The organism is Streptomyces sp. PL-25 (assembly GCF_058344915.1).
This window is the reverse complement of the sequence record NZ_CP136997.1, coordinates 2,851,750-2,908,890: the sequence shown is the minus strand read 5'-3', so window position 1 is coordinate 2,908,890 and position 57,141 is coordinate 2,851,750. Positions and strand designations below refer to the sequence as shown.

Annotated in this window: 48 protein-coding genes (1 of these 48 only partly in view); 29 read left to right on the top strand and 19 right to left on the bottom strand. The window is 73.1% G+C overall.

The features are described 5' to 3' along the window. Window positions 1-150 precede the first annotated feature (150 nt). The 3 genes from R4Z62_RS12835 (at window position 151) to R4Z62_RS12825 (ending at window position 3,134) form a co-directional block, all read left to right on the top strand. Entirely contained in the window at window positions 151-951 is an 801-nt protein-coding gene (locus R4Z62_RS12835) for a class II aldolase/adducin family protein (RefSeq protein WP_064534735.1), read from the top strand. A gap of 151 nt (window positions 952-1,102) precedes the next feature. After that, entirely contained in the window at window positions 1,103-2,386 is a 1,284-nt protein-coding gene (locus tag R4Z62_RS12830; RefSeq protein WP_355476205.1) for a hypothetical protein, read from the top strand. Between the two features lie 205 nt (window positions 2,387-2,591). Next, complete coding sequence (locus R4Z62_RS12825) at window positions 2,592-3,134, top strand: DoxX family membrane protein (protein ID WP_064534737.1); 543 nt, start codon at window positions 2,592-2,594, stop codon at window positions 3,132-3,134. 37 nt (window positions 3,135-3,171) lie between these two features. Here the strand turns inward: R4Z62_RS12825 and R4Z62_RS12820 are convergent, their stop codons facing one another. Beyond that, the gene (locus tag R4Z62_RS12820; protein ID WP_064534738.1) at window positions 3,172-3,405 is read right to left on the bottom strand and encodes a hypothetical protein; all 234 of its coding nucleotides are present in this window, start codon (window positions 3,403-3,405) and stop codon (window positions 3,172-3,174) included. After that, a complete protein-coding gene (locus R4Z62_RS12815; RefSeq protein WP_491519867.1) occupies window positions 3,392-4,657 on the bottom strand; it encodes a PspC domain-containing protein in 1,266 nt (421 codons plus the stop codon). Before R4Z62_RS12815 ends, R4Z62_RS12820 begins: the two co-directional genes overlap by 14 nt. A gap of 609 nt (window positions 4,658-5,266) precedes the next feature. Here R4Z62_RS12815 and R4Z62_RS12810 point away from each other — a divergent pair. Both R4Z62_RS12810 and R4Z62_RS12805 read left to right on the top strand, forming a co-directional pair. Beyond that, entirely contained in the window at window positions 5,267-6,556 is a 1,290-nt protein-coding gene (locus R4Z62_RS12810; RefSeq protein ID WP_064534739.1) for an ATP-binding protein, read from the top strand. Next, window positions 6,556-7,293: a LuxR C-terminal-related transcriptional regulator gene (locus R4Z62_RS12805; protein WP_064534740.1), complete on the top strand. Its 738-nt coding sequence runs from the start codon at window positions 6,556-6,558 to the stop codon at window positions 7,291-7,293. The genes R4Z62_RS12810 and R4Z62_RS12805 overlap by 1 nt, the downstream gene beginning before the upstream one ends. Before the next feature lie 3 nt (window positions 7,294-7,296). Here R4Z62_RS12805 and R4Z62_RS12800 read toward each other — a convergent pair whose 3' ends face one another. Further along, complete coding sequence (locus tag R4Z62_RS12800; RefSeq protein WP_491521865.1) at window positions 7,297-8,370, bottom strand: C40 family peptidase; 1,074 nt, start codon at window positions 8,368-8,370, stop codon at window positions 7,297-7,299. Between the two features lie 488 nt (window positions 8,371-8,858). Here R4Z62_RS12800 and R4Z62_RS12795 point away from each other — a divergent pair, with 488 nt between their 5' ends. Continuing rightward, window positions 8,859-9,212, top strand: a complete 354-nt coding sequence (locus R4Z62_RS12795; RefSeq protein ID WP_064534742.1) for a hypothetical protein — start codon at window positions 8,859-8,861, stop codon at window positions 9,210-9,212. Between the two features lie 16 nt (window positions 9,213-9,228). Here R4Z62_RS12795 and R4Z62_RS12790 read toward each other — a convergent pair whose 3' ends face one another. Next, the gene (locus R4Z62_RS12790) at window positions 9,229-10,197 is read right to left on the bottom strand and encodes a tellurite resistance/C4-dicarboxylate transporter family protein (RefSeq protein ID WP_491519866.1); all 969 of its coding nucleotides are present in this window, start codon (window positions 10,195-10,197) and stop codon (window positions 9,229-9,231) included. 357 nt (window positions 10,198-10,554) lie between these two features. Between R4Z62_RS12790 and R4Z62_RS12785 the strand changes: the two genes are divergently transcribed. After that, window positions 10,555-11,763, top strand: a complete 1,209-nt coding sequence (locus tag R4Z62_RS12785; protein WP_491519865.1) for an IS110 family RNA-guided transposase — start codon at window positions 10,555-10,557, stop codon at window positions 11,761-11,763. A 110-nt stretch (window positions 11,764-11,873) separates the two neighbouring features. Here the strand turns inward: R4Z62_RS12785 and R4Z62_RS12780 are convergent, their stop codons facing one another. Further along, window positions 11,874-13,370, bottom strand: coding sequence for an oligopeptide:H+ symporter (locus tag R4Z62_RS12780; RefSeq protein WP_355477346.1), 1,497 nt, complete (start codon window positions 13,368-13,370; stop codon window positions 11,874-11,876). Window positions 13,371-13,921: 551 nt separating this feature from the next. On the opposite strand from R4Z62_RS12780, the gene R4Z62_RS12775 reads away from it, so the two are divergent. Further along, the gene (locus tag R4Z62_RS12775; RefSeq protein ID WP_018566970.1) at window positions 13,922-14,599 is read left to right on the top strand and encodes a response regulator transcription factor; all 678 of its coding nucleotides are present in this window, start codon (window positions 13,922-13,924) and stop codon (window positions 14,597-14,599) included. A gap of 122 nt (window positions 14,600-14,721) precedes the next feature. Next, window positions 14,722-15,993: an ATP-binding protein gene (locus tag R4Z62_RS12770; RefSeq protein ID WP_491519864.1), complete on the top strand. Its 1,272-nt coding sequence runs from the start codon at window positions 14,722-14,724 to the stop codon at window positions 15,991-15,993. Between the two features lie 103 nt (window positions 15,994-16,096). On the opposite strand, the gene R4Z62_RS12765 is transcribed toward R4Z62_RS12770, so the two are convergent. Further along, the gene (locus R4Z62_RS12765; protein ID WP_382846760.1) at window positions 16,097-16,666 is read right to left on the bottom strand and encodes a GtrA family protein; all 570 of its coding nucleotides are present in this window, start codon (window positions 16,664-16,666) and stop codon (window positions 16,097-16,099) included. Between the two features lie 182 nt (window positions 16,667-16,848). On the opposite strand from R4Z62_RS12765, the gene R4Z62_RS12760 reads away from it, so the two are divergent. The 3 genes from R4Z62_RS12760 to R4Z62_RS12750 are packed head-to-tail and all read left to right on the top strand — an operon-like array spanning window position 16,849 to window position 19,753. Beyond that, window positions 16,849-17,988 (top strand): 5-(carboxyamino)imidazole ribonucleotide synthase, encoded by a 1,140-nt coding sequence (locus R4Z62_RS12760; protein ID WP_064533460.1) that lies wholly within the window; start codon window positions 16,849-16,851, stop codon window positions 17,986-17,988. Then, window positions 17,985-18,569: a 5-(carboxyamino)imidazole ribonucleotide mutase gene (purE, locus tag R4Z62_RS12755; RefSeq protein WP_381737698.1), complete on the top strand. Its 585-nt coding sequence runs from the start codon at window positions 17,985-17,987 to the stop codon at window positions 18,567-18,569. The genes R4Z62_RS12760 and purE overlap by 4 nt, the downstream gene beginning before the upstream one ends. Next, a complete protein-coding gene (locus R4Z62_RS12750; RefSeq protein ID WP_064533459.1) occupies window positions 18,566-19,753 on the top strand; it encodes a dipeptidase in 1,188 nt (395 codons plus the stop codon). Before purE ends, R4Z62_RS12750 begins: the two co-directional genes overlap by 4 nt. 110 nt (window positions 19,754-19,863) lie before the next feature. Here the strand turns inward: R4Z62_RS12750 and R4Z62_RS12745 are convergent, their stop codons facing one another. Continuing rightward, a complete protein-coding gene (locus R4Z62_RS12745; protein WP_064533458.1) occupies window positions 19,864-20,220 on the bottom strand; it encodes a VOC family protein in 357 nt (118 codons plus the stop codon). A gap of 117 nt (window positions 20,221-20,337) precedes the next feature. Between R4Z62_RS12745 and R4Z62_RS12740 the strand changes: the two genes are divergently transcribed. Further along, the gene (locus R4Z62_RS12740) at window positions 20,338-20,844 is read left to right on the top strand and encodes a CGNR zinc finger domain-containing protein (RefSeq protein ID WP_491519863.1); all 507 of its coding nucleotides are present in this window, start codon (window positions 20,338-20,340) and stop codon (window positions 20,842-20,844) included. 175 nt (window positions 20,845-21,019) lie between these two features. Here the strand turns inward: R4Z62_RS12740 and R4Z62_RS12735 are convergent, their stop codons facing one another. After that, window positions 21,020-22,363, bottom strand: a complete 1,344-nt coding sequence (locus R4Z62_RS12735; protein WP_491519862.1) for a UDP-glucose dehydrogenase family protein — start codon at window positions 22,361-22,363, stop codon at window positions 21,020-21,022. Window positions 22,364-22,580: 217 nt separating this feature from the next. On the opposite strand from R4Z62_RS12735, the gene R4Z62_RS12730 reads away from it, so the two are divergent. From R4Z62_RS12730 to R4Z62_RS12720, 3 genes are all read left to right on the top strand, one after another. Continuing rightward, window positions 22,581-23,738 (top strand): acyl-CoA dehydrogenase family protein, encoded by a 1,158-nt coding sequence (locus R4Z62_RS12730; RefSeq protein WP_491519861.1) that lies wholly within the window; start codon window positions 22,581-22,583, stop codon window positions 23,736-23,738. A 158-nt stretch (window positions 23,739-23,896) separates the two neighbouring features. Further along, complete coding sequence (locus tag R4Z62_RS12725) at window positions 23,897-24,721, top strand: SAM-dependent methyltransferase (protein WP_491519860.1); 825 nt, start codon at window positions 23,897-23,899, stop codon at window positions 24,719-24,721. 161 nt (window positions 24,722-24,882) lie between these two features. Beyond that, window positions 24,883-25,248 carry a four-helix bundle copper-binding protein gene (locus R4Z62_RS12720; protein ID WP_018566981.1) on the top strand — a complete coding sequence of 122 codons (366 nt, stop codon included), beginning with the start codon at window positions 24,883-24,885 and terminating at the stop codon, window positions 25,246-25,248. 69 nt (window positions 25,249-25,317) lie between these two features. On the opposite strand, the gene R4Z62_RS12715 is transcribed toward R4Z62_RS12720, so the two are convergent. Continuing rightward, window positions 25,318-26,631, bottom strand: coding sequence for an LCP family protein (locus R4Z62_RS12715; RefSeq protein ID WP_491519859.1), 1,314 nt, complete (start codon window positions 26,629-26,631; stop codon window positions 25,318-25,320). Between the two features lie 119 nt (window positions 26,632-26,750). Here R4Z62_RS12715 and R4Z62_RS12710 point away from each other — a divergent pair, with 119 nt between their 5' ends. Next, window positions 26,751-27,308, top strand: coding sequence for an acyl-CoA thioesterase (locus R4Z62_RS12710; RefSeq protein ID WP_064533451.1), 558 nt, complete (start codon window positions 26,751-26,753; stop codon window positions 27,306-27,308). Between the two features lie 34 nt (window positions 27,309-27,342). Here the strand turns inward: R4Z62_RS12710 and R4Z62_RS12705 are convergent, their stop codons facing one another. Further along, window positions 27,343-28,845: an LCP family protein gene (locus tag R4Z62_RS12705; protein WP_491519858.1), complete on the bottom strand. Its 1,503-nt coding sequence runs from the start codon at window positions 28,843-28,845 to the stop codon at window positions 27,343-27,345. Window positions 28,846-28,972: 127 nt separating this feature from the next. Here R4Z62_RS12705 and R4Z62_RS12700 point away from each other — a divergent pair, with 127 nt between their 5' ends. Continuing rightward, the gene (locus tag R4Z62_RS12700; RefSeq protein WP_491519857.1) at window positions 28,973-30,004 is read left to right on the top strand and encodes a glycosyltransferase family 2 protein; all 1,032 of its coding nucleotides are present in this window, start codon (window positions 28,973-28,975) and stop codon (window positions 30,002-30,004) included. 76 nt (window positions 30,005-30,080) lie between these two features. On the opposite strand, the gene R4Z62_RS12695 is transcribed toward R4Z62_RS12700, so the two are convergent. The 4 genes from R4Z62_RS12695 to R4Z62_RS12680 all read right to left on the bottom strand — a co-directional run bounded on the left by R4Z62_RS12695 (window position 30,081) and on the right by R4Z62_RS12680 (window position 36,095). Then, window positions 30,081-31,736 carry an LCP family protein gene (locus R4Z62_RS12695; protein WP_491519856.1) on the bottom strand — a complete coding sequence of 552 codons (1,656 nt, stop codon included), beginning with the start codon at window positions 31,734-31,736 and terminating at the stop codon, window positions 30,081-30,083. Window positions 31,737-31,826: 90 nt separating this feature from the next. After that, window positions 31,827-33,587 (bottom strand): LCP family protein, encoded by a 1,761-nt coding sequence (locus R4Z62_RS12690; protein WP_491519855.1) that lies wholly within the window; start codon window positions 33,585-33,587, stop codon window positions 31,827-31,829. Between the two features lie 227 nt (window positions 33,588-33,814). Next, window positions 33,815-35,089, bottom strand: a complete 1,275-nt coding sequence (locus R4Z62_RS12685; RefSeq protein ID WP_491521864.1) for an LCP family protein — start codon at window positions 35,087-35,089, stop codon at window positions 33,815-33,817. A gap of 250 nt (window positions 35,090-35,339) precedes the next feature. After that, entirely contained in the window at window positions 35,340-36,095 is a 756-nt protein-coding gene (locus R4Z62_RS12680) for a TIGR03089 family protein (protein ID WP_491519854.1), read from the bottom strand. 131 nt (window positions 36,096-36,226) lie between these two features. On the opposite strand from R4Z62_RS12680, the gene R4Z62_RS12675 reads away from it, so the two are divergent. Together R4Z62_RS12675 and manB are read left to right on the top strand one after the other, a co-directional pair. Continuing rightward, window positions 36,227-37,639 carry a peptidoglycan recognition protein family protein gene (locus tag R4Z62_RS12675; protein WP_491519853.1) on the top strand — a complete coding sequence of 471 codons (1,413 nt, stop codon included), beginning with the start codon at window positions 36,227-36,229 and terminating at the stop codon, window positions 37,637-37,639. 69 nt (window positions 37,640-37,708) lie between these two features. Further along, the gene (gene manB / locus R4Z62_RS12670) at window positions 37,709-38,791 is read left to right on the top strand and encodes a mannose-1-phosphate guanylyltransferase (RefSeq protein WP_355477322.1); all 1,083 of its coding nucleotides are present in this window, start codon (window positions 37,709-37,711) and stop codon (window positions 38,789-38,791) included. Between the two features lie 319 nt (window positions 38,792-39,110). Here the strand turns inward: manB and R4Z62_RS12665 are convergent, their stop codons facing one another. The 4 genes from R4Z62_RS12665 to R4Z62_RS12650 form a co-directional block, all read right to left on the bottom strand. Then, a complete protein-coding gene (locus R4Z62_RS12665; protein ID WP_491519852.1) occupies window positions 39,111-40,127 on the bottom strand; it encodes a DNA-3-methyladenine glycosylase family protein in 1,017 nt (338 codons plus the stop codon). A 285-nt stretch (window positions 40,128-40,412) separates the two neighbouring features. Then, complete coding sequence (locus R4Z62_RS12660; RefSeq protein ID WP_491519851.1) at window positions 40,413-41,795, bottom strand: coenzyme F420-0:L-glutamate ligase; 1,383 nt, start codon at window positions 41,793-41,795, stop codon at window positions 40,413-40,415. After that, complete coding sequence (gene cofD, locus R4Z62_RS12655; RefSeq protein WP_064533439.1) at window positions 41,792-42,751, bottom strand: 2-phospho-L-lactate transferase; 960 nt, start codon at window positions 42,749-42,751, stop codon at window positions 41,792-41,794. The genes R4Z62_RS12660 and cofD overlap by 4 nt, the downstream gene beginning before the upstream one ends. 65 nt (window positions 42,752-42,816) lie before the next feature. Continuing rightward, complete coding sequence (locus R4Z62_RS12650; protein WP_064533438.1) at window positions 42,817-43,353, bottom strand: cysteine dioxygenase; 537 nt, start codon at window positions 43,351-43,353, stop codon at window positions 42,817-42,819. 725 nt (window positions 43,354-44,078) lie between these two features. Between R4Z62_RS12650 and R4Z62_RS12645 the strand changes: the two genes are divergently transcribed. The 3 genes from R4Z62_RS12645 (at window position 44,079) to R4Z62_RS12635 (ending at window position 49,906) form a co-directional block, all read left to right on the top strand. Then, on the top strand, window positions 44,079-44,342 hold the full coding sequence (locus tag R4Z62_RS12645; protein ID WP_003975777.1) for a WhiB family transcriptional regulator: 264 nt from the start codon (window positions 44,079-44,081) through the stop codon (window positions 44,340-44,342). A gap of 231 nt (window positions 44,343-44,573) precedes the next feature. After that, entirely contained in the window at window positions 44,574-48,365 is a 3,792-nt protein-coding gene (locus R4Z62_RS12640; RefSeq protein WP_491519850.1) for a glycosyltransferase family 2 protein, read from the top strand. Further along, on the top strand, window positions 48,362-49,906 hold the full coding sequence (locus R4Z62_RS12635) for a DUF5719 family protein (RefSeq protein WP_491519849.1): 1,545 nt from the start codon (window positions 48,362-48,364) through the stop codon (window positions 49,904-49,906). The genes R4Z62_RS12640 and R4Z62_RS12635 overlap by 4 nt, the downstream gene beginning before the upstream one ends. Before the next feature lie 199 nt (window positions 49,907-50,105). On the opposite strand, the gene R4Z62_RS12630 is transcribed toward R4Z62_RS12635, so the two are convergent. Beyond that, window positions 50,106-50,555: a metallopeptidase family protein gene (locus tag R4Z62_RS12630; RefSeq protein WP_079158924.1), complete on the bottom strand. Its 450-nt coding sequence runs from the start codon at window positions 50,553-50,555 to the stop codon at window positions 50,106-50,108. Window positions 50,556-50,894: 339 nt separating this feature from the next. Between R4Z62_RS12630 and R4Z62_RS12625 the strand changes: the two genes are divergently transcribed. The 6 genes from R4Z62_RS12625 to R4Z62_RS12600 form a co-directional block, all read left to right on the top strand. Next, window positions 50,895-51,317, top strand: coding sequence for a DUF3499 domain-containing protein (locus R4Z62_RS12625; RefSeq protein WP_026252400.1), 423 nt, complete (start codon window positions 50,895-50,897; stop codon window positions 51,315-51,317). A gap of 191 nt (window positions 51,318-51,508) precedes the next feature. Beyond that, entirely contained in the window at window positions 51,509-52,873 is a 1,365-nt protein-coding gene (locus R4Z62_RS12620; RefSeq protein ID WP_491519848.1) for a phosphomannomutase/phosphoglucomutase, read from the top strand. A 105-nt stretch (window positions 52,874-52,978) separates the two neighbouring features. Further along, a complete protein-coding gene (locus tag R4Z62_RS12615; RefSeq protein WP_018567001.1) occupies window positions 52,979-53,149 on the top strand; it encodes a Trm112 family protein in 171 nt (56 codons plus the stop codon). A 512-nt stretch (window positions 53,150-53,661) separates the two neighbouring features. After that, a complete protein-coding gene (locus tag R4Z62_RS12610; RefSeq protein ID WP_491519847.1) occupies window positions 53,662-54,789 on the top strand; it encodes an SIS domain-containing protein in 1,128 nt (375 codons plus the stop codon). A 109-nt stretch (window positions 54,790-54,898) separates the two neighbouring features. After that, window positions 54,899-56,050, top strand: coding sequence for a mannose-6-phosphate isomerase, class I (gene manA, locus R4Z62_RS12605; RefSeq protein ID WP_355484999.1), 1,152 nt, complete (start codon window positions 54,899-54,901; stop codon window positions 56,048-56,050). Window positions 56,051-56,246: 196 nt separating this feature from the next. Next, window positions 56,247-57,141: the 5' portion of a cation diffusion facilitator family transporter gene (locus tag R4Z62_RS12600; protein ID WP_355484997.1), read on the top strand. It continues 86 nt past the right edge of the window; 895 of the gene's 981 nt are visible here — the first part of the coding sequence; its start codon is at window positions 56,247-56,249; its stop codon lies beyond the right edge, outside the window.

The window sequence follows — 57,141 nt, the reverse complement described above, 5'->3', positions numbered from 1 at the left end:
GCCGGTGAGTGTGGCGCGGAAACCGGACATCTCCTGTCGGGTATGGGACAGGGGCGGCCGGGTGCGCGGCATCTTCACGAACGAGCGCTGCCATTCCCGGCCGCCCCCGGGTACTTTCCGCCCGTACACCGATCACCCGCCGGAGGACCCATGCACGGCCGCGGCCCCACTCCGCCCCCGCCCCTGCCCACCGACAGGCTGCGCTTCGCCATGCCGCCGATGCACGAGTCGGCCGAGGACGAACGCCGGCACCGCAAGGAACGGCTCGCGGGCGCACTGCGGATCTTCGGCCGGTACGGCTTCGAGGACGGCGTCTCGGGCCACATCACCGCCCGCGACCCCGAGTTCAGCGACTGCTTCTGGGTCAATCCCTTCGGCATGCCCTTCGCGCACGTCACCGTGAGCGACCTCGTGCTCGCCAACCAGGACGGCCAGGTCATCGAGGGCGGCCACCACGTCAACCAGGCCGCCTTCACCGTGCACGCCCAGGTGCACGCGGCCCGGCCGGACGTGGTCGCCGTCGCCCACTGCCACTCCGTGCACGGCCGCGCCCTGGCCGCCCTCGGCGAACTCCTCGACCCGCTCACCCAGGAGAGCTGCGCCTTCTACGAGGACCACGCCCTCTACGACACCTACACCGGTGTCGTCGTCGACGCGGAGGAGGGCCGCCGGATCGCGGACACCCTCGGCTCCCGCAAGGCGCTGGTGCTGCGCAACCACGGTCTGCTGACGGTCGGCGACTCGGTGGACGCCGCCGCCTGGTGGTTCCTCTCCATGGAACGCTCCGCCCAGGTGCAGCTGACCGCCCGCGCGGCGGGCCGCCCGGTCCTCATCGACCACCGGGCGGCGGTGTCGACCCGCGAACAGCTCGGCGGCGACCTCGTGGCCTGGATCAACTATCAGCCCCTGTGGCAACAGGTCAGCCGCGCCGAACCCGACCTGCTGAGCTGATCCCCGCAGCGTCAATGCGACGCCTCGCGCTTCACCCTTCCGGACCGGACCGGACGGACACGGACCGCGTGCCGTAGGGCACAATTCGCAGTCGGCGTAGGGGTGTTGTCCGCAGCGCGGCTGCGGGTTCCGGGGAAGGCGGGCGTCCGGCGTGGCGGTGCAGGAAGCGAGAGACGGCACGGGGGCGGGCACGCATCCCCACGCGGGCGGCTGCACGTGCGGGGACTGCCCGCACGGGGCACGCGCGGGACACCGGCAGGCGGTGGCCGCGTTCCTGCTCCAGCGCGACGAGTTCGCCGCCGGGCAGGGCCTGCCCGCGGCCGTGGCCCACTCGGCGTCGGCGTCCAGGCAGTGGGTCTCCGAGGAACTGACGCAGTCCGCGGAACTCGTCGCCGCCCGCCGTCGCGCCGAGGGCGGCGCCTGGCTCGGCCGGCTCTGGCGCTGGACCGCGTACACGGTCTGGGCCGCGGTCGTCCTGCTGCTCCTGGTGCAGGCGCTCACCGCGGTCGGCGCGGGCTGGAGCACCGCCCGCACGGCGGGCCTGCTCGCGGCGGTGGCGGTCGCCGTGCTGCTGACGGCCGCCTCGTGGTTCCACCGGGCGCGCGGCGGCGCGCTGGCCCCGGTCATCGGTGAGGACAACAGGCTCTCCACCTCTCGTACGGTCGCCGCGGTCTGGGTGCTGTTCGTGGCGTACGCGGTGCTGGTGCTGGCGGCCCGCCTCGCGGCGGCCTCGGACCACGCCGAACGCGACGCCCTGATCTCCGGCCTCGAACTGGCCCGGGGCGCCGGTGTGGTCACCGTGCTCGCCGTGGTGTGCGGGATCGCCGTGCTGGTGCGGCGAGTGGTCGGGCTGCGGGTCCTCGGCCAGCGGCTCCAGAAGGTGCGGGCCGACCGGCCGCGGGCGGCCGACCTGCTGACCGACGACGCGGGACGCGGGACCTTCGCCGACATCCAGTACGTCGTGATCAGCGCCGTCGCCCTGGCCTTCGCCGCGGTGCGGCTGGCCCGGCGGCCCGACCAGCTGCCCGACCTGCCGTGGGGACTCGCGGTGGTGACGCTGGTGTCCGCCGCGACCTATCTGGCGGGCAAGTACGCGGAGGGCGGGCGCCCGGTCATCCTCTCGGTGGTCCGGGCCCGGGAGGCGGGCGACCTGGACGCACCGATCCGCACCGGCGACGACATCGAGATCCGCGGCGCCGGCTTCGTCCCGCCGGGCGCACAGGGAGCGGACCGGCTGTCGCGGATGGTGGTCCGCATCGGCGCGGTCAACGTCCATGTGCCCCTGGTCCCCGTCACGGGAGGCTTCAGCAGCCCCACGGACACGGTGCTGACCGTGCCGGTCCCGGCCGACGTGGAACCGGGCCGGGTCGAGGTGCAGCTCGTGACCGCGGCGGGCGTCGAGACCAACCGGTACGCGATCGACGTGACTGACTGAGACACCGGGGCCCGGAAGGCGCGGACCGGGGCACCGATGGGGTGCCGGGGCACCGATGGGGTGAGGCGCCAGGGCCAACCGGGGGGCGAATCCATACGGACGCCGGAAGAACAGCCCGGCCTGGTCGGACACCTCCTTTCTCGCACACGTATGGTCTGTCGAGGGGTGAACGGCATTGCGGTGAGGTGAGAGGCGGCTGACAACGATGACTCATGGCCTTCGTACGGACACGCGGACCGCGTATCTCGACCGTCGCGGCACCTGGCGGGAGACGGCCTCGCGCTACGCCCTCCTTCCCCTGCGGGTCTTCCTCGGCGTCACCTTCGTCTACGCCGGTCTGGACAAGCTCACCGACAGCGCCTTCATGAAGGCCGCCGGGCCCGGCTCGCTCGGCGACACCCTGCGCGCGGTCCGCGACTCCTCCGCGGTCCCGGCCCTGGTCGACCTGGCCCTGAAGAGCCCGGCCGGCTTCGGCTACGCCATCGCCTTCGGTGAACTCGCCGTCGGCCTCGGCGTCCTGCTCGGCCTGCTGGGCCGCCTGGCCGCGCTCGGCGGCGCCCTCATCTCCCTCAGCCTGTGGCTCACCGTCAGCTGGGCCACCAGCCCCTACTACTACGGCAACGACCTCGCCTATCTCATGGCCTGGCTCCCTCTCGTCCTCGCCGGCACCCCCGTCCTCTCCCTGGACGCCGTCCTGCCGGGACGACGACGCAGGGGTCTGGGCCTGGGCCTGGGCAGCTACCGCTAGGGTCTTTCGTTCGTACCTTCAGGGTCTTTCATTCGGATCAGGCCGGATCCGTCACGGGCCGCTCCGCCCCGCGCGATCTGCGCCGCCGTCGTACGGTCCGGTCGACCATCCCCACCACGCCCCCCAGGCACAGGCCACCCACCACGGCCGGGATCGCCACGAACCACGGCGCCTTCCACAGGCCGCCCGCGTCCCCGGCGCAGACGACGGCGGCGCCGACGACGCTGACACCGGCCACCAGCCTCCCGGGCCGGAACTCATGAAGCAGCACGGCTCACCTCCGCCTGTCCGATGCCCACGTGCAGATCGAGGTCGACCGTCCCGGTGCCCTTGACGCCCTCCGCCGGATCCAGCGTGATCTGCCGGGACCGGCCCGGGGCCACGTCCACGTCCCGTGAGCCGTCGCCCGGCAGCTGGATGTCGCCGACGCCCACGTCGATCGTCGCCCGCAGGGTCACGTCCGGGGGGACGACCACCCGCAGCCGGCCCACACCCACCTCGGCCCGTGCGGTCACCTTCTGGCCCTTGCCCAGCCGTATTCGGGACAGGTCGAGCGTGCCGTCGCCGGTGCCCAGGTCGTACCTCGGCCGGACCTCGGTCACGGCGGCGGGCTGCCAGGTCGCGTGCGACCAGTGGGCGCTGACGTTGTCCGGGAGCGTCGTGGAGGTGGCGAGGAGGCCCGCGGTGATGACGGCCAGCAGGATCGAGCCCACCCCGGCCCGGCCGAGGAACGCGCTGACCGCGATGCCCAGGCCGAAGACGCCCAGCGCACAGGCCAGACCGGTCTGGAGGCTGCCGGGAAGCGTGTGGTCGTACCAGGTCAGGCGCGTGCCGAGGGCACCGGCCCCGACGGCGAGCAGGAAGATCCAGCCGCCGATCGGGCGCGGGCCCCGCTCGCGGGGTGTGTCCGGGGCCGGGGTCCGCGTCTCGCGCCCGGGGCGGCCCCGGCTGATGTTGACGGCCGCCGCGACGTCCCGGTCCCGCGGGTCCTGCGGTCCCCACAGATACCCGGTGCCGCCGACATGGGTGCCGTCCTTGACGATCGGCTCCCGCCACCAGGACGGGTACGACGAAGGGGCCGGGGGTGCCTTGGCCTCCGGCGGCGCGTCGGCGGCGGCCTGGGCCGCCAGCGGGTCCGGGTCGGCCGAGCCCCGGTGCTGCGACCAGTACCCGGCCCCGGCCAGGAGGAGGGAGAGGACGACGGCGAAGGTGAGCACGCTGCCGTTGCGCAGCATGGACAGGAACACCCCGCAGCCGACCAGCGAGAACAGCACGGCGGCCAGCGCATGGCCGTTGACCCGGCCGGTGAGGAGCTTGCGCACCTCGTTCTCGTCCTCGTCGTCGAGGGGGACGAAGAGCCAGGCGAAGCCGTAGAAGATGAGACCGATACCGCCGGTCGCGGAGAGCACGGCCAGGGTGATCCGGAAGATCACCGGGTCCATGTCGCACCGGCGTCCCAGTCCCGCGCAGACCCCGGCGATCATCTTGTGGCGCCGGTCCCGCCGGAAACCGAACGGGCCCATAACGTTTCCGTCCGCTTCCACGCCGCCCGCGTCCGTCCGCGGGCCGCCCCCGTCCGTGGCGGTCCGTGAACCGGCCGTGGCGGTCCGCGGGCCGACCCCGCCGGCAGCGGCCCCGCCGGTGCCGGTACCAGGATCGCCGCCGGTGCCGGTGCCGGGACCGCCGCCGGTCGTCCCTGCTGCCCCTGCCGTCCCCGGCTGACCTGCCGTCCTCTCTGTCCCCTCTGTCCCCTCTCCCCCTGTTCTCCCTGTCCCCTTCACGCTCGCCTCTCCGGTCAGGCCGGGCCGCTCGTCCGGGCCCGGCTGTCCGCCCGCACCCGCACCCGCAGCCGGGCCGGGCGCGGCGGCCCCGGGCCCGGCACCCGGAGCCGGGCGCGGGGCCGAGCCGGGTTCCTGGCCCGTTCCGGCGTGCTGGTGATTCGTCATGCGTCCATGGTGACGGGCGAGCCGCCGCAGCGGCAGTCGGGACGACCCTGGCAGAACCCTGATTCGCCCCTGAGCCCCGCCGGGGGATGCGTTCGACGGGCCCCGGGGGCGCCGCCGCGAAGATCAGGGGAGTCTCGGGGGCCGACCCTGATGCCCCCGCCCGGCGCGCATGTGACCATCGTTGGCATGCCGGAAGCCGCAGCACTGCCCGTCGACGACCCGCGGCCCCCGCGCAAGCTCTACCGCAGCAGCGACGGACGCTGGCTGGGCGGAGTGGCGCGGGGCCTCGCCGGGCACCTCGGGCTGCCCGTGGTGTGGGTGCGGCTCGTCTTCGCCGGGCTGTTCATGGCCGACGGCCTCGGCGCGCTGCTGTACGCGGCCTTCTGGTTCTTCGTGCCGCTCGGCGTCGGCGGGGTCGGCGGGCAGCGGCCGCCCGCCTTCGTGACCACGGAGACCTCGCCGGACGGCCGCCGCAGGATCGTCACCCGCAGACCGGACAAGGGCCAGATCGTCGCCCTGCTGCTCATGGTCGTCGTGGCGTCGGTCTTCGTCGGCAGCGTCAACCTCGGCGGCGGCGCCAAGGCATATCTCCTGCCCGCCGTCCTGGTCGCCGCGGGCGTCGCCCTCGTCTGGCGCCAGGCGGACAACGCCCGGCGGGCCCGCTGGATGGAGGTCGGCCGCCGCCGCCGTACGCTCACCCTGCTGCGCGCGGGCGCGGGCGTGCTGCTGGTCACCGCGGGCGTCTCCGCCATCTTCGTCCTCCAGGGCTCGGCCGCCCACCTCGGCTCGGTCCTCCAGGCGGGCCTCGCCGTGCTCGTCGGGATAACGCTGCTGGCCGGGCCGTATCTGGTGCGGATGACCCAGGACCTCTCCGAGGAGCGGCTGATGCGCATCCGCGCCCAGGAGCGCGCCGAGGTCGCCGCCCACGTCCACGACTCGGTGCTGCACACCCTGACCCTGATCCAGCGCAACGCGGAGAACGCGGGAGAGGTGCGCCGCCTCGCCCGCGCCCAGGAGCGCGACCTGCGCGCCTGGCTCTACAAGCCGGAGGGCAACGGCAAGGACGAGGAGGACGAACCGGCCACGCTCGCCGAGGCGGTGAAGCGCAACGCCGCCGAGGTCGAGGACAAGCACGGCGTCCCCCTGGAGGTGGTCGTGGTCGGCGACTGCCCGCTCGACGAGCGGATCGGAGCCCAGATGCAGGCCGCGAGGGAAGCCATGGTGAACGCCGCCAAGTACGGTGGCGAGGGCGGCGCCGTGCAGGTGTACGCCGAGGTCGAGGGGCGCAAGGTCTTCGTGTCCGTCCGCGACCGGGGGCCCGGCTTTGACCTCGACGCGATACCCGCCGACCGCATGGGTGTCAGAGAATCGATCATCGGCCGCATGGAGCGCAACGGGGGAACGGCCCGGCTGCGCGCGGTGCCGGACGGCGGCACGGAGGTCGAGCTGGAGATGGAGAGGGCGGAGAACACGTGATGAGCGACCCGACCGAGGCGAACGGCACGGCGGCCGAGGCGACGGAGGCGGCCGGTACCACGGGCGGCGGGGCGGGGCGGCACGTGCGCGTGGTCCTCGTCGACGACCACCGTATGTTCCGTACGGGGGTGCGGGCCGAGATCGGGCGGACCGACGAGACCGGGGTCGAGGTGGTCGGTGAGGCCCCCGACGTCGACCAGGCGGTCGCGGTCATCACCGAGTCCCGTCCCGAGGTGGTCCTGCTGGACGTCCATCTGCCCGGCGGCGGTGGCGTGGAGGTGCTGCGGCGCTGCGCCGCGCTGACGGCCGACACCGAGCGGCCCGTCCGCTTCCTCGCGCTGTCCGTCTCGGACGCCGCGGAGGACGTGATCGGGGTGATCCGGGGCGGGGCGCGCGGCTATGTGACCAAGACGATCACGGGCACCGACCTCGTCGACTCGATCTTCCGGGTGCAGGAGGGCGACGCCGTGTTCTCCCCGCGGCTCGCCGGGTTCGTCCTCGACGCCTTCGCCTCCACCGACGCCCCGCCGGTCGACGAGGACCTCGACCGGCTCACCCAGCGCGAGCGCGAGGTGCTGCGGCTCATCGCCCGCGGGTACGCCTACAAGGAGATCGCCAAGCAGCTCTTCATCTCGGTGAAGACGGTGGAGTCCCATGTCTCGGCCGTGCTGCGCAAGCTCCAGCTGTCCAACCGCCACGAGCTGACCCGCTGGGCCACCGCGCGCCGCCTGGTGTGAGGCTCACGCCACCCGGGTCGCCCCGGCGAACGGCATCTGGTCGACCGGGGCCAGGCGGACCGGGGCCGAGGGGTTCGGGGCGTGGATCATCTGCCCCTTGCCCACATAGATGCCGACGTGGCTGATCCCGGAGTAGAAGAACACCAGGTCGCCGGGGCGCAGTCCGGCGCGGGGGACCCGGCGGCCGGCGCCGATCTGGGCGTAGGTGGTGCGGGGGAGGGAGATCCCGGCGGCGCGGTAGGCCGCCTGGACCAGGCCGGAGCAGTCGAAGGCGTGCGGCCCGGTGGCGCCCCACACATAGGGGCTGCCGAGCTTCTGGTACGCGTACGCGACGGCCGCCGCCGCCCGGGAGGTGGGTGCCGCGATGGGCCCCTGGGCGGTGAGCGCGTCCCGCGCGCCTGCGGCGGACCCCGACCGGGAGGCCCGCGCCCCGGCCCCGGCGCCGTCCTCGACGGACGCCGCGCGCTGCGGCGGGGTGAGCCGGTCCAGCAGCCGCCTGGCCTCGGCCAGCTTGCCGTCGATCGTGTCCTTCTGCCGCCGCAGTTCCGCCTGCCGCGACCGGAGCGCGGCCAGCTCGGTGCGGGCCGCGCCGCGCGCCTGCTCGATCCCGCGCAGCTGCCTGCGCACCTGCGCCACGGCCGCGCTCTGCCGGGCGCCCGCCCGCTCCGCCAGCGCGGCGCCCTCCAGGTAGTGGCGGGGGTCGTCGGAGAGCAGGAACTGCACGGCGGGGTCGATCCCGCCGTCCCGGTACTGCGCGGCGGCGATGGCGCCCAGCGTCTCCCGGGCCGCGTTGAGCCCGGCCTGTCCGCGGGCCGCCTCGTCGCCCAGGGCCCGCAGCCGCTTCCCGGACGCTTCCGCCTGCTCCCGCTCGCCGTCGTACTTCTGGGTGGCGGTCTCCGCCTCCTGGTACAGCCGGTCCACCGTGGCCCTGACCTGCTCCGGCGTCAGCTGCGGCGCGGCCTGTGCGGAGCCGTCGAAGCCCGTGGCCGCCGCCGCGCCCGCGAGGGCGAGGGTGGCGGCGGTTCGTGCGGTGCTGCCGCTGAGCAGGCGTGGTCGGGGCTTGCGGTGCGAGGCCACGTGGACCGTCACGTCCTTTCGTCCGGCCGCCACGGGGGCGGGCCCTGCGGGTCCGGCGGCGGCCCGTACAGGGGAGCGGGCCGCCGCCGGACTTCTGCGGTGGGGCCCGGCCGCCGTACCGCCGTCCCTGTCCCGGACGGTGGCGGGCTGCCGGACACCCGAGGAAGGACGCTAGGTCGCGCCGCGTCCCACGAGTGACAGGTTGTACGGAACTGCCGCCGCCCGATCGTCCGGTGACCGGAAGTGACCACAGGTGGCACTCGGTCACGGCGCCTTCACGCGGAGCGATGACCGAAGTGTCCGTTCGGGGGCGGACGGAGGCGGCCGGGTGCTATGGCGGCCCGGCGGGGTGCGCGGTGGCGTGCGCGACGGGGGCGTGGTGGGGTGCGCGGCGGCGTGCGCGACGGGAGGCGGCGAGGTGTGCGGTGGCGGACGGAGCGGACGGCCCGGTTCCGGTGGGCTCGCGCCCTGTCGTTAGGCTCCGGCCCATGGACGTACTCATCCATCTCTTCGTCGGCCTGCACATCATCGGGATCGCCGCGCTGCTCGGCGGCTTCCTCACCCAGATGAAGGCGATGGGCCGGGGCACGGCGCGGTTCGTGCCCGGCATGCTGCACGGCGCGCTGACCATGCTGGTCACCGGCATCGTCCTGGTCGGCCTCAACCAGGCCGACGACCACCACGTCAACACCGTCAAGATCGGCGTGAAGCTGGCGCTGCTGGTCGTGATCCTCGGCCTGGTCTACGTCAAGCGCGACGAGGAGAAGGTGGACAAGAGCATGTTCGGACTGGTCGGCCTGCTGACCACGGTGAACATCTTCATCGCGGTGCTCTGGACCTGACCGCCGCCCCGCGGCCTCAGCGCGCGGCGTCCGCCAGTTCGGTGCGCGCCTCGGCGACCGCGCCCGCCGCGACGGCCAGCCACGCCGCCACCGACACCCAGAGCAGCACCTCGCCGAGCCCCTCGAACGGCTTGTCCAGCGTGCCGGCGACGGACAGCGCCGCCGTCGCCGTCATGCCCATGGGGAAGACGGTCGACCAGCGGCGTACGTCGTACCCGGGCCGGGGCCGGGCCACCTCCGCCACGACCAGGACCGCGTACCAGGCGAGGTCGAGCACGAGCAGTGCGAGGGTCACGGTGTGCAGGACGCCGTCGTCGTCCTTGTTCCACAGGTAGTGCCCCGCGCCGCCGGCGGCGATCAGCTTCGCCCCGGCCACCGTGGAGATCGCCAGCGCGCCGCCCGCGACCCAGTGGTCGCCACGCCCCGTGAACACCTGGCGCAGGCCGAAGCGGGACAGGGCGAAGAGATAGAGCACCAGGCCCAGCCAGAAGAAGACGAGCGCCGTGTGCGCGAGCCAGGCCGCGGACTCGGCCTTCGCCACCGAGGCGCCGAGCACGGCGAGTCCCTCGGTGGCCACGCAGCACAGGAAGACCGCCCCCGGCATGGGGCGCGGCGAGTTGCGCACGACGCGCGGCAGCAGCCACGGCCACAGCACGGCGGCCAGCGCGAGCAGCGCCTCGGCGAGCCACTGCCAGCCCAGGTTGGAGAAGCGCGTACCCAGCACGGTGGTCGCGGCGACCCCGGTGAGTGCGCCCGGTGTGCCGGCCTCGGCCGTCCAGCGCTCCCGTTCGCGCAGCAGCCGCAGGGCGAAGTCCGCGGCCAGCGCCACCCAGGCGACGCAGGCCACCGCGAGGACCGCGAGGGACAGTGCCTCGAAGCCCGTCAGGCCCAGCCCGATCGAGACGATGCCGCTGGCCATCACGGCGGCACCGGCCGCGGGCGGACGCTGCGCCAGCCAGGCGCGAAGAGGTGAGGTGACGGGCATGGTGCTGATGCTAGAGAGCGGCGTACGCCGTGCGGACGGGGCACGCGCGGGGCGGGCGCAAAACCGTCTCCGTGCTCCCGCCGCCCGCGCACACGCCCCGTTATCTTCTTCGCGGTCCTGCAAGAGGGCCGCTGGCCTCCGGGCCCGGCATGGCTGTTGCCCCCTGTCGAAGGCATGACCTGGGGGGTGGTGTCACCGGGCCTGGGAGGTGCCGTCGGAGACGCTGATGAGAGGTCCGGCCACCGCCCGGTCCGGCGCAACGCCGGACAGCTCGTGGGCGGCAGGTCTGCATAACGTGGATGCGCGCGTACGACACCACTGCCGAGGCCGGCACGATCAACTCTCTGGAAAGGCACGATGTTCGACACCGGCGACGTGGGCGTGTTCCTCGGCCTGGACGTCGGCAAAACCGCTCATCACGGCCACGGGCTCACCCTGGCCGGGAAGAAGGTCTTCGACAAGCAGCTGCCCAACAGCGAGCCGAAGCTGCGGGCCGTCCTGGACAAGCTGACCACGAAGTTCGGCACCGTCCTGGTGATCGTGGACCAGCCCGCCTCCATCGGCGCCCTCCCGCTGACCGTGGCCAGGGATGCGGGCTGCAAGGTCGCCTGCCTGCCCGGCCTGGCGATGCGGCGGATCGCCGACCTGTATCCGGGTGAGGCGAAGACCGACGCGAAGGACGCCGCGGTGATCGCTGACGCGGCCCGCACCATGCCGCATACGCTGCGCTCGCTGGAGCTGACCGACGAGATCACCGCCGAGCTGACCGTGCTGGCGGGCTTCGACCAGGACCTCGCGGCCGAGGCCACCCGCACCTCCAACCGGATACGCGGCCTGCTCACCCAGTTCCACCCCTCGCTGGAGCGCGTCGTCGGACCACGCCTGGACCACCCCGCCGTGACCTGGCTGCTGGAACGCTACGGCTCCCCGGCCGCGCTGCGGAAAGCCGGCCGCCGCAGACTCGTCGAGGTGGTCAGACCCAAGGCTCCACGCATGGCCGTCCGGCTGATCGACGACATCTTCGACGCGCTCGACGAACAGACCGTCGTCGTCCCCGGCACCGGCACCCTCGACACTGTGATCCCTTCTCTGGCCCGCTCGCTCGCCGCCGTCCACGAACAGCGCCGGGCGTTGGAAGCCCAGATCAGAGCCCTGCTGGAGGATCACCCTCTTTCCAAGGTCCTGACCTCGATGCCGGGAGTCGCGGTCAGGACCGCCGCAGTTCTGCTGGTGACCGTCGGCGACGGCACCAGTTTCCCCACCGCCGCCCACCTGGCCTCCTACGCCGGCCTGGCTCCGGCAACGAAGTCCCCGGGGACCTCGATCCACGGCGAACACGCGCCACGAGGCGGAAACCGGCAGCTCAAACGTGCGATGTTCCTCTCCGCGTTCGCAGCCCTGCACGACCCCACCTCCCGCACCTACTACGACAAATGCCGGACCCGCGGGAAGACCCATACCCAGGCCCTCCTCCGCCTCGCCCGCCACCGCATCAGCGTCCTGTTCGCGATGCTCCGTGACGGCACTTTCTACGAACCACGCGTCCCGGAAACAGCCGCCGCATGACCACAGCGAGCTTGACGAACGACATAGAGGCACCCCCCGCCCCGGAAACCCGCAGGGCCGCCGCACCCCGGTGGGGACGCGGCGGCCCTGGAGGGTCCGGCGGGCGGGCGTCAGCGCACGTCGCCCATGAGTTCCTTGACCTTCTTGCGGTACATCCACACCGCGACACCGGCGAGCACCGCGAGCGTGGCCTCCAGCGCGACGATGCCGGTCTTGTTGAGGTCGACCCCGGCGATGGAGAGCAGACCGGTCGTGGCGTCGCCCGCGGTGACGGCCAGGAACCAGACGCCCATCATCTGCGAGGCGTACTTCGCGGGCGCCATCTTCGTGGTGACCGACAGGCCGACCGGGGAGAGGGTCAGCTCACCGACGGTCTGGACGAAGTAGATCGCCACCAGCCACAGCGCCGCCGCCTTGTGCCCGCCGTCGGCGATGGCCAGCGGGGCGAGGAAGAGGAAGAAGGAGGCGCCGACCAGCACCAGGCCCATCGTGAACTTGACCGCGGTGCTCGGCTCCTTGCCGCGCCGGGCCAGCGCGAGCCACAGCCAGGCGAAGACCGGCGCGCACGCCATGATCAGGACCGGGTTGACCGACTGGTACCAGGAGACCGGGAAGTTCCAGCCGAAGACGCTGTTCTCGGCGGACTTCTCGGCGAACAGCGACAGGGTCGAGCCGCCCTGGTCGTAGATCATCCAGAAGACCGCGGCGGCGACGAAGAACCAGATGTACGCGGTCATCTTCGACTGCTCGGTGCGGTCCAGGTCCTTGTCCCGCTTGATCCGGGCGATGACCGCGACCGGGATCAGCAGACCGGCGACGGTGATCGGCACCAGCAGCCAGTTCAGGGTGTAGGCGCCGGAGAGGCCGACGATCGCGTAGAAGACGACCGCGACGGCCGCCCACAGGGCCGACTTGCGCAGCAGCGACGACTTCTCCTGCGCGGACAGCGGCGTCGGTACGACGTCGGAGCGCGGGTTCAGATGGCGGGCGCCGAGCAGGAACTGGGCCAGGCCCAGCGCCATGCCGAGCGCGGCGAGCGCGAAGCCGATGTGCCAGTTCACGTTCTCGCCGATGGTGCCGATGATCAGCGGCGCGGCGAAGGCACCGAGGTTGATCCCGATGTAGAAGATCGTGAAGCCGCCGTCGCGGCGCGGGTCGTCGGCACCCTTGTAGAGGTGGCCGACCATGGTGGAGATGTTGGCCTTCAGCAGGCCGGATCCGATGGCGACGAGGCCGAGGCCGGCGAAGAAGCTGCCGGACCAGGGCAGGGCCAGCGTCAGATGGCCCAGCATGATGACCGTGCCGGCGACGGCGACCGTCCGGCGGGGGCCGAGGACCCGGTCCGCGAACCAGCCGCCCGGCATGGCGAGCAGGTACACGAGGGACAGGTAGACCGAGTAGATCGCGGTCGCGCTGGCCGCACTCAGGTGCAGGCCGCCCGGGGCCACCAGGTACAGCGGGAGCAGGGCCCTCATGCCGTAGTAGGAGAAGCGCTCCCACATCTCGGTCATGAAGAGGGTGGCCAGGCCGCGGGGGTGGCCGAAGAAGGTCTTCTCGGAACCGGGGGTGCCCGGATGGACCGAGTCCTTCGTCAGGCTGGACGCCATGGTCGTTCCTTGCTGGTCGGGACGCGCCGCGGCGAGCCGGTACGCGCCCGGTGGGGGGCTGGCCGGCACCGGCAGGGCCGTCGTCCACCCCACGCCCAGGGGACTGCGCCCCGGGTCACGGAGCAACGGACGGCGGCCACCGGGATCCACGCCTCGCGACGCGACGATGCGTCCGGTGAGGCCCGGCCCTAGGTCATTCCTTTTCGAGGCCGGAAAGAACCGGCCCGCACACAAAAGGGACCCTCAGCGTCTAAAGAGCGCCAAAGGTCCGCTGCGTGCTACAGGCGTTCAACTCACCATACGGCAGGACAGTGCCGGATATGGAAGGACTTGAGACAGGGATCACAGGGAATGAGGGAACCGCACACGCCTTTTCGAAGGTTTATTCAAGATTCGCACCCCAGGTCAGCGGCTTGGCGCGGACGCGGTGAAGGGTTTGTGACCATGACGCCGGAAAGGCCGCGACCATAGCGCCGCAAAGTAAGAGCGCCGGACGCCGATCACACCGCAGGTCACCCCGGCGGGCGGCGCGGGCGGACTACCATCACCCCATGACCCGTGTACTGCTCGCCGAGGACGACGCGTCCATCTCGGAGCCGCTGGCCCGCGCACTGCGCCGGGAAGGTTACGAGGTCGAGGTGCGTGAGGACGGACCCACCGCGCTCGACGCCGGAATGCAGGGCGGTGTCGACCTGGTCGTGCTGGACCTCGGTCTGCCCGGTATGGACGGCCTGGAGGTCGCCCGCCGGCTGCGTGCCGAGGGCCACACCGTGCCCATCCTGATCCTGACCGCGCGCGCCGACGAGGTGGACACCGTCGTCGGTCTGGACGCGGGCGCCGACGACTACGTCACCAAGCCCTTCCGGCTGGCCGAACTGCTGGCCCGGGTCCGGGCCCTGCTGCGGCGCGGCGCCGCCGAGCCCCAGCAGCCGCCGGCCACGCACGGCGTGCGCATCGACGTCGAGTCGCACCGCGCCTGGATGGGCGACGAGGAACTCCAGCTCACCGCCAAGGAGTTCGACCTGCTGCGGGTGCTGGTGCGGGACGCGGGCCGGGTCGTCACCCGCGACCAGCTGATGCGCGAGGTCTGGGACACCACCTGGTGGTCGTCGACCAAGACGCTCGACATGCACATCTCCTGGCTGCGCAAGAAGCTCGGCGACGACGCGGCCAACCCCCGGTACATCGCGACCGTGCGCGGGGTGGGTTTCCGGTTCGAGAAGAGCTGAGTCCGGCCCGCGGTACGGACCCGGCCGGGTCCGGCACCGTCAGGCCATCCGGCACCGTCAGGCAACCGGCACCGTCAGGCAACCGGCACCGTCAGGCAACCGGCACCGTCAGGTAAGAGGACATGCGCCGCCGACTGATCCAGTCCACGCTCGCCGTGGTGCTCGTGGTGATCGCCGTCTTCGGCGTCTCCCTGGTGATCGTGGAGACCCGCACGATCAGCAACAGCGCACAGGAGCGGGTCGACTCCGAGGCGCTGCGGCTGGCCAGCATCGTCGACAGCAGACTGCTGGGCGCGGAGACCGTCAACGCGGAGATCCTCGCCGACCAGGTGGCCGCGGGCCAGTACGCGGTGATCGGCATCCCCGGGCATCCGCCCATCGAGGTGGGCACCAAGCCCTCCGGTGACGTCATCCACTCCACCGCCCGGGGCGAGCAGGGCGAGAGCGTGCGGATGGAGGAGCCCCGCTCCTCGGTCACCCGCGAGGTCGGCCGCACCCTGCTGATCATCGGCCTGGTGGCGCTGCTCGCGGTGGTCGCCGCCGTACTGCTGGCGATCCGCCAGGCCAACCGGCTCGCCTCCCCGCTGACCGACCTGGCCGAGACCGCCGAGCGGCTGGGCTCCGGCGACCCCCGGCCCCGTCACAAGCGCTACGGCGTGCCCGAGCTGGACCGGGTGGCCGATGTGCTGGACGGTTCCGCCGAGCGCATCGCCCGGATGCTGACCGCGGAACGGCGGCTGGCCGCCGACGCCTCCCACCAGCTGCGCACCCCGCTGACCGCGCTGTCCATGCGGCTGGAGGAGATCACGCTCACCGACGACCCGGACACGGTCAAGGAGGAGGCGAACGTCGCGCTGACCCAGGTCGAGCGGCTGACGGACGTGGTGGAGCGCCTGCTGACCAACTCCCGCGACCCGCGCACCGGCTCCGCCGTCACCTTCGACCTGGACGAGGTCATCCAGCAGCAGATCGCCGAGTGGCGTCCCGCCTACCGCAGCGCGGGCCGGGCGATCGTCAGCTCGGGCAAGCGGCATCTGCGGGCCGTGGGCACGCCGGGCGCGGTCGCGCAGGTGCTGGCGGCGCTGATCGAGAACTCGCTCATGCACGGCGGCGGCACGGTGGCGCTGCGCACCCGTGTCACCGGCAACCAGGCGGTCGTGGAGGTCACCGACGAGGGCCCCGGGGTCCCCGCCGACCTGGGCGCCCGGATCTTCGAGCGCACCATCAGCGGCCGCAACTCCACGGGGATCGGCCTCGCCGTCGCCCGCGACCTGGCCGAGGCGGACGGCGGCCGCCTGGAGCTCCTCCAGGCATTGCCCCCGGTCTTCGGCCTGTTCCTGTCCCGCACACCCCCGTTGCAGCGGTCCGCGGAGGACGGGTCGACGGTGCGCTGAGCGGCGACCGGGGCGGCGTCCGGCCGGGCGGGGCGTACGGGATCGTGCGTAAAGGATCAGTCGTACGGGATCGGGCGTACGACTCGGCGGCAGGCGCCCGTGATCAGCGGTAGGCGTCGCTGCGGGCCTGCGCCGCCGCGTCCCGGCCCGCGGCCCCGCCCGGCAGCGGCCCGGCGCCGGCCGCGGTGTCATGGGCGGGCAGGGCGCGGAAGACCCAGCTGCGGTAGGACCAGAAGCGGAACAGGGTGGCGATGCCGATGCCGAGGAACTTGAAGACATTGCTCTGGATCGGGCTGTCCCAGCCGAAGCCGTACGTCGCCAGATAGAGCACGCCGTTCTCGATGACCAGGCCGATCGCGCTGAACAGCAGGAACAGGGTGAGTTCCTTGGTGCGGCCGCTCTTGTCCCGGTCCCGGTAGGTGAAGTACCGGAAGCCGATGTAGTTGAAGACGATCGACACGATGGTGGCGATCACGCTCGCCCGCACCACCTGGAGGTCGGTGGTGTGCCGGACGAGGTTGAACACGAGCAGGTTGACCAGCAGCCCCGCTCCGCCCACCGCGCCGAACTTGGCGACCTCACGCCAGGCCCGCCCGATGCGCCGCAGCAGCGCGCCCCGGGCCGCCGGGGGAGCCGCGGGCGCCGGTCGGTGCCCCGAGGAACCACGGTCCATGGTCGTGCAGGCCTCCGCCCGGTTCGGTGTCGTCAACCCGCCCATGCTATCCAGCGCGGCGGGGCGGCGCCCGCGCGCCGGGCGGGAGCGGCGGCCGGTTCGCGCCGGCCGGGCCGGGACCACGGGATCCGGACACCGGGCGCGGAATCCGGCCGCCGTGGCGCGGCGGATACCCTGGGGGCGTGACGTTCCCGGTAGTCGGCATGGTCGGCGGTGGACAGCTCGCTCGTATGACACACGAGGCGGGCATCCCGCTCGGCATCAGGTTCAAGCTTCTCAGTGACACCCCCCAGGACTCCGCGGCACAGGTCGTGAGCGATGTCGTCATCGGCGACTACCGCGATCTGGAGACGCTGCGTGCCTTCGCGCGGGGCTGCGACGTGATCACCTTCGATCACGAACATGTGCCCACCGAGCATCTGCGGGCCCTGGAGGCGGACGGCATCCCCGTCCGCCCCGGTCCCGAGGCGCTGGTGCACGCCCAGGACAAGGGAGTGATGCGCGCCCGGCTCGACGCGCTCGGCGTGCCCTGCCCGCGGCACCGCGTCGTGAGCGACCCGGCCGACGTGGCGGCCTTCGCGGCCGAGGGGGACGGCTTCCCGGTCGTCCTGAAGACCGTGCGCGGCGGGTACGACGGCAAGGGCGTGTGGGTGGTGGACTCCGCCGAGGAGGCCGCCGAGCCGTTCCGCGCGGGCGTGCCCGTGCTCGCCGAGGAGAAGGTCGACTTCGTCCGGGAGCTGGCGGCCAACGTGGTGCGCTCCCCGCACGGCCAGGCCGTGGCCTACCCGGTGGTCGAGTCCCGGCAGGTGAACGGCGTGTGCGACACGGTGATCGCCCCGGCCCCGGACCTGGCGGAGTCCCTCGCGCTCCAGGCCGAGGAGATGGCCCTGCGCATCGCCAAGGAACTGGACGTCGTCGGCCACCTCGCCGTCGAGCTGTTCCAGACCCGCGACGGCCGCGTCCTGGTCAACGAGCTGGCGATGCGCCCGCACAACTCGGGCCACTGGTCGATGGACGGCGCGATCACCTCGCAGTTCGCCAACCACGTGCGCGCCGTGCTGGACCTGCCGCTGGGCGACCCGCGCCCGCGCGCGAGGTGGACGGTCATGGCGAACGTCCTCGGCGGCGACTACCCGGACATGTACTCCGCGTATCTGCACTGCATGGCCCGCGACCCCCAGCTGAAGATCCACATGTACGGCAAGGACGTGAAGCCCGGCCGCAAGGTCGGACACGTCAACACCTACGGCGACGATCTGGACGACGTGCTGGAGCGCGCCCGTCACGCAGCCGGCTACCTGAGAGGCACGATCACCGAATGAGCCCAGCCCACCCGTCGCCCGACCACCGCCCCTCGACGAGCGCTGACGCGCGCCCCTTTCCTCTGGTGGGCATCGTCATGGGATCGGACTCCGACTGGCCCGTCATGGAGGCAGCCGCGAAGGCGCTCGACGAGTTCGAGATCTCCTACGAGGTCGACGTCGTCTCCGCGCACCGCATGCCCCGCGAGATGATCACCTACGGCGAGCAGGCGGCCGAGCGCGGGCTGAAGGCGGTCATCGCGGGCGCGGGCGGCGCCGCCCATCTGCCCGGCATGCTCGCCTCGGTCACGCCGCTGCCGGTGATCGGTGTCCCGGTGCCGCTGAAGTACCTGGACGGCATGGACTCGCTGCTGTCCATCGTGCAGATGCCGGCCGGGGTGCCGGTCGCGACGGTGTCGGTCGGCGGCGCGCGCAACGCGGGCCTGCTCGCCGCGCGCATCCTCGCCACGCACGACGAGGACCTCCAGGCCCGGATGCGGGAGTTCCAGCAGGACCTGAACGACCAGGCCACCGAGAAGGGCAAGCGGCTGCGCGCCAAGGTCGAGGGCGCGGCCGGTTTCGGCTTCGGCACGGGGAAGTGACCGCGGTGAGCGCGCTGGAGCAGGCCCGCGAGCTGCTGCGGGAGTTCCCGGTCGTCGACGGCCACAACGACCTGCCCTGGGCCCTGCGCGAGCAGGTCCGCTACGACCTCGGCGCCCGGGACATCGCCGTGGACCAGGCCGCCCATCTGCACACCGACATCCCGCGGCTGCGCGCGGGCGGGGTCGGCGCGCAGTACTGGTCGGTGTACGTCCGCTCGGACCTGCCCGACCCGGTCCCGGCGACCCTCGAACAGATCGACGGCGTACGGCAGTTGCTGGAGCGCTACCCGGCGCACCTGGCACCGGCCCGCACCGCCGCCGACATGGAGGCGGCCCGCGCGGACGGCCGGATCGCCTCCCTGATGGGTGCCGAGGGCGGCCACTCCATCGCGAACTCGCTGGGCACGCTGCGCGGTCTGTACGCCCTCGGGGTGCGCTACATGACCCTCACCCACAACGACAACGTGGCGTGGGCGGACTCGGCGACGGACGAGCCGGGCGTGGGCGGCCTGTCGGCCTTCGGCCGCGAGGTGGTCCGGGAGATGAACCGCCTGGGCATGCTGGTCGACCTGTCCCATGTGGCCGCGACGACCATGCGGGACGCGCTGGACACCTCCGCGGCCCCGGTGATCTTCTCCCACTCCTCGGCGCGGGCCGTCTGCGACCACCCGCGCAACATCCCGGACGACGTGCTCGGACGCCTGCCCGCCAACGGCGGCATGGCCATGGTCACCTTCGTGCCGAAGTTCGTCCTCCAGGCCGCCGTCGACTGGACGGCCGCCGCGGACGAGAACATGCGCGCGCACGGGCTGCACCACCTCGACACCACCGAGGAGGGCATGAAGGTCCACCGGGCCTTCGAGGCGTCCCACCCGCGCCCGGTCGCCACGGCGGCCACCGTCGCCGACCACCTCGACCACATGCGCGAGGTGGCCGGCATCGACCACCTCGGCATCGGCGGCGACTACGACGGCACTGCCTTCACCCCGGACGGCCTGGACGACGTCTCCGGCTACCCCCGCCTCATCGCCGAGCTGCTGGAGCGCGGCTGGTCGCGGACCGACCTGGCCAAGCTGACCTGGCAGAACGCGGTACGCGTCCTGGGCGCCGCCGAGGACGTCGCCCGCGACCTGCGCGCCACCCGCGCCCCGTCGAACGCGACGATCGGGGAGCTGGACGGCTGAGACACCGCTGGTGCGGGCGGGACGGTGGTGCGGCCGTCCTCCGCCCGCCACCGGCGCGGCGGCGCGCCGGAACCTCCGGGTCACAGACCCGCCGGCCCGCCGCCCCCGCCTCAGCAGGCGCAGAGACAGAACGGGTGGCCGGCCGGGTCGGCGTAGACCCGGAAGCCCCTGCCGTCCGGGTGGGCCAGCGGCTTGGCGCCCAGGGCGAGGACGCCCTGCTCGGCCGTGTCCAGATCCTCGACCTCCAGGTCCAGATGGAACTGCTGCGAGGCGTCCGCCGCGGGCCACTTCGGCGGGACCCAGCCGGGCGCCCGCTGGAAGGCGAGCGCCACCCCGCCCGGCACCTTCAGGTCCACCCATTCGCCCTCGCCCTCGACGGTCCCGCCGAGCACCTCGGCGTAGAAACCGGCGAGCGCGCGCGGGTCGGGGCAGTCCAGTACGACGACACCCAGCTTGGCGAGAGCCATGACTTCCTCCTGGTGATGACGATGGTTACCGGTAAGAGCGAGTAACCAGTAACCGTTACTGCATGCTTGCCGATCTCCGGTAACGGCGCAAGCTCTTTACGCGGTACCGTCACTGGCATGAGTGACAGATCGTCCGCGCCCGGCGGCCTGGCGCTGATCGAGTCCCTGGTCAACACCCTGGACATCGAGACGACAGCGGACTCGCTCGGCACGGCGGAGAACCTGGAGCGCTTCGGGATCACCGAGGCGGACCTGCCCCGGGCGCGCGAGCTGCGCGAGTCGCTGCGTGCCGCCCTGCTCGCGCACGCCGGCCACGCCCCGCACGGCCAGGTGACCCCGCTCGGCGAGCTGCTGGCGCGGGCCCCGCTGGTGGTCGCGGTCGACGCGCGCGACGGTGCCGCCGCGCTGACCCCGGCCGACGGCGGACCGCTGCTGTCCCGGGTCGCCGCCGCCGTGGCCGAGGCGCTGGTCGCGGGCACCTGGACCCGGCTGAAGGCGTGCGAGGCCGGCACCTGCCACTGGGCGTACTACGACCGCAGCCCGGCGGGCCGCCGCCGCTGGTGCTCGATGCAGGTGTGCGGGGCGCGCGCGAAGATGCGCCGGTACCGCGCCAGGGAATCCTGAACACCCGTCCGGTGGTGCGAGAATGCCGGAAGGCGCCGGTTCGGCCGACTGAGCCTCGGCCGAACCGGCGCCGCCCGCGCGTGCCCCTGCGCAGGGGAGCACTTCTGAGAACGCCGAGCGCGCTGTACGCGTCCCGGCGCGCCGCGGAGACCGTCCGTCCCCCGCGGGCCGCGGCTCAGGCCGTCGGGCGGCCCATCGCCCGGTACGTCCAGCCGGCCCGCCGCCACAGCTCCGCGTCGAGCGCGTTGCGGCCGTCGAGGACGAGCCGGGCCGCGGCGGCCTCGCCCAGCTCGGCCGGGTCCAGCTCGCGGAACTGCTGCCACTCGGTCAGATGCAGCACGGCATCGGCGCCGCGCACCGCCTCCAGCGCCGAGTCGGCGTAGCCGAGCGTCGGGAAGAGGCGGCGCGCGTTGTCCATGCCCTTGGGGTCGTAGACGGTCACCTGGCCGCCCTGGAGGTGGATCTGGCCCGCGACGTTGAGTGCGGGGGAGTCCCGTACGTCGTCCGAGTCGGGCTTGAAGGTGGCGCCCAGCACCGCGATCCGCCGGCCGAGGAACGGCCCGCCGCCCAGCGCCTGCCGGGTCAGCTCGACCATCCGCCCGCGCTGGCGCATGTTGATCGAGTCGATCTCGCGCAGGAAGGTCAGCGCCTGGTCGGCGCCCAGCTCACCGGCGCGCGCCATGAAGGCGCGGATGTCCTTGGGCAGGCAGCCCCCGCCGAAGCCGATCCCGGCGCGCAGGAACTTCCGGCCGATCCGGTCGTCGTACCCGATGGCCTCCGCGAGCTTGGCGACATCGCCGTCGGCGGCCTCGCACACCTCGGCCATGGCGTTGATGAAGGAGATCTTGGTGGCCAGGAAGGAGTTCGCGGAGGTCTTCACCAGCTCGGCGGTGGGGAAGTCGGTGACCACGAAGGGGGAGCCCTCGGCGATCGGCGTGGCGTACACCTCGCGCAGCAGCTTCTCGGCCCGCTCGCTGCGCACGCCGACCACGATCCGGTCCGGGTGCAGGGTGTCCCGGACGGCGAAGCCCTCCCGCAGGAACTCGGGGTTCCAGGCCAGCTCGGCGTCCTCGCCCGCGGGCGCGAGCGCGGCGAGCGTACGGGCCAGCCGGTCCGCCGAGCCCACCGGCACCGTGGACTTGCCGACGACGAGCGCGGGCCCGGCCAGGTGGGGGGCGAGCGAGCCGACCGCCGAGTCGACGTAGGACATGTCGCAGGCGTACTCGCCGTGCTTCTGCGGAGTGTTCACGCAGATGAAGTGGACGTCGCCGAACGCCCCCGCCTCGGCCCAGTCCTGGGTGAAGCGCAGCCGTCCGGTGGAGCCCTCGATACCGGCCACATGGCGGCGCAGCAGGTCCCCCAGACCGGGCTCGTACATGGGGACCTCGCCCCGGCGCAGCATCTCGATCTTCTCGGGGACCACGTCAAGGCCCAGCACCTCGAAGCCCATCTCGGCCATGGCCGCGGCGTGGGTGGCGCCGAGATAGCCGGTGCCGATCACGGTGATCTTCAGGCTCATGGGTGCTCCAGGAGGGACGACGGGACGCGCTGCCCGAGCATATCGGGGGCGTGCGGGCGGCCCGCGCGGGGCAATGTCCCCACAGCCACCCGTTGTCGCCAAGCTCACGTACCGCTCACGTGAGCAGGCCCCTAAAATTCGAGTTACTTAACGGTAATTAGCATCGCCGCTCGTCATCACCTGTTCATCACTGGTCGTCTTTGGAGCGTGAGAGACCTTGGCCGGATCGGCTGACTTCGACCTGTACCGCCCGTCCGAGGAGCACGACATGCTCCGCGACGCCGTCCGCTCGCTGGCCGAGGCGAAGATCGCGCCGTACGCCGCCGCGGTGGACGAGGAGGCCCGCTTCCCGCAGGAGGCCCTCGACGCCCTGGTCGCGAACGACCTGCACGCCGTGCACGTCCCCGAGAGCTACGGCGGCGCGGGCGCGGACGCCCTCGCCACCGTCATCGTGATCGAGGAGGTGGCCCGCGTCTGCGCGTCCTCCTCCCTGATCCCCGCCGTGAACAAGCTGGGCTCGCTCCCGGTGATCCTCTCCGGCTCCGAGGAGCTGAAGAAGAAGTACCTGGGCCGGCTCGCCAAGGGCGACGCCATGTTCTCGTACTGCCTCTCCGAGCCGGACGCGGGCTCGGACGCGGCCGGCATGAAGACGAAGGCGGTCCGCGACGGCGACCACTACGTGCTCAACGGCGTCAAGCGCTGGATCACCAACGCGGGCGTCTCCGACTTCTACACGGTGATGGCCGTCACCGACCCGGAGAAGCGCTCCAAGGGCATCTCCGCCTTCGTCGTCGAGAAGTCCGACGAGGGCGTCTCCTTCGGCGCCCCGGAGAAGAAGCTCGGCATCAAGGGCTCCCCGACCCGCGAGGTCTACCTCGACAACGTGCGCATCCCCGCCGACCGCATGATCGGCACCGAGGGCACCGGCTTCGCCACCGCGATGAAGACCCTCGACCACACCCGCATCACCATCGCCGCCCAGGCCCTCGGCATTGCCCAGGGCGCCCTCGACTACGCCAAGGGCTACGTCAAGGAGCGCAAGCAGTTCGGCAAGCCGATCGCCGACTTCCAGGGCATCCAGTTCATGCTCGCCGACATGGCCATGAAGGTCTCCGCGGCCCGCGCCCTGACCTACCAGGCCGCCGCCGCCTCCGAGCGGGTCGACGCCGATCTGACCTACCAGGGCGCCGCCGCCAAGTGCTTCGCCTCGGACATCGCCATGGAGGTCACCACCGACGCCGTCCAGCTCCTCGGCGGCTACGGCTACACCCGTGACTACCCGGTGGAGCGCATGATGCGCGACGCCAAGATCACCCAGATCTATGAGGGCACGAACCAGGTCCAGCGGATCGTGATGGCCCGTAACCTGCCGTAACCGCCCGTACCCGCACCGCTGCCCTCGCCCCTCGTCCGCCGGGACGGGGGGCGACGGCTTTCCGGGGCACGGAAGTTGGCCGAGCGGCCTGCCCCGGGGGCGACTTGGCACTACGTTGGGGCCGGCCGAACCGTTCCGCCCGAAGGGGGCCCGGCACCATGTCCGACCTTTCCGCGACGCACGACGAGACAGTCGCGCGCACGGCCCGGCTGCGGAGCGACGTGTCGCACTCGGCCCGGATCTGGAACTACTGGCTGGGCGGCCGGGACAACTACCCGGTGGACCAGGAGGTCGGCGAGCGGATCCTCTCCTTCGTGCCCCAGCTGCCCCGCTCGGCGGTCGCGGACCGGCGCTTCCTGGCCCGCGCGGTGCGCCACCTCGCCGGGGACGTGGGCATCCGGCAGTTCCTGGACATCGGTACCGGACTGCCGACCGCCGACAACACCCACGAGGTCGCCCAGCGGGTCGCCCCCGAGGCGCGGATCGTCTACGTCGACAACGACCCGCTCGTCCTGGCCCACGCGAGCGCCCTGCTCACCAGCACCCGCGAGGGCGCCACCGACTACGTCGACGCGGACGTGCACGACCCGGAGGCCATCCTGCGCAAGGCCGCCGCGATCCTGGACCTCGGCCGGCCGGTCGCCGTCACCATGCTCGGCATCCTGAACTTCGTCCTGGACACCGACGAGGCCGTCTCCATCGTGCGGCGGCTGCTGGCGGCCTTGCCCTCCGGCAGCCACCTGGTCGTCTCGCACCCCACCACCGAGGTGGACGGCGAGGCGATGACCCGGGCGGTGGAGTACTGGAACGGCCAGGGCTCGGCCCCCATGACCCTGCGCGGCCGGGCCGACCTGGAGCGGCTCTTCGACGGGGTCGAGCTGCTGGAACCCGGTATCGTCTCCTGCTCCCGCTGGCGGCCCGGCGCCGGGGACGGGGAGGCCGCCGAGGTCACCCACTTCGCGGGCGTGGGCCGCAAGCCCTGAGCAAGCCCTGAGGGGGGCGCGGCCCGCCGCCCGGTCCCGGCCGTCATCCGGACGGGCGTAGCGCGCCCGGGACTGCGCCGGATGGCGGACGGCGGCGGCCGGGCGTACGACGGAAGGGCACGGGGCCCGCCCCGGGGCCCCTTCGGTCTCCAGGAGGAGCCATGACCCACACCCAGCCCGGCGCGATGACCGCCATGAGCAAGGAGATGCAGGACTGCGTCAACGCCTGCATGAGCTGCCACACCGCCTGCGAGGAGGCCATGAGCTCCTGCATGCAGCAGGGCGGCCAGGCGCAGATGCAGGTCATGCGCGCGCTCATGGACTGCTCCGAGACGACCCGGATGTGCGCGGACATGATGATGCGCCGCTCGCCCATGGCGGGCGAGATGTGCGCGATGTGCGCCAAGGCCTGCGACATGTGCGCCGAGGCGTGCATGACCATGCCGGACGACCAGATGATGATGCGCTGCGCCGAGGCGTGTCGCCGCTGCGCGGAGACGTGTCGCGCCATGAGCACCCGGATGTGATCCGTCCGACGGGAACAGCGGGACCCCGCGGCCCGGTGCCGCGGGGTCCCGCTGCCGGGTGCTGTCCGGTCAGTCGCCGGGGGCGGTCACCTTCTCGTCGTTCTTCAGCTGCTCCACCAGCGTCTTGACCTTCGCCTTGTCCCAGACGAGGTTGCCGCCGACGGAACCGGAGATCGGCATGTTCATGGAGGTGCCGTCGCCGCCGCTGACACCCTTCATCGCCCAGAACATGGACGCCAGGTCCCACAGGCTCATGTCCTTGTCGACGATGAGGGAGTCGAGACCGGCGCTCATCGTCGGGTAGAACGTGAACGGGTTGAGGACCGTCGTCGGGGTGGCGACCTCGTGGGCCAGCGCGGACAGGAACTTCTGCTGGTTCTTGGTGCGCTGGAGGTCGGAGGCGGCGAAGGCGTGCCGGGTGCGGACGAAGGCCAGCGCCTGCTGCCCGTCCAGCTTCTGCTTGCCCGCCTGGAAGTCGGCGCCGGACCACTTGTCCTTGAACGGCTTGTCGATGGTCATCTCGACCCCGCCGACCGAGTCCACGATGTTCGCGAAGCCGGCGAAGCCTATCTCCACGTAGTGGTCGATGCGCAGGCCGGTGTTGTACTCGATGGTGCGCACCAGCAGCGTCGGGCCGTCCTTGGCGTAGGCCGCGTTCAGCTTGGTCGCGCCCGAGGCCGGGTACGTCTTGCCGGAGTCCGAGCCCTTGAAGCTCGGGATCTCGACGTTGGAGTCGCGCGGCAGGGAGACCAGCGTGTCGCCGTTGTCCCCGACGTGCAGGATCATCATCGAGTCGGTGCGCTTGCCCTCGGCGGAGCCGGTGTGCAGCTTCTTCTTGTCCGCGTCGGACAGCCCGTCGCGGCTGTCGGAGCCGACGATCAGGTAGTTGGTGCCCTTGCCGCCCTCCGGCCGGTCGATGACCTTGGACAGGTCGACGTCGCGGTTGAGCTTGGAGTCGGCCCAGAAGTACGTGGACACCGACGTGACCACCACCAGCGTGACCAGGGTGATCGCGGTCCACTTGATGCGGCGACGCCAGTTCGGCGCGGGCCGCGGACCGCGGGTGCGGCCGTCGCCCGGACCGGCCGGGCCGCCGGGCCCGCCCGGCGAGCCGTAGACCTGTCCGGTGCTGTAGCCGCTGTCGTAGCCCTGGCCGTCGTCGTAGGCCGGACCCTGGCTGCCGTCGACGTACGACGGCTGCTGCGGTACGCCGTAGGGCGGCGCCGCAGGGCCGGGGCCGCGCTGTCCGGGCGGGCCCGCCGGGCCGCCGCGCCGCACCTGGCGCATCACGCGCGCGCCCTCCGGCTGCGCTCCGGCGCTGCCGCGTCCGTACCGGGATCCGCGGTCGTCGCCGCCGGAGAACCCCTCGGGCCAATCATTCATGTGGCCCAGTGTGCCGGGCCCCGGGGTGTGCCCCACAAGGGCCGTCGGAAAATAAGGTCAGGGCTGTTGCCAAGCTGACACAAATTCCCCGGATCCCGGCGCGGCATAAGGTGGAGCCCATGACAGATCAGGCCCCCGCCGCGGAATCCGGACATCCGGAGATACCGGGCAAGCCGACCTCGGCGTCCCGGACCACCCTCAGCCACATCATGACCCACAGCGACACCAACCTGCTGGGTACGGTGCACGGCGGGGTGATCATGAAGCTGGTCGACGACGCCGCGGGCGCGGTGGCCGGGCGGCACAGCGGCGGGCCCGCCGTCACCGCCTCCATGGACGAGATGGCGTTCCTCGAACCGGTCCGCGTCGGTGACCTCGTCCATGTGAAAGCCCAGGTCAACTGGACCGGACGGACCTCCATGGAGGTCGGCGTCCGGGTGCTCGCCGAGCGCTGGAACGAGTCCGCCCCGGCCACCCAGGTCGGCTCCGCCTATCTGGTCTTCGCCGCCGTGGACGCCGACGGCAAGCCCCGCGCGGTGCCGCCGGTGCTCCCCGAGACCGAGCGGGACAAGCGCCGCTACCAGGAGGCGCAGATCCGGCGCACCCACCGCCTGGCCCGCCGCCGCGCGATCATGGAGCTGCGCGAGCAGCGGGCCGCGCAGGGGTACGAGGACTGAGTCCGCGCCCCGGCCGCCCGCGCCGGGTGTGATCTCAGTCGCACGCCACCTGGTCGCCGCGCACCACCTCGGTGCTGTCCTGCGCCACCGTCCGCACCCGCACCTGGCGCACCTGCCGGAAGTCGCTCCCGGCGACGACCCGCAGCGTGGCGCCCTGTCCCGGCACGGCCCGCAGCTCGCTGCCGGGCAGCGCGGCGGCCAGCGACCGGGCCGAGCGGTCCCAGCGGGGGTCGTAGAACACGAGCGTCCGCTTCACCCCGCGCTGCCTGGCGTCCACGGGTGCCTTGGTGGTGGCGAACCCGGCGGCGGCGAGCGCGGTGTCCACCCGGCGGGCCAGCCCCGCGGTGTCGGTGCCGTTCTCCACCTGGACCCGGATCCGCTGCGGCGGGATCTCCACGGCCGTGGCCGCATCGGGCCTGCGGGCCTGCTTGTGCGCGGCCAGCGGGCGGTCGTCGCGCAGCGTGCGGAAGAGCCGGTCCGCCTGCGCCGGGTCCCACTTCACGGTCGAGCCGAGCCCCTTGACGGGGAAGGACGCCTGGGCGACCGGCACGGTGGTGAACTCCGAGGAGGAGGGCGAGAAGTTCCGCATCGCCCGGCCGAGGTCGAGCAGCTCGTCGGTGTGGAAGCCCTGGTCGGCGCGGACCGAGCCGAGCACGGCCCGGGTGACGTCCCGGAACCTCATGGGGTTCAGCAGCACCCGCGAGGAGGTCGCCCGCTCGATCAGGGCCTCCAGGAAGAGCTGCTGCCGCTTCATCCGCCCGAAGTCGCTGGCCCCGTCGACGTGCCGGGAGCGGACGTACTGGAGGGCCTGCCCGCCGGTGAGGGTGTGCACGCCGGCGGCCAGGTCCAGCCCGGTGTAGGTGTCCTTCATCGGGACGGCCGTGCAGATCTGGACGCCGCCGAGGACGTCCACGGTCCGCATGAAGGCGGTGAAGTCGACCTCCAGATAGTGGTCGATCTTCAGCCGGGTCATGCTCTCGACCGTGCTCACGGTCAGGGCCGGACCGCCCTCGGCGTAGGCCGCGTTCAGCTTGACCGGGTGCGGCGGGTGCTGTCTGCCGGTGTTGCGGTCGAGATGGGCGGGCAGGTCGACGTAGGAGTCGCGGGGCAGGCTGACGACGCTGGCCCGCTCCCGGTCCTGGGACAGGTGCACGATCATCATGGTGTCGGTGCAGTGGCAGGGCTGGCCGCCCAGCCGGTAGCGCTGCCGCTCCTGCTCGCTGATCCGGTCCCGGCCGTCGGTGCCGACCAGCAGCACGTTCAGGCCGTGGCCCGTCGGCGGCCGGTTCTTCATGTCCCGGAAGGGATCGATCCGGGTGATGTCGGCGTCCAGGCTGGAGACCACCGCGTGCCCGATCCCGGCGGAGGCGAGCACCACCACGGAGAGCGTGGTCGCCGCCCGCATGGCCCAGCGCGGTCTGCGGCGCGGCGGCGGCGCGTACGGCATGCGGGCCGCCCGTACGGGTGCGGCGGCCTGCCGCGGCCCGCGTCGCGGTGGCGCGGGCGGCCTCGGCGGCCGGGGCGACGTGGTGGACATGGGGGGCACCTCCGCGGATGGCGTGGGTGGACACCGTGAGCACCGTAGGCCCATACGATCTGCTGCCCGGTGCAGCGGCCCCCGCGGCGCGCACCGGTGTCCCCCGTTCGCGGTAACGTGAGCACCGATGAACGCCAACTCCGACGTGCGGTTCCCCGCCGTTTCTGTGATCATGCCCGTCCTCAATGAGGAGCGGCATCTGCGCGGGGCCGTCGAAGCGATCCTCGCGCAGGAGTACGACGGCGAGATGGAGGTCGTGATCGCCCTGGGTCCGTCCACGGACCGCACGGACGAGATCGCCGCCCAGCTCGTCCGCGACGACCCCCGCGTGCACACGGTCCCGAACCCCACCGGCCGCACCCCCGCCGCCCTCAACGCCGCGATCAAGGCCTCCCGCCATCCGATCGTCGTCCGCGTCGACGGCCACGGCATGCTCTCGCCGAACTACATCGCCACGGCGGTACGGCTCCTGGAGGAGACCGGCGCGCAGAACGTGGGCGGCATCATGCACGCCGAGGGCGAGAACGCGTGGGAGCACGCGGTCGCCGCCGCGATGACCTCGAAGATCGGCGTCGGCAACGCGGCCTTCCACACCGGCGGCCAGGCCGCCCCCGCCGAGACGGTCTACCTGGGCGTCTTCCGCCGCGAGGCGCTGGAGCAACAGGGCGGCTACAACGAGGAGTTCATCCGCGCCCAGGACTGGGAGCTGAACTTCCGCATCCGCGAGGCGGGCGGCCTGATCTGGTTCTCGCCCGAGCTGCGGGTCTCCTACCGCCCCCGGCCGAACATGAAGGCGCTCGCCAAGCAGTACAAGGACTACGGCCGTTGGCGGCACGTCGTCGCCCGCTACCACGAGGGCTCCATCAACCTGCGCTACCTCGCCCCGCCGACCGCCGTGTGCGCCATCGCGGCCGGGATCGTGGCGGGCGCCGCCGTGACCCCCTGGGCCCTGGTGGTCCCGGGCGGCTATCTCGCGGCCATCGCCGCCGGTTCCCTGCCCGCGGGCAAGGGCCTGCCGCTGCGCGCCCGGCTGCGCATCCCGGTGGCCCTGGCCACCATGCACATGTCCTGGGGCTGGGGCTTCCTGACCAGCCCCCGCTCCCTGGCCAAGCGGGTCATCGCCTCCCGGCGCCCGGCGGTCGTCACCTCCTCCGCCTGACCGGCCCACCTCCCCCGGACACCCGGAGGGCCCCTCACCGCACGGCGGGAGGGGCCCTTCCGGTATGCGCGCGCCGCTACCAGCGGTAGGGCTGGTACACGTCCATGCACTGCTTGGTGTCCGCGCCGTTGATGGCGTCGGAGTTCTCCGGGATGTCCCCGGCCTTGGGCGCCTTCTGCTTCGGGTACGTGCTGCCCTCGCGCCAGTCCGCGCCGACGACGAGCGTGACGCCGGAGACGTCGGTCGACCGCTCCACCGAACCGACCGGGATGCCCAGGGCGGTGGCGACCCGCTCGGCGTCGCCCTTCAGTTCGGCGCTCGGATAGCGCACGACCGTGTCGGACACGGCCGGGGTGGTCGAGCCGTCCGGCGTCGCCCGGGTGAAGCCCTTCCGCACCAGCTCGTCGCTGAGGGCGGTGGCCCGGTGGCCGACCGGGGCCAGCTCGGCGGTGCGGGTGCCGTTCTGCACCGTGACACCGATCTGGCCGTCCGCGTGCGCGGGAGGCGAGCTGGGCTGCGTCGTCTTCTTGGCGCCCTCCGCGCCCTGCTTCGCGTCGGTGGGCTCGCCGTTGGCGTCGAAGGGGACGTCGTCGCGCAGCAGTTTCCACATCTTCTGCGCGTTGCTGCCGTCCGGCACGACGTGGTCGCGGTTCTGCGGGTCCTGGACGTTCGGCATCGTCGTCATGGTGATGCGGTTCGTCGGGACCGCCTTGAGCTGCATGCCCAGGTCGTAGAGCTTCTTGCCGGTGCCGATCTCCTCGGAGACGTGCAGCGACTTGGTGGCCGCCTCCGCCAGGTCCATCAGCCGGCCCGTGTCGGTGAAGATGCTCTGGTCCTTGAGCGTGCGGATCATCGAGTTCAGGTACATGTGCTGGGCCCTGGCCCGCAGCAGGTCGCTGCCCCAGGCGTGCCGGGTGCGCAGCCACTGGAGGGCCTGCTCGCCCTTGACCTTGTGGGTGCCGGCCGTCAGCTTCAGACCGGAGCCGCCGTGCGCGAGGGCCGTCGAGCGGTCCCACACGTTCTGCTTCACGCAGACGTCGACGCCGCCGATGGCGTCCGCCATCCGCACCACGCCCGCGAAGTCGATGGTCATCCAGTGGTCGATGTACACACCGGTGAGGTTCTGCCAGGTGGCGAGGGTGCAGCCGGCGCCGCCGTGGGCCAGGGACTCGTTGATGATGGTGTTGGTCGCCTGGAACGTCTTGCCCGACTTCGGGTCCGTGCACTTGGGTATGTCCACGCGGGTGTCGCGCGGGATGCTCACCACGGAGGCGCTCTTGCGGTCCGCGGCCAGGTGGATCAGCATCTGTACGTCGCCCAGCGGCGGGTTGCCGCGGTTGTCCCGGCTGCCGCCGAGCGCGATGTTGGCATCGCTGTCGCGGCTGTCCGAGCCGATCAGCAGGATGTTCAGGGGCGTCTGGCCGTCGGCGTTCGCCTTCGACCTGGCCGCCTTGGAGTCGCCGCTGCTGCGTTCGCCCTTCTGGATGTTGCCGTTCAGATGCTCGTAGTAGAGGTAACCGGCGCCGGCCGTCCCGAGTATGACCACCGCGAGCACCGTGGCCGACCAGCGCAGCACCCGGCGTTTGGGCCGTCTGCCGCCGGTGCCCCGGCCGCCGCGCCCGTCCCCGCCGCGCCGGCCGTGGCCGCCGCCTCCCGTGCTCTTCTCGTGCTGCGCCAGAGGCATCGTGTCCTCGACCGCGGGCCCCTCCCCGCGCAGACCGCTCTGCGTCAACTCCCCATCCTCCCCGCCCTCAAGTCATCGAACAGGCCTGTCGTACGCCGTGTTAGACGTACGACAGGCCCGTCAGGTCACACGGTGCGCTCAACTGGCGCACTGAACCGTGTCAGCCGTGTGCTGCCCCTGCACCTTGGGTGCCTTCTTGGGAGCGGTGAGTGACACTCCAGCGCCCTTGTAGTCCTTGCCCAGGGTCAGCGTCATCGCGGGCAGGCCCTGGGAGTTGGTCACGCTCTTGCCCGGCTTCAGCGCGGCGCCCGGCAGCCCCATGAGCGAGGCGAGTTCACGGGCCTGGTCCGCCTGGTCGGGCGCGTACTCCAGCGTGGTGTTGGCGAGCTTCTCCGGCGCGTTGCTGCCGTTCTCCGACTTGAGCACGCCCTGCTGGTTCTGGAGCCAGGTGAGCGTCTCCTGCGCCGCGCCGTCCTTGGCCCCGCCGTTGAGGATGCGCACCCGCACCTCGGAGGCCGCCGACCGGGTGCCCTTGAGCCGGGCCGCCTGCGCGTCCTTCGCCTGCTGCTCCTTCTTCTTCACCTCGGTGAAGGAGACGTCGCTGCCGATGGTGTCGAACACCTGGGGGGCCTGGGCCTGATCGAGGATGACCGTCTTGTGGACCGGGCCGTCGTCCGGGTTGTCCCGCACGGGCACGGTCAGGAAGGTGATGTTCTTCGTCGGCACCTTCTTCAGCTCCAGCGCCACGTCCTTGAGCGTGCTCGGCTTGCCGATGCCGGTGTCGACGGTCAGCGACTTGGTGGCCGCGTCCGCCAGGTCGTACAGCTTGACCGGGTTGGTGAGGGTGTCGCCGGAGGCCATCTTGCGCATCAGCGAACTGAGGAACTGCTGCTGCACCTTGATCCGGTCCAGGTCGCCGTGGTTGCCGAAGCTGTGCCGGGTGCGGACGAAGGCCAGCGCCTCCTCGCCCTCGATCTTGGACGAACCGGCGGGCAGGTTCAGGTGCGAGTCCTTGTCGTTGACGGCGTGCTTGAGGCACACCTCGACGCCGCCCACCGCCGAGGTCAGGGTCTTCACGGCGTTGAAGTCGGCCATCATGAAGTGGTCCGGGGAGATGCCCGTGATCGCCTTGACCGTGCGCATCGCGCAGCCCGGGTCGCGTCCGTCCTGGCCCAGGCTCTCGTTGAACCGGACCTTGTGCGAGCCCGGGACGACCTTGGTGCTGCCGTCGGGCTGCTTGGTCGGGCAGTCGGGGACGTCGACGATCAGGTCCCGGGGGATGCTCAGCGCGGTGGCGTTCGTCCGGTCCTTGGAGACGTGCAGCAGGATGTTGGTGTCCGCGTGGCCCACGCTGCCCTTGTCGCCGTAGCCCTCGTTGCCCTTTCCGGTCCGCTTGTCGGTACCGATGATGAGGATGTTGAAGGCCTCGTCCTTGCTGAAGCTGTCCTTGGCCGCGTTGCCCACGTCGGTGGTGGTGACGTTGCCTTCGAGGTGCTTGAAAATCAGATAACCCGCCGTGCCGACGCCGACCAGGACGAACGCCATGGTGCCGCCGGTCCACATCAGGACCTTCTTGGTCCGCGACCGCTTCTTCTTCTCCGGGCGGCGGCTGCGCCGGCCGGGCGGCGGCTCCTCCTCGCCGGGCGCGCCGCGGCGGCGCGGGCCGGGCACGGTGGGTGCCGGGGCCGTCTCGTGGGCCTGCTCCGCGCCGGGCGGAGTGCCGCGCCGCCGGGAGTCCGCGCCACCGGGCCCGGGGGCGGCGCCCCGGCGCTGCCCCGGCACCGCCGACTGCGGAGGGGAAGGGTCCAGTCGCAGTTCGTATTCACCGGTGGCCGGATTGAGCACCCACTGGTCTGCGGGATCAATGTTGTCCGCCCGCCCACGGCCTTGCGCGTCCACGGTTGTCCGAACCCTCCGTCGGGGCCACGCGGCGCCTTCCCCCTGAGGCGCTCAGGTCTGGTTCACACAGTGCGCGACCCCAGGATGACCTCGTGGCCGGTAGCACCGGATCGCTCACACTATCCGGCCGGTTGAGCATTGAGCGACGCCGGTGACGAATTCCACGCCCCTACAACTGGGCAATCCGCCCATTTTCCCTGGACAAAAGTTCGCCCTTGGCCGCGGCTTTACCCGCAGGGGTCCTGTGCGGCGGTATTGCCGGTGAAGGTGGGCGTCGGCGAAGGTGGGGCCGCGAGGACCCGGCTGGTCCCGGCGGCCGCCGGGACGCCCGGATAAACGTACTGAACGTAGTCGTCCGGCTGCGCAGGCGATTCCTCGCCGGGCGTGGAATCGGGTCCCCGCGCGGAATCCCGCGGCCCGGAATTGCCGTCGTTTGCGCCGGAATCCCGTGAATCCTCCGGGGCGACCTCCACCGGCCGGTCGGTGCGCAGCCGGGCGAACAGCTTCTCGGCCTCCGGCTGCACGAGCTGATCGCGGTCGGCGTCGTAGGCGTACGACTTCCGCGGAACCGTCAGGAACCGCACGTGTTCCGTGGGGATCTCGCGCAGCCCGCGCACGAGTTGGTGGAGACCGCGCAGATTCGCCAGCGCCGGGTCGGTGGTCAGCGAGGAGGTGGCCGCGTCCAGGACGGGGTACAGCTTCACCGGGTTCAGCAGGACCCCGTCGCCGCGCACCTTGCCGACGAGGGCGCCGAGGAACCGCTGCTGCCGTTCCATCCGGTCGGTGTCGCTGCCGTCGCCGAGCGTCTTGCGGGCCCGGACATAGCCGAGGGCCTGCTCGCCGTCGAGTGTCACCCGGCCCGCGGGCAGCCGCAGCCCGGCTTCCTTGTCGGTCACCGGCTCCTTCAGGCACACCTGCACGCCGTCGACCGCGTCGACCAGGTCCTTGAACCCGCCGAAGTCGACGACCATGTGGTGGTCGACCCGGATGCCGGTCAGCTTCTCGGCGGTCCGGATCGTGCAGGCCGAACCGCCCACTTCGTAGGCGTGGTTGAGCATCGCGAACACCGGTTCGCTGCGGCTGCCGTCCCGGCGGCGGCAGCCGGGCACGCGCACCATCAGGTCGCGGGGCAGGGACACGGCGGTGGCACTGTGCCGGTCGGCGGCCAGATGCAGCAGGATCACGGTGTCGGACCGTTCGGTGCCCGCGTCGCGTCCGTACCCCGTGTTGCCGTGGCCGGTGCGGGTGTCCGACCCGATCAGCAGGATGTTCTGCGCCCCCTTGACCAGGGCGGTGGGCCGTTCTTTCTCGTAGCGCCGCAGTTCGGCCGCCGCCGCCTCGTCGGCGGTGATGTTGCCGCTGAGCCGGGCGTAGACGGCCCAGCCGGTCACGGCGGAGCCGCCGACGAGGACGGCCGCGGCGAACGCGGCGGCCTGGAGTCTGCGCAGGCGCCGCGCCGCGGCCCCGGCGCCGGTGGCCGACGCGCCCTGTCCGGGCCCCACGGCCCCCGGGACCCGTGCCCCGGATCCCTCGTGCGGCCCCTCTGCCCTGCGGCCCACGACCACGACCACCCTCTTCCTGGCCTCTTCCCGGCCTCGTCCCGGCCTCTTCCCGACGTCCCGTCCGTACGACGATGGCCCGTCGGGGGAGGGGAGGCGGGGTGATGCTGGGCCGAACGGGGGAAATCGCCAGGAGCGGAAGCAGAAGCAGGAGGAGGGGGAGGGGGGAGGGGAGCGAGGCCAGGGGCGTCGGTCACCTCGCCGTGGCGGTGACCCGTTCCGTCTCGATGCGTTGGGCCAGGGCGGTCTCGTCCAGGCGGTCCAGGTGGCGGCACAGGACGACGGACCCGCCGGAGGCGAGCGGCGCGTACAGACCCGCGCTCAGTCCCTCCCAGGTGTCGTACGCCAGCCCGGACAGCAGCCGGGAACCGGGACCCGTCAGGCCCAGCCGGGACGCGTCGGCGCGGGCCCGCTCCACGACGTCGGCCGCGCTGTGCTCCGCACCGGCCACGACCAGCGCGGGCTCCTCCGGGTCCACCGGCGCGAACGGCGCGAACCGGTCACCCTGGCCCGGCACCTCGACGGCGTAGTCGGCGAAGCCCGCGGGCGGCTGCGGGAACCGCCCGCCCAGCGGGCGCAGCGCCAGTGCGATCCGCTCGCCCGAGCAGGCCCGCGCCGCCTCCAGCGAGTCCGGCCCGCTGACCACGACATCGGCGGCCCCCGGGTCCCCGCCGACGTCCGCGACCGCGCCCACCGACGCGCACGCCAGCAGCCACACCGCCGTCTGCCAGTGCGCCGGCAGCAGCAGCGCGACCCGGTCACCGGGGCCCGCGGCCAGGTCCCCCTGGAGGAGGTTCGCCGTCTTGGCCACCCAATTGGCGAAGGTGGCGACGGACAGTTCGATGCGTTCGCCCGTGGCGTCGTCGTAGAAGGTCACCAGGGGGCGTCCCGGGTCCGCGGCGAGCGCGGAACGCAGCAGGTCGGCAGGGGTGCGTTCGGTGGCGTTCACCCGCGTCAGCGTACGCGGCGCGGGCCGCCCGCGGCGAGGGACGGCGACCGGGACCTCGCCGCTCGGTCATCAGTTCGAGGAAACATCACCCGACGCACCGTCAGTTCGTAGATGGACATATATGTGTGACTATGTCCAAGATCGGGGGCATGCGTCGATACGGATTCCTTGCGTCCTCGATCGGTGTCACCTGTGCGGCCGGACTCGCCCTCGTGCCGGGCGTCCCCGCGGGTGCCGCCGCAGCCGCCGTACCGGCCACGGCGCCCGGAGCGTCCCCGGCCGCGACGGCGCCCGCCGTCCCCGGCAGCACCCAGTCCCTGCCCCTGGCCGCGCGCGCCCAAGGCCACGCCCGCGGCCGGTCCTTCACCGCCGCCCGCCTCGAACAGGGCCTGTACCGCACGGACGTACGGCACTTCTCCCTGGTCGGCGTCGTCTGGGACGACCCGGACACCGAACTGCACGGCACCGTCCAGGTCCGCACCCGCTCCGCGGCCACCGGCACCTGGTCCGACTGGCAGGACGTCGACACCCACAACGCCGACCACGGCGCCGACCCGGGCGCCGCCGAGCGCGCCGCGGGACACATCCGCGGCGCCACCGCACCGCTGTGGGTGGGCGACTCCGACGGCGTCGACCTGCGGGTCCGCGCCGACACCGGGGACCGCGCCGACGGCGCCCCGGCCCGGCAGCCGGCCCCGCTCCCCTCCGGGCTGCGCCTGGAACTCGTCGACCCCGGCGACACACCCCCGGCCGCCCCGCAGGCCGACCAGGCGCGCACCGGCGAACTGACCGAGGCCGCGACCGCCGCCTCCGCCGCCAACTCCGGCCTCGCCCCGCTCGGCGCCACCGAGATCCCCGCCCTGGACCAGGCGGCCACCGCACGCGAACTGCTCGACCTGCGCGGCGACGAACTCACGGCCGCCCAGCGCGCCAAGCCCTACATCGGGGCACGCCCGCGCATCGTCACCCGGCACGGCTGGGGCGCCGACGAGTCACTGCGTTCGCGCGGGTTCGGCTACACGAAGAAGGTGAGGGCCGCGTTCGTCCACCACACCGCGACCGGCAACAACTACCGCTGCTCGCAGGCCCCTTCGGTGATCCGAAGCATCTACCGCTACCACGTCAGGAGCATGGGCTGGCGCGACATCGGCTACAACTTCCTCGTCGACAAGTGCGGCACCGTCTACGAGGGCCGCGCCGGGGGCGTGGCCAAGCCCGTCCTCGGCGCCCACACCATGGGCTTCAACAGCGACAGCGTGGGCATCGCCGTCATCGGCACCTACAGCAAGACCAAGCCGTCCTCCGCCGCCCTCAAGGCCGTCGCCCGGCTGACCGCGTGGAAGCTCGGCCTCTACGGGATGGACCCGCGCGGCAAGACCTATCTGAAGTCCGGCGGTGGAAACCGCTACAAGAAGGGGAAGAACGTACATCTGAACGTGATCTCCGGTCACCGGGACGGCTTCGCCACCGACTGCCCCGGACGCAAGCTCTACGCCAAGCTCGGCACGATCCGCTCGACCGCGGCGCGCTACCAGGGCCGCTGAGAACGGTCTGCCTACACTGTCCGGCCGAAGGACGAAGCGGCCGGTCCCGGCAGGAAGCGGAGACGACAGGTGAAAGAAGCGATCCTCCTGGTCGGCGGCAAGGGGACCCGGCTGCGCCCGCTCACGGTGCACACCCCCAAACCCATGGTGCGGGCGGCCGGCGTGCCCTTCCTCACCCATCAGCTGGCGCGGGCCGCCGCGGCGGGCGTCGAGCACATCGTGCTCGCCACTTCCTATCTGGCCGAGGTCTTCGAACCGTACTTCGGCGACGGCTCCGCCCTCGGGCTCCGATTGGAGTACGTCACCGAGGAGGAGCCCCTCGGCACCGGCGGCGCCCTGCGCAACGTCGCCGCGCGCCTGCGCTCCGGGCCGGACGAGCCGGTGCTCGTCCTCAACGGCGACATCCTGACCGGCCTGGACATCGGCTCTCTGGCGCGCACCCACGAGGAGAGCGGCGCGGACGTCTCCCTGCATCTGACGAAGGTGACCGACCCGCGCGCCTACGGCCTGGTCCCGACCGACGCCACGGGCAGGGTCCTCGCCTTCCTGGAGAAACCGCAGACCCCCGAGGAGATCGTCACCGACCAGATCAACGCGGGAGCGTACGTCTTCCGCCGCTCGGTCATCGACCAGATCCCGCAGGGCCGCCCGGTGTCGGTGGAGCGCGAGACCTTCCCCGGTCTGCTCGCGGCCGGCGCGCACCTCCAGGGCATGGTGGACTCCACCTACTGGCTGGACCTCGGCACCCCGGCCGCCTTCGTCCGCGGCTCGGCCGACCTGGTCCTCGGCCGTGCCCCGTCCCCGGCGGTGCCCGGCCGCTGCGGCGACCGCCTCGTCCTGCCCACCGCCGTCGTCGCCCCCGACGCCAAGCTGACCGGCGGCACCGTGGTCGGCGAGGGCGCCCGCGTCGCCGAGGGCGCGCGGGTGTCCGGCAGTACGATCCTGCCCGGCGCCGTCATCGAGCCCGGCGCCGTCATCACCGACTCCCTCATCGGCACCCGCGCCCGCATCGGCCGCCGCTCCGTCCTCACCGGCACGGTGATCGGTGACGGCGCGGTCGTCGGCGCCGACAACGAGCTGCTCGACGGCATGCGGATCTGGTGCGACGCGCGCATCCCGGCGGGCGCGGTGCGCTTCTCCTCGGACCAGTAGGCGGTCACTCCGGGAGGCGGCCGGCCAGGGCCAGGGGGTCCGGCTGGGCGGACACGGGTCCCGGCCCGGCTCCGGACGCGGTGGCGGACGTGGTGACGGGTCCGGGGCGGTCGGGTGTCCGGCGGGTGGGTCCAGGGCGGTAGGTCGGGTGTCCTGTGGACAGGTCCGGGAGGGAAGGCGCCCGGTGCAGCGGGTCGGCCGGTCCGCGCTCGTCGCGGCGTTCCGGCGCCGCGGCGGTTGCGCCGCGGTCAGGCCGCTGGCGCTGCTGTCGCTGGCGCTGCCGTGAGGTCCCGCCCCGCCCGGCGGGCGTGCGCGCGGCTCACAGCCGTCCCATGTCGCGCAGCGGCATCCGCGGTGCCCGGCGCGGCGGGATCCGGCCGCTGAGCAGGATCAGCCGGGCCGCCCGGTGCCGCTGACCGGCGTACGGCTCCAGCAGCCGCAGCATCTCGGCGTCGTCGGCGTCCCGGTTCCCGGCCAGCGCGAACCCCACGATGCCGGGCAGGTGCAGGTCCCCGACCGTCACCTCGTCCGCCGCGCCGTGGCTGCGCTGCACGGTCTCCGCCGAGGTCCACGGCCCGATCCCGGGCACCACCTCCAGCCGCCGCCGGGCCGCCGCCGGAGGCATCGCCGTCGCCTCCTCCAGCCGCGCGGCCACCCGCACCGCGCGCAGCACCGTCGACGCCCGCTTGTCGTCGACCCCGGCCCGGTGCCAGTCCCAGGACGGGATCAGCGCCCAGGTGCGCGGCGCCGGCATCACATGCATCGGCACGGGAACGGGGCCGGGCGCCGGTTCGCCGTACGCGCACACCAGCGTCCGCCAGGCCGCGTACGCCTCCAGCGTGGTGACCTTCTGCTCCAGGACCGAGGGGATCAGCGACTCCAGCACCAGTCCGGTCCGGGTCAGCCGCAGCCCGGGGCGCCGGTGCCGGGCCAGCGCGAGCAGCCGGTGCCGGGGCGCGAACGCCGCGGGTTCGTCGGCCGCGCCCAGCAGCTCGGGCAGCTGGTCGAGCAGCCACTCGGCGCCCGGTCCCCACGCCTGCCCGCACACCTGTCCGCCACGGACGAAGACCCGCAGCGTGCCCGGCCCGAGCGGGGTGCGGCTGGCCCGCCACACGGACCCGTCCGGCATCGCGCGGAAGGTCGGATCGCCCGGCCCGCGCCGCAGCGGCCCCAGGACCAGGCCCAGGTCCAGCGGCTCGTCCGGCACCCAGGCCCGCACCCGCTCGGGCCCGCCCGGCGGCACCTCGGGCGCGCCCGCGGCCACGGGTACGGCGACCCGGCCCCCTGGCACGGTCGTGTGCGGGGGCCGCGGGCGCGGGGCGAAGCGTCCTGCCACGATCAGTTCCCGGGGTCGGCGGCGGTCGGTACGAGCCTAGGGCCTGTCGTCAAATTCCCGCCTGCCTCGCGACGCCATGCACGCACTCTCGCCGCACCGGGCCCAGACCCGAGTACGTCCAGTACGCGGGCCAGGACCCGGCACTCCCCCGAGCTCTCCGAGCAGGGGGGACCCCCAGAGCACGCACCTGACGCCGCGAGGCCCGCCCTCCGGGCGGACGACGGGAATTTGACGACAGGCCCTAGGGCACGTCTCCGGGCGGTCACCCGCCCCGGCGAGGCCGCCTCAGCGCACCTCGACGAACGTCTCCGGGTCCCGCTCGTCCCGGGGTCTGGGCGGGCCGTCCGGGTGCCCGACCGCCACCGCGCCCATCGGGTCCCAGTCGGCGGGCAGTTCCAGCACCTCGCGCACCACGTCCCGGCAGAACATCGTCGAGGACACCCAGGCCGAGCCGAGCCGCTCCCCGGCCAGCGCGACCAGGAAGTTCTGCACGCCCGCTCCGGCGGCGACCACGAACATCTCCCGCTCCGCACCGTCGCGCCGCGGGTCGCCGTAGGTGTGCGAGCCGTCCATGACCAGGCACGGCACCACCAGGTACGGGGCGTGGCGCAGGACGTCCCCGCGGCGTACCCGCCTGGCGATCGACTCCTCGCTCTTGCCGTCCCGCCGCAGGTCGGCGATCCAGGCGTCGCGCATCGCGTCCAGCAGCCGGGTCCGCGCCCCGGGCGACTCCAGCAGCACGAACCGCCACGGTGTGGTGTGGTGCGGCGCCGGAGCCGTCACCGCCGCCGCGACCGCGCGCCGCACGGCACCGGGGTCCACGGGCTCGTCGGTGAAGGACCGCACCGTACGCCGCTGGGTCACCGCCTCGCGTACGGCCTCGGAGGTGCCCAGCCGGAACATGTCGTCGCGTGCCTCGCGCACCAGCGCCCGCGCGCCCGGCCCGTCGTCGTCCGTGACCGTGTGCCCCAGGCCGCGCACCACGGCGACGGGCAGCCCGGCGGCCTTGCCCTTGACCAGGTCGCCCGCCGCGGCCAGTTCGTCGGCGGTGGCGACGACGGTGGCGCTGAGCGGGTTGCCGTGGGCGTCGGTGCCGCCGCGCAGGTCGTCCAGGACGCGCAGTCCGGCGGCGCCGATGGCGACATCGGTGAGCCCGGCCCGCCAGGGGCGGCCGAAGGTGTCGGTGACGAGGACCGCGACGTCGACGCCGAGCACCGCGCGCAGGCCCTCGCGGATCGCGCGCGCGGAGGCGTCGGGGTCCCCGGGCAGCAGCAGCACCGTGCCCGCGGGCGTGTTGGAGGCGTCCACCCCGGCGGCGGCCATGACCAGGCCCTGTCGGTTCTCCACGATGCGCAGCGGTCCGCGCCGGGCCACGACCCGCACGGTCTCGGCGTCGATCGCGGCCTCCCGGTCGGCGGCCTCGACCACCCGGCCCTCCGCCTTGGAGACGATCTTCGAGGTGACCAGGAGCACGTCCCCGTCGGCGAGGCCCGGCTCGGCGGCGGCGATCAGCTTCGCCAGGTCGTCGCCGGCGGTCACCTCGGGGATGCCGGGCACGGCCCACACCCGGAACGCGGGTGCCGTACCGGGACCGGAGGGGGCGGCGGGACCGGCGGTGCCGCCGGTGCCGCCGGTGCCGTCAGTGCCGCCGGTGGGTGTGCCACTCATGCCGTACGCACCTCCTCGGCCAGTGCCAGCGCCTCCCGCGCCATCTGCGCGGTGGCGTCGAGGTCGGTCATCATCAGCGGCACCGCGCGGCAGCGGATCCCGGCCGTCTCGACCCGCTCCACCGCGCCCGCGTCGACGGTGTCGACGAGCCAGCCGTCCAGCAGCCCCGAGCCGTAGTGCTCGGCGACGGCCGCGGCGGTGGACTCCACGCCGACCGCGGCGAGGACCTTGTCGGCCATCCCGCGCACGGGCGCGTCGCCGACGATGGGGGACAGGCCCACCACCGGCACCCCGGCGTCGGCGATGGCCTCGCGGATGCCGGGCACGGCGAGGATGGTGCCGACCGAGACGACCGGGTTGGACGGCGGGAAGAGGATCACGTCCGCCGCGGCGATGGCCTCCAGGACGCCCGGCGCGGGCTTCGCCTGCTCCGCGCCGACCGGCACGACCGCCTGCGCCGGGACCGACGCGCGCAGCCGCACCCAGTACTCCTGGAAGTGGACCGCCTTGCGCTCGCCGTCGATCTCCACGGCCACATGCGTCTCGACCCGGTCGTCGGACATCGGGATCAGCCGCACTCCGGGCTTCCACCGGTCGCACAGCGCCTCGGTGACCGCGCTGAGCGGATAGCCCGCGCCCAGCATCTGGGAGCGCACGATGTGCGTGGCGAAGTCCCGGTCGCCGAGCCCGAACCAGTCCGGCCCCACGCCGTAGGCCGCGAGCTCCTCCTTGAGGTGGAAGGTCTCCTCCGCCCGGCCCCAGCCCTGTTCCTCGTTGATGCCGCCGCCGAGCGTGTACATCACTGTGTCCAGATCGGGGCAGACCTTCAGCCCGAAGAGGTGGATGTCGTCGCCGGTGTTGCCGATGACGGTGATGTCCGCGTCCGGCACGGCCCGCTTCAGACCGCGCAGGAACCGGGCACCGCCGATGCCGCCTGCCAGAACCACAATGCGCATGGGGCAAGTCTGGCAGGCGGGTACGACAACGGGGCACGCGGTCGCCGGAGTCGGCCCCGGACGGGTCACGCGTTGACGGCGTCCGCCGCCTCCCGGCCGCCGGCCGCGGCGGCGCACCGGGCGGCGGTCCGCGCGGCGGGGGAGTCGTGCATCGGCATCTCGGTCAGGCCCGGGAAGTAGACGTGCAGGCTGACGGCCGGACGCAGCGCGTCGTTGGTGACCTCGTGCACGTACCCCGGTGCGAACACGCGCTGTTCACCCGCCGCGAGCGCGCGCGTGCCCCGCCGGGTGCGCTCGGTCAGGGTGCCCTCCAGGACGGTCAGCACCCCGGAGGAGCGGCCGTGGTCGTGCGGTCCGCTGCCCTGTCCGGGCACCCAGGACAGCAGCCACACCTCGTAGCCGGGGCCGGTGCGCAGCCGGTGGTACCAGCGCGTCGTCGCGTCGTAGCGGACGAGGTGCTCCCACTGGGCGCGGTCGGCGGCGACGGTCCTGGCCAGGCCGGCGAACTCGGCCACGGTGACCGGGTGCTCGCGCGGTGCCTGGAGGAGGTGCGGGACCTCGAGGAGGTCTCCGGCGATCTGGAGGTCGCTGTCGCTGTTCATGAGGTGCGGTGGTTCCTCGGGAGACTCGGAGATCTGCGGGATCCGGGGAGCCGCGGCGATCGGCGTGGTCCCCAGGCGTGGTTCTGAAGGGAGTGCGCCGGGTCGTGGGCGGGACCCGGGCGGCGGCCGGAGCGGGCGCGTGGACGCGCGGGGCTCAACAGCCGCAGCGGCGACAGCTACAGCGGGCGCGGGCAGCACCGTGGGACCCGGCGGTGCGGGTCGAGGTGAATGCCGAGTGCGCGAGCATGCCCACAAGCACATCGGTTCACACCAGCGCTGTCAACTCACTGCCCGGAATGTGGGACATGTTTCACCTCATCCGGTTCATCTCGCAGATGAAAGGTTTGCTCAGCGGGAGACCGGGACACATGGCGCACAAGCCGGGCGCGCAAGCGCCGTTGCGATCCCGTGATCCGACTGTGATCCGGTTCGCTTCGGTGCGCGGGTCGGAACGGGATCGAACGCCAGGGCGTCCTTCCTGGTGCGGGCACCGACGGGGGTCCGCGCGGGGCGGGTGGCCTTCGGTGCCCCTGCCGGGTGTCAAGGTTTATGCCGATTTGAACACTTTCCGCATGGCCTTGGTTCCGCAGAGTGAATAAGGGGCCCAATAGCAGATCTCGGCTTGACTCGCCCGGAGCAGCACACTTGTAATTTCACTCGTGTCGTTCAGCCGGTATCGGTAACGGCTACATCACGGGGACGCGAAAGACAGACGAGGGGCGCACATGACCGAGCTGGTGCAGCAACTGCTGGTCGACGACGCGGACGAGGAACTCGGCTGGCAGGAGCGCGCGCTGTGCGCCCAGACCGACCCCGAGTCCTTCTTCCCCGAGAAGGGCGGCTCCACCCGCGAGGCCAAGAAGGTCTGTCTCGCCTGCGAGGTCCGCTCCGAATGCCTCGAGTACGCCCTCGCCAACGACGAACGCTTCGGCATCTGGGGCGGCCTGTCCGAGCGTGAACGCCGCCGCCTGAAGAAGGCCGCCGTCTGAACCCGGCTCCGGCAGCGGTCCGGCCCCTGTCCGACCGCGCCGCCCGGCCGGACGGACACCGCGCAGATCCCCGCTCAATCCTCACGAACGGCCCGTCGCAGGTGGGTTATCCACAGGCGGCGGGCCGCCGTCTTGCCCAGCCAGTAGTGTGGTCGCTCGTCCGAGACGCCCGCCGCCCTCAGCAGGCACGGGCGTCCACCGCAGTCCATCGAACCGGGGCCGTGTATCTCGATGTCCGTGCACAGCCGTACGGCAGCCCACCACGACGGCGCAGCGCCGTCGGACCCCCCGCGCGCCACGCGATACGCCCCGGCGCAGTCCGACCCCGACCGCCCGCCCGAGTACCCGCGGCACATCGTGACCGCCGTGCTCGTCTCCCACGACGGCGCCCGCTGGCTGCCCGACGCGCTCGCCGGGCTGCTCGGCCAGGAACGCCCCGTCCAGTACGCGGTCGCGGCCGACACCGGCAGCGCCGACGCGTCCGCCCAGGTCCTCGGCGAGGCCCTCGGCGACGACCGGGTGCTCCACCTCGCCCGCCGCACCGGCTTCGGCCAGGCCGTCGAGGAGGCCGTCCGCACCGCCCCCCACCTCACCCCGGACGAACTGCCCTACCTCAAGCGCCCCAGCGGCTGGGACCCCGTCACGCGCACCTGGCGCGACGACGCCTACGACCTGCCCGACCTCCCGCACGGCGAACCTGTGCAGTGGCTGTGGCTCCTGCACGACGACTGCGCCCCCGAACCGGACGCCCTCGCCCACCTGTTGCGCGTCGTCGACAACGAGTACGAACTCGGCCGCGAGGACGTCGCCGTCGTCGGCCCCAAGCTGCGCGGCTGGTACGACCGGCGCCAACTCCTCGAAGTCGGCGTCAGCATCGCCAACTCCGGCCGCCGCTGGACCGGTCTGGACCGCCGCGAACAGGACCAGGGCCAGCACGACCACGTGCAGCCCGTCCTGTCGGTGTCCACCGCGGGCATGCTGGTCCGGCGTGACATCTTCGAACAGCTCGGCGGGTTCGACCGCCGGCTGCCCCTGATGCGCGACGACGTCGACCTGTGCTGGCGTGCCCACACGGCCGGACACCGCGTCCTCGTCGCCCCCGACGCCGTCGTACGACACGCCGAGGCAGCCTCCCGTGAGCGCCGCACCGTCGACTGCGTGGGCCGCACCGCGGCCTCCCCGCACAAGGTCGACAAGGCCGGCGCCGTCTACACCCTGCTCGTCAACACCCGTACCGCCGCGCTGCCCTGGGTCCTGGTGCGCATCGTCGTCGGCACCCTGCTGCGCACCCTCGCCTACCTCGTCGGCAAGGTCCCCGGACAGGCCCTCGACGAGATCCGCGGCCTGGCCGGCACCCTGCTGCGCCCCGAGCGGATCATCGCGGGCCGACGCGCGCGCGGCGCACCGCAGATCGACAAGGGGGAGCTGCGCGCCCTGTTCCCGCCGCCCGGCGCCACCGTCCGCGCCACCGTCGAACAGGTCGCGGGCAACCTCGTCGGCGGCTCCGACCCCGAGGTCTCCTCCGCGGGACGGCACGGCGGCGCGATCGAGTCGGGACCCGGCGGCGAGGACGCCGACTTCCTGGAGATCGAGCAGTTCGCCCGGCTCAAGCGCATCGCCCGCAAACCCGGCCCGGTGCTCTTCCTGGTCCTGCTGCTCGTCTCCCTGATCGCCTGCCGGGGCCTGCTCGGCGGCGGTGCGCTCGCGGGCGGCGCGCTGCTGCCCGCTCCGGCCGACTCCGGCGACCTGTGGGCGCGCTACCTCGACTCCTGGCACCCGGTCGGCGCCGGCGGCACCTCCTCCGCGCCGCCCTACCTGGCGGTCGTGGCGCTGCTCGCGTCCCTGCTGCTCGGCTCCACGGGACTCGCCGTCACCGTGCTGCTGGTCGGCGCCGTGCCGCTGGCCGGATTCACCGCGTACTTCGCCTCCCGCCCCCTGATCCCCTCCCGGCTGCTGCGCGCCTGGGCAGCCGTCGTCTACGCCGTGCTGCCCGCCACCACCGGTGCCCTGGCAGGCGGCCGCGTCGGCACCGCGGTGCTCGCCGTCCTGCTGCCGCTCATCGCCCGCGCGGGCATCGCCGCCACCGGGCTCACCGCCCCGGCGGGCACGCGCGGCAGCTGGCGCGCCACCTGGGCGTACGCCCTCCTGCTGACGATCACCACCGCCTTCACCCCCATCGTCTGGCCCCTCGCGGCGGTCCTCGGCCTGGTGCCGCTGGCCGTGCGCCGCGGCGACCTCGTGGCGCGCCTGCTGCGCTTCCTGGCCCAGATCCTCACCCCGCTCCTGCTGCTCGCCCCCTGGTCGCTGACGCTGCTGCCGTCCGGCTTCTTCCAGGAGGCCGGCCTGGAGTACGGCCCCTCGGCGGCCTCCGCCCTTGACCTGCTGGGCGCCGCCCCCGGCGGACCCGGCACGGTGCACGGACTGATGCTCATCGGCATCGTCCTGGCCGCGCTCGCCGCCCTGCTGCGCACACAGCGCCAGGCCGCCGTCTGGGCCGCCTGGACGGTCGCCCTGGTGTCGCTCGTCTTCGCCGTCCTGTCCAACGACTCCACCTGGGCCGGACCCGCGACCCTCGTCTACGGCCTCGCCCTCCTGGCCGCCGCCCTGCTCGGCGCCGACGGGGCACGCGCGCGCGTGGCCGAGCAGAGCTTCGGCTGGCGCCAGCCGGTCGCCGCGCTGATCGCCTTCGCCGCCGCGGCCGGTCCGCTGCTCGTCGTCGCGGGCTGGATGATCCGCGGCGCCGACGGCCCGCTGGAGCGGCGCGACCCGGTGCAGGTGCCCGCGTTCGTCGCCGAGGAGAGCAGCACCCGCGACCAGGCCCGGACCCTGGTCCTCGACAGCGACTCCCCGGCGCACGTCGGCTACATGCTGGTGCGCGGCTCCGGCGTCCGCATGGGCGACGCCGAACTGGCCGCGGCAGGCAGCGGCAACAGCAGACTCGACAAGGTCGTCGCCAACCTGGTCGCGGGCTCCGGCGCCGACCAGGCCGGACAGCTCGGCGGCTTCGCCGTGCGCTACGTCCTCGTGCACAAGGGCGCGCCCCGTGAGATCACCCGCGTCCTGGACGCCACCCCCGGCCTGTCCCGGCTCAGCCAGCAGGACGGCAGCGCCCTGTGGCGGGTGAACCAGGAGGTCTCGCGCGCCGCCATCGTGCCCGCCGCTGCCCCGGGCGGCGCCGCCACCACCGGCACGGCCGCGGCCCAGCCCGTCGCCGCCGGTCCCGTGGAGATCCACACCACCGTCCCGGCCGGTGCCGAGGGCCGGGTGCTGCGCCTGGCCGACTCCGCCGCCGCGGGCTGGAGCGCCACCCTGGACGGCAAGCCGCTCACCCGCACCACCGTCGACGGCTGGGCCCAGGGCTTCGAGCTCCCCGCTTCCGGCGGGAAGCTGGACGTCACCTTCGACGCCCCGTTCACCCGCACCGCGTGGTTGTGGGCGCAGGGCCTGCTCGCCGTCGTCCTGGTGGTGCTCGCCCTGCCCGGCCGGCGGCGTGACGTCGACGACGACCTGCCCGAGGAGGAGCAGCCCGTCCCCGCGCAGCCCGTCACCGGCGAGGGCCGCAGGGCCCGTCGGCTGCGTGCCCAGGCCGAGGCCGAGGAGAGCGCCCAGGAGACCGGGCAGGACCCGGCCGCCGAGCCCGCGCCCGAGGAGGGCGCCCCGGCCGCCGTACCGCAGCAGCAGTCCTACGGCGAGTGGGACACCACCGCCTACGCCGGTGCCCCGGCGGCCACCGACTACGGCGCCTACGGCGACCAGCAGTACCAGGCCGCGGCCCCGCCCCAGCAGTACACGGCGGGCGGGTACGACCAGACGTACCAGGGCGGCCAGGCCGACCCGTACCAGAGCGGCCAGTACGACCCGTACGCCTACGGCGGCCGACCGGCCCCCGGCGGCTACGACCAGACGTACCACCAGCCCTACGAGGAGCAGCCGTACGGCGAGCAGCCGTACGACCCGGCACAGCAGCACCAGCACCACCCGCACGGCAACGGCAGTGAGCGCCCCGACGGGAGCCAGCAGTGAACCGCACGACCCTGTCCCTGATCGCCGGTGCGGCCGCGCTCGCCGCCGTCACCGGGTTCGCCGCGCTGGAAGGGCCCGCCGAGGCGGGCACCGCTCCCGCGCGGGCCGCCGCCCAACTGCCGGTGGAGCGCACCACGCTGGTCTGCCCGGCGCCGAGCGACTCGGACATAGCCGACACCTCCTACACGTCCTTCACCCCCGTGACGAAGGGCACCGGCGCCGACGGCAAGGCCGAACTCAGCTCCGCCGTCCAGCAGTCGGACGGCGGCGCCGGCGACTCGGCGGGCAAGGACAAAGACAAAGACAAGGACAAGGGCAAGGGCAAGAGCAAGGACAAGAAGAAGGCCGACAAGCCCGCCCTCCAGCCCAAGGAGCCGGGCAAGCCGGTCACCGGGGACACCTCCGGCGGTGACGCGCCCGCGCTGATCGGCACCGCCGAGGGCAAGTTCGCGCCCGGCTGGACCATGCAGCAGACCACCGAGGTCGCGGCGGGCGCCGGGCGCGGGCTGCTGGGCATGGACTGCACCGCCCCGGACACCGAGTTCTGGTTCCCCGGCGCGAGCACCGCCGCCGGCCGCTCGGACTACGTCCACCTGACCAACCCCGACGACTCCGCCGCCGTCGTCGACATCCAGCTGTATGGCAAGGACGGCGCGGTGAAGTCGGAGGTGGGGGAGGGCATCACCGTCGGTCCGCGCTCCAGCGAGCCGGTCCTGCTGTCCACGCTCGGCGACACCCGGCAGGAGGACGTCACGGTCCATGTGACCGTGCGCAGCGGCCGGGTCGGCGCGGCGGTGCAGGCCCTCGACGAGAAGGTCGGCGGGGACTGGCTGGCCGCCGCCGCGGATCCGGCGTCCTCCCTGGTGCTGCCCGGCATCCCCAAGGACGCCACCTCCGTGCGGCTGATCGCCTTCACCGCGGCCGACGCCGACACCGACCTGAAGGTCCAACTGGCCTCGCCGACCGGTCTGATCACTCCCGCGGGACACGAGACCGTGCACCTGAAGGGCGGTATGACGACCGGCGTCGACCTGGGCGACCTCACCCGCGGCGAGGCGGGCTCGCTGGTGCTCAGCCAGGGGCAGGCGGCCGTGCCGGTCGTCGCCGCGCTACGCGTGACCCGGGGCAAGGGCGGCAAGCAGGAGACGGCGTTCATCCCGGCGTCCGGACCGATCGGGACCCGGGCCACCTCGGCCGACAACAGCGCGAAGGGCTCGACGCTGTCGCTGACCGCGCCCACCGCGACCGCCCAGGTCAGAGTCACCGCGTCGGCGGGCAGCGAGGGCGGTACGGCCCAGTCGAAGACGTACACGATCAAGGCGGGCACCACCCAGGACATCGACCCGCCCCGGCCGTCCGGCCTGAAGGGGAGCTACGCGCTGACGGTGGAGCGGCTGTCCGGCGGCCCGGTGTACGGGGCCCGCACCCTCATGGCGACGGAGGAGGGCGTCCCCGGCTTCACCGTCCAGACCCTGCCGGACGACCGAGGCACGGTGTCGGTGCCGCAGGCCGACGAGGACGTGTCGGTGCTCCAGAAATGACGGCACCGCACGACTGGGGATGCCCCGCGACTGGCGATGCTCCACGGCCGGCGGCGCCGCAGCGCTGACAGCGCTGACAGCGCTCCGCGACCGGCCGCGCACGCACGGCTGACATCCGCTGCGGCGCGGCCGATGCCGTGCGGCCGATGCCGTGCGGCCGATGCCGTGCGGCCGGTGCCGTGTGGTCGGTGCCGTTCGGTCAGTCCTCGCCGTAGCGCGGGTCGACCGTCTCCGGTGTCAGGCCCAGCAGTTCGGCCACCTGCTCGACCACGATCTCGTGCACCAGGGCGGCCCGTTCGTCGCGGCCCTTGCTGCGGATCTCCACCGGACGCCGGTAGACCACCACCCGCGCCGTCTTCCCGGTCTCCGCGGGGAAGGCGTCCCCGAGGGGCACCGGTTCGTCGCTCCAGGACTGTCCGGGCCCGGCCGGCCGAGGCACGTCCAGCACGAGGAAGTCGATGTCGGCCAGTTGCGGCCACCGCCGCTCCAGGCGCTCCACGGAGTCCTGCACCAGGTCCGCGAACACCTCGGCGCGGCTCGCGGCGAGCGGCACCTGGGGCGGTGCGATCGGGCCGCGCATGCCCCGGCCGTGGCGATCACGTCGGCGGGGCCCGGGGCCTGCGGCACGGGGCGGTACACGGTTGTCCATCACTGGTGAAGGGTAGTCCTCGCGACCCCCGCCCGCCTCGTTGCGGACACCGTCCCGGCACCGTGCCGTCCGGCCGCGCCCGCCGCCGCCGATTCCGGCCGCCCGCCCGCGCGGTCCGTACGGCAACCGGTCACCCGGCACCGGATCCGGCCAAGCTCGGACTCGATTGCGTATCTCTCCGAGGCCGCCGATCTCAAGGCAATTGACGGTGTTTGTACCTACTCGTGACCGGAACAAGGGGTGTTCGGGATCCCGTCGTATGCCGTCAACGCTCGTCAGTAAGGTGTTGTTGAAGGAGCATGTGGGGTGTTTCACAGCACGACACGGTGGAGTGACCTGGTGGAGAGTCGTCGCGGCCCGCTCAAGAGTGCGGTACCGTCCAACGTCGTGAGCCCTGTACGTCGCTGTTCGCGCACCGCTTGCGGCCGTCCCGCCGTAGCGACGCTGACGTACGTCTACGCCGACTCGACCGCCGTCCTCGGCCCGCTCGCCACCTACGCCGAGCCGCACTGCTACGACCTGTGTGCCGAGCACTCCGAGCGCCTCACCGCCCCGCGCGGCTGGGAGGTCGTCCGGCTCCTCGACGGTTCGGCTCCGGCCCGGCCCAGCGGTGACGACCTGGAGGCGCTCGCCAACGCCGTGCGCGAGGCGGCCCGTCCGCAGGAGCGCGCGGCCGAAGCCGGCGGCGGCGCCCGCGGAGCCGACCCGATGGAGGTCGCGCGCCGCGGCCATCTGCGGGTCCTCCGCTCACCGGACAACTGACAAAACCGTTCACCACGGCCCCAGTCGGGGATCCGCGCACCGCCCCTGTCGCCCTCCCCGCGTACCGCGCGGCGCGTTCCATGCCGTCGGTGTGTCCGGCGGCACTCGTGCCGCACCCGGTTCATGCGCGGGCCGCGCCGCCCGGGACGGGTAGTTTGTGGGGACCGACAGGGACTTCAGAAGGGTTGGCCGTGGCTGCTGATCTGTCGCAGATCGTCAAGGCGTACGACGTGCGCGGGGTGGTCCCGGACCAGTGGGACGAGTCGCTGGCCGAGCTGTTCGGAGCGGCCTTCGCCCGGGTGACCGGGGCGAGCGCCCTGGTGACCGGGCACGACATGCGGCCCTCCTCGCCCGGCCTGGCCCGCGCCTTCGCCCGCGGCGCGGTGCGCTGCGGCGTCGACGTCACCGAGATCGGGCTCTGCTCGACGGACCAGCTGTACTACGCCTCGGGCGCGTTGGGCCTGCCGGGCGCGATGTTCACGGCCTCGCACAACCCGGCCCGGTACAACGGCATCAAGATGTGCCGCGCGGGCGCGGCCCCCGTCGGCCAGGACACCGGCCTCGCCGAGATCCGCGAACTCGCCGAGCGCTGGAGCGAGTCGGGCGCCCCGCAGCCGGCCGAGCGTCCCGGAGTGATCACCCAGCGGGACACGCTGGAGGACTACGCGGCCCACCTGCGCTCCCTCGTCGACGTCAGCTCCATCCGCCCGCTGAAGGTCGTCGTCGACGCGGGCAACGGCATGGGCGGCCACACCGTCCCCACCGTCCTGACCGGCCTGCCCGTCGACCTCGTCCCGATGTACTTCGAACTGGACGGCACCTTCCCCCACCACGAGGCCAACCCACTCGACCCGGCGAACCTCGTCGACCTCCAGCGGCGGGTCCGCGCCGAGGGCGCCGACCTCGGCCTCGCCTTCGACGGCGACGCCGACCGCTGCTTCGTGGTCGACGAACACGGCGACCCGGTCCCGCCCTCGGCCGTCACCGCGCTGGTCGCCGCCCGCGAACTGGCCCGCAACGGCGGCCGGGGCGCGATCATCCACAACCTGATCACCTCCCGGTCGGTCCCCGAAGTGGTGAAGGAGAACGGCGGCACCCCCGTCCGCACCCGCGTCGGCCACTCCTTCATCAAGGCCGAGATGGCCCGTACCGGCGCGATCTTCGGGGGCGAGCACTCCGCGCACTACTACTTCAAGGACTTCTGGAACGCCGACACGGGCATGCTGGCGGCCCTGCACGTCCTCGCGGCGCTCGGCGGCCAGGACAAGCCGCTGTCCGCCCTGGTCGCCCGCTACGACCGCTACGCGGGCTCCGGAGAGATCAACTCCACCGTGGCCGACCAGGCCGCCCGCCTCGCCGCGCTCCGGTCCGCCTACGCGGGTCGCGACGACGTCACCCTCGACGAACTCGACGGCCTCACGGTCAGCGCCGCCGACTGGTGGTTCAACGTCCGCCCCTCCAACACCGAACCGCTGCTGCGGCTGAACGCGGAGGCACGCGACGAGGCCACGATGGCCAAGATCCGCGACGAGGTCCTGGAGATCATCAGGGGCTGAGCGGCCGCCCCGGCGGACCCCGCCGCCGGCCCCCCGACCGGCGGTACGCTGACCAGGCACGTCTGTACAACCCCATACGCACCCCGCGTCCCGAAGGGAACACCCATGCCGCTCGAAGCCGGTCTCCTGGAGATCCTGGCCTGCCCGGCCTGCCACGCCCCCCTCAAGGAGCAGGACACCGAGCTGATCTGCACCGGTGAGGACTGCGGTCTGGCCTACCCGGTCCGCGACGGCATCCCCGTCCTGCTGGTGGACGAGGCCCGCCGCCCGGCCTGACCGCCGCCACGGCACCGGGCAGCCGCGACCGGGCACCCCGAGGAGTCCGGCGCCCCGGGGACCGACCGGTCCCGGAGCCGGCGGGCCTGAGCACCGGGGCGGACCGAGCACCGGGGCGGACCGAGGGCGGAGGCGGACCGAGGGCCGACCGGCCCGGGACCGACGGAACCGGCAGGCGTTCGCCCACCGCCCGGCCGTACGACCCCTGCGCGGTCCGGCAACCCCGGACGGACGGTCCACGGGCCCGGAGGTCCGACCCGCCCGGACGAGGTCCGACCCACCGGTCGGAGATCCGGCCCACCCAGACGGTGTTCCGGCCCACCCGGACGGGAACGCGGCCCGGACACGGGACGATGGCGCCGCACCGTCCGCCGCCCCGCCGTCCCGCCGTCCTCAGGTCACGCCGCCCCCGCGCCGCCCGCCCCGCCGCCGCGACGACCCGCCGTCCCGCCCCCCCCGCCGTCCAGACGCCCCGGTGCCCGGCGACCGGCACCGATCGGAGGCTGCCGCACATGATCGACGAAACGCTGCTCGACGCCCCCGAGGCGCTCGCCGACGCCGACCACCGCGGGCTGCTCCGCGGCGCGGCCGAGGCCGGAGCCCGCGTCCGCACCGCCGCCCGGCACGCCGCGGAGGCCGGCGTGGGCGACCTCCGACCGGACGGCCGCCCCCGCGCCGTCCTGATCGCCGGACCGGGCGCCGCTGCCACCCACGCCGCCGACCTGCTCGGCACCCTCGCCGGCGCCGGCAGCCCCGTCACCCGGCTGGCCCCCACCGGCGTCGCCAGTGCCTCCGGCGCCCTGCGCTGGGAACTGCCCGGCTGGGCCGGCTCCGTGGACCTCCTGCTGATCGCCACCCCCGACGGCACCGAGCCGAGCCTGTCCACGCTTGCCGAACAGGCGTACCGGCGCGGCTGCACGGTCGTCGCCGTCGCCCCGGTGGGCACCCCGCTCGCCGAGTCCGTGGCAGGCGCCCACGGCCTGTTCATCCCCATGGCGACCGCCCCCTACGACCACGACGAACCCCTCGCCGGATCCGCGCCCGGCGTGCTGTGGGCGCTGCTGACCCCGCTGCTCGCGCTGCTGGACCGTGTCGGCCTGCTCACCGCGCCGCCCGACGCCCTGGAGGCCGCCGCCGACCGGCTCGACCAGGTCGCCGAACGCTGCGGCCCCGCCATCGCCACCTACAGCAACCCGGCCAAGACCCTCGCCGCCGAACTGGCCGACGCCCTCCCGGTGATCTGGACCGAGGGCGTCGCGGCCGGTCCCGCCGGCCGCCGGTTCGCCGCCGGGCTCGCCGAGCTGTCCGGCATCCCCGCCGTCGTCGCCGAACTGCCCGAGGCACTCGCCGAACACAGCGCCCTGCTCGCCGGTCCGCTGGCCGCCAGCGCCGACCCGGACGACTTCTTCCGCGACCGCGTCGACGAACCGCCCGCGCTGCACGCGCGCGTGGTGCTGCTGCGCGACCGTCCGCTCGGCGGCCTCACCGCCGCGCCCGCCGCCCGTGACCTGGCCCTCAGCCACGACACGCCGATCAGCGAGCTGGAACCGGAGCCCGGCGGCGAGATCGAGACCCTCGCGGAACTCATCGCCGTCACCGACTTCGCCGCCGTCTACCTGTCGCTCGTCTCCAGAACCTGAACCGCCGCCCGCACACAGGAGACCCCCACACTGGACACCCGTACATCCGGCACCCGGACCCGGCCGGCCCGCCGGGTGCCGCATCGCAGAGAGAATCACAGAGAGACACATGGACCGCCTCGACAACACCATCCGCCCCTACGCCTGGGGTTCCACCACCGCCATCCCGCACCTCCTGGGCGTGGAACCGAGCGGCGAACCACAGGCGGAGATGTGGATGGGCGCCCACCCCGGCGCCCCCTCGCGCACCGGACGCGGCACCCTCTCCGCGGTCATCGACGCCGACCCGGAGCGGGAACTGGGCGCCGAGGCGGTCGCCAGGTTCGGCCCGCGCCTGCCCTTCCTGCTCAAACTCCTCGCCGCCGGAGCCCCCCTCTCCCTCCAGGTCCACCCCGACCTGGACCAGGCCCGGGAGGGTTACGCCGACGAGGAGCGCCGCGGCGTCCCGGCCGACGCCCCGCAGCGCAACTACAAGGACGCCAACCACAAGCCCGAACTGATCTGCGCGGTCACCGAGTTCGACGGCCTGTGCGGCTTCCGCGCACCAGCCGAGGCCGCCGCGCTGCTCGCCGCCCTCGACGTGGACTCCCTCAAGCCCTACGTCGACCTGCTGCGCGCCCGCCCCGAGGAGGCGGCCCTGCGCGAGGTGCTGACCGCGATCCTCACCGCCGACCCCGAGGAGATGGCCCGCACGGTCGGCGAGGCCGCCACCGCCTGCGCCCGTCTCGGCGGCGACCACGCCCCGTACGCCGGCATCGCCCACCACTACCCGGGCGACCCCGGTGTCCTGGCCGCCATGCTCCTCAACCACGTCCGGCTCCAGCCCGGTGAGGCCCTGTTCCTCGGCGCGGGCATCCCGCACGCCTATCTGAACGGCCTGGGCGTGGAGATCATGGCCAACTCCGACAACGTCCTGCGCTGCGGCCTGACCCCCAAGCACGTCGACGTCCCCGAACTCCTGCGCATCGTCCGCTTCGAGGCGGCCGACCCCGGTGTGCTGCGCCCCGAGGCCGCCCCGGACGGCGAGGAGGTCTACGAGACGCCCATCGACGAGTTCCGCCTCTCCCGCTACGTCCTCCCCGAGGGCGCCCCGGCCCACGATCTCACCCTGGCCACCCCGCAGATCCTGCTCTGCACGGCCGGTTCGGTACGGGCGGGCGAGGAGGAACTGACGCCGGGGCAGTCGGTGTTCGTCCCGGCGGGCGAGAAGGCCGAGGTGTCCGGCACCGGCACGCTCTTCCGCGCCACGGTCGTCGTCTGACACCCGCGCCCCGACCGGCCACCGGGCCGCCGCGGGCCGTCCCGTCCGCGGCGGCCCGTCCGCCGTACCGGTTCGCCGTACCCGCCTGCCGTGGTCCGCGGTACCTGTCCGCCGTACGGATCCGGCGCACCGCCGCCGGACGGGGCTGCAACAATGACCCACCGGCAGCACGAAGGCGAAGGGACAACGCGGACAGATGAGCGCGTCAGGCGGCACCAGGGCGATCGTGGCGGCACTCGGCGCCAACCTCGCGATCGCGGTATCGAAGTTCGTGGCGTTCGCCTTCAGCGGCTCCTCGTCGATGCTCGCCGAGGGCGTGCACTCGGTGGCCGACTCCGGCAACCAGTTCCTGCTGCTGGTCGGCGGCAAGAAGGCCCAGCGCGAGGCGACCGAGCAGCACCCGTTCGGCTACGGCCGCGAGCGCTACGTCTACGCTTTCCTGGTCTCCATCGTGCTGTTCTCCATCGGCGGCATGTTCGCGATCTACGAGGGCTACGAGAAGATCAGCCACCCGCACGAACTGGAGAACTGGTACTGGCCGGTGGCCGTCCTCGCCTTCGCGATCTGCGCCGAGGGCTACTCCTTCCGCACCGCCATCAAGGAGTCCAACGAGCTGCGCGGCAAGCTCTCCTGGCCGCAGTTCATCCGCCGCGCCAAGGCACCCGAGCTGCCCGTGGTCCTGCTGGAGGACTTCGGCGCCCTGATCGGCCTCGTCCTCGCCCTCGGCGGCGTCGGCCTCGCGCTGCTCACCGGCAACGGCGTCTGGGACGGCATCGGCACCGTCTGCATCGGTGTGCTGCTCGTCCTGATCGCCCTCGTGCTGGCCGCCGAGACCAAGTCGCTGCTGCTCGGCGAGGCCGCCGGTACCGACGTGGTCGAGCAGATCAAGGACGCCACGGTCGACGGCGACACCGTCACCGGCATCATCCACATGCGCACCCTCCACCTCGGTCCCGAGGAACTGCTCGTCGCCGCCAAGATCGCGGTCCGGCACGACGACACGGCCACCGAGGTCGCCGCCGCCATCGACGCCGCCGAGTCCCGCATCCGCGCCGCCGTCCCCATCGCCCGCGTCATCTACCTCGAACCCG

Coding starts and splice junctions, on each gene's coding strand:
- R4Z62_RS12835 (WP_064534735.1), top strand. CDS start 151: ATGCACGGCCGCGGCCCCACTCCGCCCCCGCCCCTGCCCACCGACAGG.
- R4Z62_RS12825 (WP_064534737.1), top strand. CDS start 2,592: ATGACTCATGGCCTTCGTACGGACACGCGGACCGCGTATCTCGACCGT.
- R4Z62_RS12815 (WP_491519867.1), bottom strand. CDS start 4,657: ATGGGCCCGTTCGGTTTCCGGCGGGACCGGCGCCACAAGATGATCGCC.
- R4Z62_RS12810 (WP_064534739.1), top strand. CDS start 5,267: ATGCCGGAAGCCGCAGCACTGCCCGTCGACGACCCGCGGCCCCCGCGC.
- R4Z62_RS12805 (WP_064534740.1), top strand. CDS start 6,556: ATGAGCGACCCGACCGAGGCGAACGGCACGGCGGCCGAGGCGACGGAG.
- R4Z62_RS12795 (WP_064534742.1), top strand. CDS start 8,859: ATGGACGTACTCATCCATCTCTTCGTCGGCCTGCACATCATCGGGATC.
- R4Z62_RS12790 (WP_491519866.1), bottom strand. CDS start 10,197: ATGCCCGTCACCTCACCTCTTCGCGCCTGGCTGGCGCAGCGTCCGCCC.
- R4Z62_RS12785 (WP_491519865.1), top strand. CDS start 10,555: ATGTTCGACACCGGCGACGTGGGCGTGTTCCTCGGCCTGGACGTCGGC.
- R4Z62_RS12780 (WP_355477346.1), bottom strand. CDS start 13,370: ATGGCGTCCAGCCTGACGAAGGACTCGGTCCATCCGGGCACCCCCGGT.
- R4Z62_RS12775 (WP_018566970.1), top strand. CDS start 13,922: ATGACCCGTGTACTGCTCGCCGAGGACGACGCGTCCATCTCGGAGCCG.
- R4Z62_RS12770 (WP_491519864.1), top strand. CDS start 14,722: ATGCGCCGCCGACTGATCCAGTCCACGCTCGCCGTGGTGCTCGTGGTG.
- R4Z62_RS12765 (WP_382846760.1), bottom strand. CDS start 16,666: ATGGACCGTGGTTCCTCGGGGCACCGACCGGCGCCCGCGGCTCCCCCG.
- purE (WP_381737698.1), top strand. CDS start 17,985: ATGAGCCCAGCCCACCCGTCGCCCGACCACCGCCCCTCGACGAGCGCT.
- R4Z62_RS12745 (WP_064533458.1), bottom strand. CDS start 20,220: ATGGCTCTCGCCAAGCTGGGTGTCGTCGTACTGGACTGCCCCGACCCG.
- R4Z62_RS12740 (WP_491519863.1), top strand. CDS start 20,338: ATGAGTGACAGATCGTCCGCGCCCGGCGGCCTGGCGCTGATCGAGTCC.
- R4Z62_RS12735 (WP_491519862.1), bottom strand. CDS start 22,363: ATGAGCCTGAAGATCACCGTGATCGGCACCGGCTATCTCGGCGCCACC.
- R4Z62_RS12725 (WP_491519860.1), top strand. CDS start 23,897: ATGTCCGACCTTTCCGCGACGCACGACGAGACAGTCGCGCGCACGGCC.
- R4Z62_RS12720 (WP_018566981.1), top strand. CDS start 24,883: ATGACCCACACCCAGCCCGGCGCGATGACCGCCATGAGCAAGGAGATG.
- R4Z62_RS12715 (WP_491519859.1), bottom strand. CDS start 26,631: ATGAATGATTGGCCCGAGGGGTTCTCCGGCGGCGACGACCGCGGATCC.
- R4Z62_RS12710 (WP_064533451.1), top strand. CDS start 26,751: ATGACAGATCAGGCCCCCGCCGCGGAATCCGGACATCCGGAGATACCG.
- R4Z62_RS12705 (WP_491519858.1), bottom strand. CDS start 28,845: ATGTCCACCACGTCGCCCCGGCCGCCGAGGCCGCCCGCGCCACCGCGA.
- R4Z62_RS12700 (WP_491519857.1), top strand. CDS start 28,973: ATGAACGCCAACTCCGACGTGCGGTTCCCCGCCGTTTCTGTGATCATG.
- R4Z62_RS12675 (WP_491519853.1), top strand. CDS start 36,227: ATGTCCAAGATCGGGGGCATGCGTCGATACGGATTCCTTGCGTCCTCG.
- R4Z62_RS12660 (WP_491519851.1), bottom strand. CDS start 41,795: ATGAGTGGCACACCCACCGGCGGCACTGACGGCACCGGCGGCACCGGC.
- cofD (WP_064533439.1), bottom strand. CDS start 42,751: ATGCGCATTGTGGTTCTGGCAGGCGGCATCGGCGGTGCCCGGTTCCTG.
- R4Z62_RS12650 (WP_064533438.1), bottom strand. CDS start 43,353: ATGAACAGCGACAGCGACCTCCAGATCGCCGGAGACCTCCTCGAGGTC.
- R4Z62_RS12645 (WP_003975777.1), top strand. CDS start 44,079: ATGACCGAGCTGGTGCAGCAACTGCTGGTCGACGACGCGGACGAGGAA.
- R4Z62_RS12640 (WP_491519850.1), top strand. CDS start 44,574: ATGTCCGTGCACAGCCGTACGGCAGCCCACCACGACGGCGCAGCGCCG.
- R4Z62_RS12630 (WP_079158924.1), bottom strand. CDS start 50,555: ATGGACAACCGTGTACCGCCCCGTGCCGCAGGCCCCGGGCCCCGCCGA.
- R4Z62_RS12615 (WP_018567001.1), top strand. CDS start 52,979: ATGCCGCTCGAAGCCGGTCTCCTGGAGATCCTGGCCTGCCCGGCCTGC.
- R4Z62_RS12610 (WP_491519847.1), top strand. CDS start 53,662: ATGATCGACGAAACGCTGCTCGACGCCCCCGAGGCGCTCGCCGACGCC.
- manA (WP_355484999.1), top strand. CDS start 54,899: ATGGACCGCCTCGACAACACCATCCGCCCCTACGCCTGGGGTTCCACC.